The 56,543-nt window shown below is 51.4% G+C and carries 40 protein-coding genes and 1 CRISPR repeat array (1 of these 41 cut by a window edge); of the genes, 21 read left to right on the top strand and 19 right to left on the bottom strand.

Features of this window, described 5'->3' with window-relative positions:
* The first annotated feature begins 376 nt into the window (after positions 1-376).
* The 5 genes from BLX24_RS16920 (at position 377) to cas6 (ending at position 7,885) form a co-directional block, all read left to right on the top strand.
* Positions 377-3,145 (top strand): M16 family metallopeptidase, encoded by a 2,769-nt coding sequence (locus BLX24_RS16920; RefSeq protein ID WP_071504340.1) that lies wholly within the window; start codon positions 377-379, stop codon positions 3,143-3,145.
* Positions 3,146-3,268: 123 nt separating this feature from the next.
* Positions 3,269-4,696: a leucine-rich repeat domain-containing protein gene (locus BLX24_RS16915; protein WP_071504339.1), complete on the top strand. Its 1,428-nt coding sequence runs from the start codon at positions 3,269-3,271 to the stop codon at positions 4,694-4,696.
* A gap of 147 nt (positions 4,697-4,843) precedes the next feature.
* Entirely contained in the window at positions 4,844-5,761 is a 918-nt protein-coding gene (locus BLX24_RS16910) for an EamA family transporter (RefSeq protein ID WP_071504368.1), read from the top strand.
* Positions 5,762-5,933: 172 nt separating this feature from the next.
* Positions 5,934-6,932, top strand: a complete 999-nt coding sequence (locus BLX24_RS16905) for a helix-turn-helix transcriptional regulator (RefSeq protein ID WP_071504338.1) — start codon at positions 5,934-5,936, stop codon at positions 6,930-6,932.
* A 113-nt stretch (positions 6,933-7,045) separates the two neighbouring features.
* Complete coding sequence (gene cas6, locus BLX24_RS16900) at positions 7,046-7,885, top strand: CRISPR-associated endoribonuclease Cas6 (RefSeq protein ID WP_083422022.1); 840 nt, start codon at positions 7,046-7,048, stop codon at positions 7,883-7,885.
* Between the two features lie 163 nt (positions 7,886-8,048).
* Here cas6 and BLX24_RS32745 read toward each other — a convergent pair whose 3' ends face one another.
* On the bottom strand, positions 8,049-8,210 hold the full coding sequence (locus BLX24_RS32745; RefSeq protein WP_177225860.1) for a hypothetical protein: 162 nt from the start codon (positions 8,208-8,210) through the stop codon (positions 8,049-8,051).
* Positions 8,211-8,409: 199 nt separating this feature from the next.
* Positions 8,410-8,700, bottom strand: coding sequence for a hypothetical protein (locus BLX24_RS16895; RefSeq protein ID WP_071504336.1), 291 nt, complete (start codon positions 8,698-8,700; stop codon positions 8,410-8,412).
* A gap of 214 nt (positions 8,701-8,914) precedes the next feature.
* Between BLX24_RS16895 and BLX24_RS16890 the strand changes: the two genes are divergently transcribed.
* The 9 genes from BLX24_RS16890 (at position 8,915) to BLX24_RS33405 (ending at position 24,377) form a co-directional block, all read left to right on the top strand.
* Positions 8,915-10,828, top strand: a complete 1,914-nt coding sequence (locus BLX24_RS16890) for a hypothetical protein (protein WP_071504335.1) — start codon at positions 8,915-8,917, stop codon at positions 10,826-10,828.
* Positions 10,829-10,840: 12 nt separating this feature from the next.
* Complete coding sequence (locus tag BLX24_RS16885; protein WP_071504334.1) at positions 10,841-11,764, top strand: type I CRISPR-associated protein Cas7; 924 nt, start codon at positions 10,841-10,843, stop codon at positions 11,762-11,764.
* Positions 11,761-12,606: a type I-B CRISPR-associated protein Cas5b gene (cas5b, locus tag BLX24_RS16880; RefSeq protein WP_229201831.1), complete on the top strand. Its 846-nt coding sequence runs from the start codon at positions 11,761-11,763 to the stop codon at positions 12,604-12,606. Before BLX24_RS16885 ends, cas5b begins: the two co-directional genes overlap by 4 nt.
* Positions 12,590-15,358: a CRISPR-associated helicase Cas3' gene (gene cas3, locus BLX24_RS16875; protein ID WP_177225859.1), complete on the top strand. Its 2,769-nt coding sequence runs from the start codon at positions 12,590-12,592 to the stop codon at positions 15,356-15,358. The genes cas5b and cas3 overlap by 17 nt, the downstream gene beginning before the upstream one ends.
* 12 nt (positions 15,359-15,370) lie before the next feature.
* Entirely contained in the window at positions 15,371-15,889 is a 519-nt protein-coding gene (locus BLX24_RS16870; protein WP_071504332.1) for a protein kinase family protein, read from the top strand.
* 3 nt (positions 15,890-15,892) lie between these two features.
* Positions 15,893-16,396, top strand: a complete 504-nt coding sequence (gene cas4 / locus BLX24_RS16865) for a CRISPR-associated protein Cas4 (protein ID WP_071504331.1) — start codon at positions 15,893-15,895, stop codon at positions 16,394-16,396.
* Between the two features lie 86 nt (positions 16,397-16,482).
* A complete protein-coding gene (gene cas1b / locus BLX24_RS16860; RefSeq protein WP_071504330.1) occupies positions 16,483-17,490 on the top strand; it encodes a type I-B CRISPR-associated endonuclease Cas1b in 1,008 nt (335 codons plus the stop codon).
* Positions 17,491-17,587: 97 nt separating this feature from the next.
* Positions 17,588-17,851, top strand: coding sequence for a CRISPR-associated endonuclease Cas2 (gene cas2 / locus BLX24_RS16855; protein ID WP_071504329.1), 264 nt, complete (start codon positions 17,588-17,590; stop codon positions 17,849-17,851).
* Between the two features lie 215 nt (positions 17,852-18,066).
* A CRISPR array of direct repeats spans positions 18,067-24,218; the repeat unit is 30 nt; unit sequence CCGTTAATCGTACCTGTGTGGAATTGAAAT.
* 9 nt (positions 24,219-24,227) lie between these two features.
* Entirely contained in the window at positions 24,228-24,377 is a 150-nt protein-coding gene (locus BLX24_RS33405; protein WP_218160703.1) for a hypothetical protein, read from the top strand.
* A gap of 109 nt (positions 24,378-24,486) precedes the next feature.
* On the opposite strand, the gene BLX24_RS16850 is transcribed toward BLX24_RS33405, so the two are convergent.
* From BLX24_RS16850 to BLX24_RS16790, 14 genes are all read right to left on the bottom strand, one after another.
* Positions 24,487-25,266, bottom strand: a complete 780-nt coding sequence (locus BLX24_RS16850) for an SDR family NAD(P)-dependent oxidoreductase (RefSeq protein WP_071504328.1) — start codon at positions 25,264-25,266, stop codon at positions 24,487-24,489.
* A gap of 55 nt (positions 25,267-25,321) precedes the next feature.
* Entirely contained in the window at positions 25,322-25,957 is a 636-nt protein-coding gene (locus tag BLX24_RS16845; RefSeq protein WP_071504327.1) for an NUDIX hydrolase, read from the bottom strand.
* A gap of 71 nt (positions 25,958-26,028) precedes the next feature.
* Complete coding sequence (locus tag BLX24_RS16840) at positions 26,029-28,341, bottom strand: glycoside hydrolase family 20 protein (protein WP_071504366.1); 2,313 nt, start codon at positions 28,339-28,341, stop codon at positions 26,029-26,031.
* Between the two features lie 324 nt (positions 28,342-28,665).
* On the bottom strand, positions 28,666-29,805 hold the full coding sequence (locus BLX24_RS16835) for an App1 family protein phosphatidate phosphatase (protein WP_143092703.1): 1,140 nt from the start codon (positions 29,803-29,805) through the stop codon (positions 28,666-28,668).
* A 227-nt stretch (positions 29,806-30,032) separates the two neighbouring features.
* Positions 30,033-32,312 carry an FAD-dependent oxidoreductase gene (locus BLX24_RS16830; RefSeq protein WP_071504326.1) on the bottom strand — a complete coding sequence of 760 codons (2,280 nt, stop codon included), beginning with the start codon at positions 32,310-32,312 and terminating at the stop codon, positions 30,033-30,035.
* Complete coding sequence (locus BLX24_RS16825; protein WP_071504325.1) at positions 32,287-34,383, bottom strand: glycoside hydrolase family 2 protein; 2,097 nt, start codon at positions 34,381-34,383, stop codon at positions 32,287-32,289. The genes BLX24_RS16830 and BLX24_RS16825 overlap by 26 nt, the downstream gene beginning before the upstream one ends.
* A 29-nt stretch (positions 34,384-34,412) precedes the next feature.
* Positions 34,413-36,161, bottom strand: coding sequence for a sodium:solute symporter family protein (locus BLX24_RS16820; protein ID WP_071504324.1), 1,749 nt, complete (start codon positions 36,159-36,161; stop codon positions 34,413-34,415).
* Positions 36,162-36,452: 291 nt separating this feature from the next.
* Complete coding sequence (locus tag BLX24_RS32185) at positions 36,453-36,641, bottom strand: hypothetical protein (protein ID WP_143092702.1); 189 nt, start codon at positions 36,639-36,641, stop codon at positions 36,453-36,455.
* Between the two features lie 5 nt (positions 36,642-36,646).
* Positions 36,647-39,169 carry a glycoside hydrolase family protein gene (locus tag BLX24_RS16815; protein ID WP_071504323.1) on the bottom strand — a complete coding sequence of 841 codons (2,523 nt, stop codon included), beginning with the start codon at positions 39,167-39,169 and terminating at the stop codon, positions 36,647-36,649.
* Complete coding sequence (locus BLX24_RS16810; protein ID WP_071504322.1) at positions 39,166-40,194, bottom strand: FAD:protein FMN transferase; 1,029 nt, start codon at positions 40,192-40,194, stop codon at positions 39,166-39,168. Before BLX24_RS16810 ends, BLX24_RS16815 begins: the two co-directional genes overlap by 4 nt.
* Positions 40,195-40,241: 47 nt before the next feature.
* Positions 40,242-42,059 (bottom strand): FAD-dependent oxidoreductase, encoded by a 1,818-nt coding sequence (locus BLX24_RS16805; RefSeq protein WP_071504364.1) that lies wholly within the window; start codon positions 42,057-42,059, stop codon positions 40,242-40,244.
* Between the two features lie 4 nt (positions 42,060-42,063).
* Entirely contained in the window at positions 42,064-43,218 is a 1,155-nt protein-coding gene (locus tag BLX24_RS16800; RefSeq protein ID WP_071504321.1) for a hypothetical protein, read from the bottom strand.
* A gap of 128 nt (positions 43,219-43,346) precedes the next feature.
* Positions 43,347-44,828: a RagB/SusD family nutrient uptake outer membrane protein gene (locus BLX24_RS16795; protein ID WP_071504320.1), complete on the bottom strand. Its 1,482-nt coding sequence runs from the start codon at positions 44,826-44,828 to the stop codon at positions 43,347-43,349.
* A 94-nt stretch (positions 44,829-44,922) separates the two neighbouring features.
* Positions 44,923-47,955 (bottom strand): SusC/RagA family TonB-linked outer membrane protein, encoded by a 3,033-nt coding sequence (locus BLX24_RS16790; RefSeq protein ID WP_071504319.1) that lies wholly within the window; start codon positions 47,953-47,955, stop codon positions 44,923-44,925.
* Between the two features lie 275 nt (positions 47,956-48,230).
* On the opposite strand from BLX24_RS16790, the gene BLX24_RS16785 reads away from it, so the two are divergent.
* Entirely contained in the window at positions 48,231-49,247 is a 1,017-nt protein-coding gene (locus tag BLX24_RS16785) for a LacI family DNA-binding transcriptional regulator (RefSeq protein WP_071504318.1), read from the top strand.
* On the opposite strand, the gene BLX24_RS16780 is transcribed toward BLX24_RS16785, so the two are convergent.
* On the bottom strand, positions 49,244-49,834 hold the full coding sequence (locus BLX24_RS16780) for a TIGR04282 family arsenosugar biosynthesis glycosyltransferase (protein ID WP_071504317.1): 591 nt from the start codon (positions 49,832-49,834) through the stop codon (positions 49,244-49,246). The genes BLX24_RS16785 and BLX24_RS16780 overlap by 4 nt on opposite strands.
* 108 nt (positions 49,835-49,942) lie before the next feature.
* Between BLX24_RS16780 and BLX24_RS16775 the strand changes: the two genes are divergently transcribed.
* The 6 genes from BLX24_RS16775 to gldD all read left to right on the top strand — a co-directional run bounded on the left by BLX24_RS16775 (position 49,943) and on the right by gldD (position 54,407).
* Positions 49,943-50,311 carry a Rid family detoxifying hydrolase gene (locus BLX24_RS16775; RefSeq protein WP_071504316.1) on the top strand — a complete coding sequence of 123 codons (369 nt, stop codon included), beginning with the start codon at positions 49,943-49,945 and terminating at the stop codon, positions 50,309-50,311.
* Positions 50,312-50,376: 65 nt separating this feature from the next.
* Entirely contained in the window at positions 50,377-51,903 is a 1,527-nt protein-coding gene (gene gltX, locus BLX24_RS16770; protein WP_071504315.1) for a glutamate--tRNA ligase, read from the top strand.
* Between the two features lie 171 nt (positions 51,904-52,074).
* On the top strand, positions 52,075-52,380 hold the full coding sequence (locus tag BLX24_RS16765; protein WP_071504314.1) for a hypothetical protein: 306 nt from the start codon (positions 52,075-52,077) through the stop codon (positions 52,378-52,380).
* 143 nt (positions 52,381-52,523) lie between these two features.
* Entirely contained in the window at positions 52,524-53,303 is a 780-nt protein-coding gene (locus BLX24_RS16760; RefSeq protein ID WP_071504313.1) for a TIGR00266 family protein, read from the top strand.
* An 81-nt stretch (positions 53,304-53,384) separates the two neighbouring features.
* Positions 53,385-53,675, top strand: coding sequence for a hypothetical protein (locus BLX24_RS16755; RefSeq protein ID WP_071504312.1), 291 nt, complete (start codon positions 53,385-53,387; stop codon positions 53,673-53,675).
* 147 nt (positions 53,676-53,822) lie between these two features.
* Positions 53,823-54,407: a gliding motility lipoprotein GldD gene (gene gldD / locus BLX24_RS16750; RefSeq protein ID WP_229201830.1), complete on the top strand. Its 585-nt coding sequence runs from the start codon at positions 53,823-53,825 to the stop codon at positions 54,405-54,407.
* 53 nt (positions 54,408-54,460) lie between these two features.
* Here gldD and BLX24_RS16745 read toward each other — a convergent pair whose 3' ends face one another.
* Together BLX24_RS16745 and pepT are read right to left on the bottom strand one after the other, a co-directional pair.
* Positions 54,461-55,411, bottom strand: a complete 951-nt coding sequence (locus BLX24_RS16745; RefSeq protein ID WP_071504311.1) for an MBL fold metallo-hydrolase — start codon at positions 55,409-55,411, stop codon at positions 54,461-54,463.
* A 183-nt stretch (positions 55,412-55,594) separates the two neighbouring features.
* Positions 55,595-56,543, bottom strand: partial view of a peptidase T gene (gene pepT, locus BLX24_RS16740; RefSeq protein WP_071504310.1) — the 3' portion only. The gene runs 317 nt beyond the window's last position; 949 of the gene's 1,266 nt are visible here — the last part of the coding sequence; its start codon lies beyond the right edge, outside the window; the stop codon is at positions 55,595-55,597.

Raw genomic sequence — 56,543 nt, 5'->3', positions numbered from 1 at the left:
AGACAGAGCTGATCCCAAGGGTCAGCTCTCGTCGTTTATACATTACCCAAAAAAAAACCGTGTATAACAACGGGCTCTCCCAGAGACAATTGCTTATCCTGCTAGTCTCATAACCTGTAGCTTTTCTCAACGGGTTACATGTTCTTCTACAGTAACCGGCGTTCTCCATTCTGGATTTACTTACCCACAACTGTTTATGAAGTCAGCAATCAGTAACTCAAAAGCCATTAGTTCGTTGGTTACGTCAATTATTTAAACCGCTTATCCCTTTTATGCTTGCGAACTTTGCCGGATATACTTAACTATACATTTCGTTATTTGTCTTTTGCAAAACAAATCGTATATGCTAACACACAACTTCGCACCGGGAAAAAGAATGCTGGCTGCACTCCTGCTGGCAGGACTTTTACACGGCAGTATTGTCAACGGTCAGGCATTGCCGGAGGGCATCACGAAAACGGCATCGGTTGAAGGAATCACCGAGTATCGGTTGAAGAATGGTTTAAAAGTGCTCCTGTTCCCGGATTTATCGAAACCAACCATTACCGTAAACATTACGTATCTGGTTGGTTCGCGGCATGAAGGCAAAGGGGAGGCCGGTATGGCCCACCTGCTGGAACACATGGTGTTTAAAGGCTCCACCAAACATACCAACATTCCTCAGGAACTTACCGAACATGGTGCCCGGCCAAATGGTACAACCTGGCTTGACCGGACAAACTATTTTGAAACGTTTGCCGCTTCTGACGACAATCTGAAATGGGCGCTGGATCTGGAGTCTGACCGGATGATTAACTCATTTATCAAAAAAGAAGATCTGGCTACAGAATTTTCGGTTGTCCGGAACGAGTTTGAGATGGGTGAAAACTCGCCGCAGGATGTATTGAACGAACGTATAGTGTCTACCGCGTTCTTGTGGCATAATTACGGTAAATCGACCATTGGTAACCGTTCGGATATTGAACGCGTACCGATTGAGAATCTGCAGGCCTTTTATAAGAAATACTACCAGCCGGATAATGCGGTGTTGCTCGTTGCCGGTAAAATTGATGAAGCGAAAACACTGAAGCTGATCAATGATTATTTCGGGAGTATTCCGAAACCAGCGCGTCAGCTGACAGACGTGCCGACTATTGAGCCGGTTCAGGATGGTGAGCGTTCGGTGGTGCTGCGCCGCGTAGGGGATACGCAGGCAATTGCGGCCGGCTATCACATTATGCCGGGCTCACACCCAGATTATCCGGCCATGGACGTAGTCGTTGAGCTCTTGACGAATGAACCCTCAGGGCGATTGTACAAAAGTCTGATCGAAACCAAAAAGGCATCGCAGCAGTATGGCTATGCATTCTCGCTGAAAGAACCGGGTTTTGTTTATTTTGCCGCCGAGTTGCTGAAAGATAAATCGATTGAAGACGCCCGCAAAGCACTTTTAGGTACACTGGATTCGGTTGCAATCAAAGCGCCGACAAAAGACGAAGTTGAGCGTGCCAAGACGAAGCTGCTTAAAGATTTTGAACTGGCCTTTAAAAGCTCTGACCGCTTAGGCCTGGCCATGAGCGAATTTATTGCAACGGGTGACTGGCGTCTTGGCTTCCTTTACCGCGATAAACTGGAAAAAGTAACGCCGGAAGATGTCGTACGGGTAGCCAAATATTATTTTAAGCCATCGAACCGGACGACGGGTATGTTTGTACCGGATCCGAATCCGGATCGTACCGAAGTACCGGAAGCGCCGAATGTAGAGGCACTGGTAAAAGATTACAAAGGCCGTGCGGTCGTGGCTCAGGGAGAAGCATTTGACCCATCGCCGGCAAACATTGATGGCCGGACGAAGCGCATTGAGCAACCGAATTCCATTGAGATGGCGTTGCTGCCGAAATCTACGCGCGGGAATGAAGTTAATGCCCGTCTGACACTGCGCTACGGCGATATCAAAAGCCTGGAAAACAAAGCCGTGGTCAGTAGTTTTGCTGCGTCGTTACTGAACAAAGGCACTACGTCGCGTAACCGTCAGCAGATTCAGGATGAACTGGATAAGCTGAAAGCGCAGGTAAGTGTATCCGGTGGCGGAAACCAGGCTAACGTAAGCATCAAAACAACGAAGGAAAACCTGCCGGCGGTATTGCGTTTGGTTGGTGATATCCTGAAAAATCCGTCATTTGATGCCAATGAGTTTGAAAAACTGAAACAGGAGCAGCTGGCTGGTATTGAATCGCAGCGTTCGGAACCGCAGGCTATTGCGTTTAACTCATATCAGCGTACGCTGAACCCTTACCCGAAAAGCGATGTCCGTTATGTGATGACGTTTGACGAAGAGGTAGAGGCAATCAAGGCAGCGAAACTGGACGACGTGAAAAAATTCTACAAGGAGTTCTACGGTGCCCAGAATGCCACGTTTGCGGCGGTAGGTGATTTCGACGAAACGCAGATCCGGAAGATTGTGACGGATGAATTCGGTACCTGGAAAGCCGCAAAACCATTTAGCCGGATTGTGAGCGAATACAAGTCTATTCCGGCAGGAACGCAGTCGCTGCAAACTCCGGATAAAGCCAATGCGATGCTGGTAGCAGGCTATAACCTGCAATTGCGCGACGATGACCCTGATTATCCGGCCCTGATTCTGGGTAATTATATGCTGGGTGGCGGTTTCCTGAACTCGCGTCTGGCTGTCCGGATTCGTCAGAAAGAGGGCATTAGCTATGGCGTTGGGTCGGGTCTTTCGGCAAGTCCGCTGGATAAGACCGGTACATTTACAACGTATGCTATTTACAACCCTGAAAATGCCGAACGTCTGGTGAAAGCCATGCGTGAAGAGCTCGAAAAAGTACAGAAAGAAGGCTTTACCGCCGATGAAATCAAAGCCGCTAAATCAGGTTTGTTGCAGTCACGGCAGGTATCGCGGGCGCAGGATCCGTCACTGGCCGGCACGCTGAACAGTTACCTGTACCTGAACCGGACGATGGCATGGGATGCGGATTTCGAAAAGAAAATGGAGTCGCTCACACCTGAACAGGTAAACGCTGCGATGAAAAAATACATCGATCCGGCGAAACTGACGATTATTCAGGCCGGTGATTTCGACAAGGCAGCGAAGAAAGCTGCTGACAAACAGCCGGCGTCGTCGGTGAGTGGCAGTAAAAACTAGTGGCGTAATTTGCGTTTTCCGGACAATGGTTTGGTGGCTCTTCTGACCGCAAAATTATTGTCCGGATTTTTTTATGTCTATTAACTATATTTTTCGTTAATTCACTAAAAAATACGTTTAACTATGCGAACGCTCTTGTTTTTACTGGTAGCCATGATGGGATTTGCACCGGCAAAGGCTCAGGTGAAAGTTATTTTAGTAAAAGATACGGCAAAATATGATGTAACACCGACCCGGTTAAAGAAGGAGTATCCACCGATGTGGGGCGCGCAAAGCCCTTTTAAAGGCAAGGGGAAGGCAGTATTAGATTCAATAAACCGCTGGCAGGCCAGGACAAAGCTGTTTGAGCTGTTGATTGAGGAGGCCGGTAAAGTCGGCTTGAAATCCGGTTCATTGTTTCTGGATGAGTTTGTGGGGCCATCCGGCAAATTTGATTATTTATTTGTCTCAATTGTAGCCAGATCGGTAACCGGGCAACAGGAGCAGGCACTTACTGAGTTCCTGCAAAAACACTATGAGGCAAATCCGTTTCCAATGACTACGCCGAAAGGTCTTTATAGAATGAGTTCCCTGTCAATCGGCGGGGGCTATGCAAAGCGCACGGTCCGGAAAGGACCAGGGATTATTTCGTCGCTCGAAGATGCCCAAAAAACAACACGGCCGGATACCGTCAAAATCCTTTTGCTGAACCAATCGGACCTGACCCGCATCCCGCAGGAGGTGTATCGCTTCCCGAAACTCGAAGAACTTGACTTATCGAAAAACAGTATCAGGCACGTCCCCGCCGAACTGACGGCCCGCATCCCAACACTGCTGCGGCTTAGCTTGCTCCAGAACACTCTGTCGCCGGACAGTATTTTTATGACCCGTAACAAGCATTTGCTGGCGCTGAATATTCAGGGAAATAAACTGCCGGATATTCCGAAAGCGATCCGTAAAAACCGGCGGCTGGCGAGTTTGTGGGTCGGTAATAACCCGCTGGACAAAAAGCTGGCTAACCGCTCTTTCCGCGGGCTGCGCCGTCTGAATGATCTGAATCTATATAATGCCGGACTAAGTGAATTACCACGCCGCATTGCCCGCCTGAAGCGGTTACAGATTCTGGATTTGTATTATAATAACTTTACGGAGCTACCCGCAACGATCGGCCGGCTGAAACACCTGACTCAACTGGCGGTGTCAAATAATAAACTGAAATCGCTGCCGGAGAACCTCGGCCGGAACAAACGGCTGGAGGTACTGTATGCCCATCATAATCAGCTGAGTGAACTGCCGGAGACCATCACGGGGCTGCAATCCTTGCGGGTACTGGACATTGGTTACAACTGGTTTAGTCAGTTTCCGGCGCAGATTCCGGGCCTGGCAAATCTGGAAGAACTGGACATGAGTAACAATAATCTGACGAGGTTACCAGCGGAACTACGTAAGCTGACAAAGCTGAAAGCATTCCACCTGCGGCGCAATCCGCTGACCCAAAAAGAAGGTAAGCCGGCGGACTATGCGGCACTGATTGATCAGCTGGAAGCTAACAATACAGAAGTATTTTATTAACCGCTACAGGCAAAGTACTCTGTAGGGAAATAATATGATTTATTGAATAAGTTATACGAATATCCACACCATTTAAAAAATCGGGCCGTCGACGGGAGAAAAATCCATGTTTCCCGTGTTGTTGAGACGTACAGCAAAGCGGAAAATATGGTTACGTCTACTGCCTCTACTTCTCCTAACCGGTTGACGTTGTGGCTTGCCCTGACGTCGGTTTACATTCTCTGGGGATCGACCTATCTGTTTATTCATTTTATGACCGAGCACATGCCACCGTTATACATGGCATCCATCCGGTTTCTGGTAGCGGGCACGCTTCTGTATTTCTACGCCCGTCTGACGGGCACCGCCCGGCCATCGCGGGAGCAGGTAGTCTCTGCGGGAGCGATCGGTGTCTTATTACTGACTATTGCCAACGGCTGTCTGGCCATGGCCCTCCAATATATTCCGACCGGTGTGGCAGCTCTTATTACCAGTACATTACCTATTTTTCTGCTCACGCTGAACTGGGTGTCGTTTGGGAAAACACGCCCGTCTAATCTGGCGTTGGGCGGGCTTTTACTGGGTCTGACCGGTATCTTTTTCCTGATTAAGCCGGATAACTTTCAGGGCGTGGGCAGCGCTAATGCCAGCCTGATCGGAGCCGGTTTTATCATGATCGGGAATACGTCGTGGGCTATCGGAACGCTGCTGTCGCCGCGATTAGCGTTACCGGCTCAGATCATGTCGAGCGGTATTCAGATGCTGGCCGGAGGCATTGTTCTGATGCTGATCAGTTTTTGCATCGAGCCGGTTTCGCTGGATACGATTACGGTGGCTCCGCCGAAAGCACTGGGTGCGTTGCTGTATCTGGTCCTGTTCGGCTCCATCATCGGTTTTTCTTCTTATTCGTGGCTGGCCCGCAACGCCTCACCGCAGTTGCTGTCAACCTATGCCTATGTCAACCCTGTGGTGGCCATGATGCTGGGCGCTCTCTTTGCCGGAGAGTCGCTGTCGCCGTCGTCGCTGATTGGGGCCGGTATTGTGGTGGCGGGCGTGGTGCTGATCACGCTGGGCCGGAACCGGTAAGGAAATACATATACTTATGCATGCAGAGCCGTACGATGTACGGCTTTTTTTGTTGTCAGCCTGAAAGGCGGCGCACTATGGGGTGTTACGTTTAATAAATGAGTGACGGATGAATTGTCATTGTTTTGGTAAATAATGTTAATTTATCGCTGCATTCATTTATTCCACAACAATGCCTGCCAACACACCGGAACAATGGATACGGCGTCGACTACACGCCGGTGATCTGCTGACTGTCGAAGCCATCCAACAAGCGACGGGCGTAACGCCACGCCATATCCGCCGTATTTTTCAGCAATGCAGGGACGAGGGGCTGACCATTCTGGAACGTCGGCAAGGCCGTAGTAAGGCATTCTCATTACCGGCGCATCAGCAACAGGTTACCCTGTCCGATCTGGCGTTTGATGCCGATGAACTACGGGCACTGACCATTGCGACCAAAGCCAGCCAGTCTGTGTTACTGGATACGCCCCATGCGCCGGCTCTTCAACGGGCATTTGCCCGGCTGCTCGAACGGGTCCGGCCGGTTTCCTATGTGTTTGACGTTGATGAGCCGTTGCAGGAATGGCATTTTGACGATCAGGCTACGGATCAGATTGCGGCCACCTGCTTCCGGCAGATCGAAACGGCTATGGACGAACGTCAGTCGATCCTGGTCGATTACCAGCGCGGTAAGGACGGACACGTTTCTGTAGGCCGCCGGTTAGACCCGTATTGTTTTGCCAAACGGCACCGCGCCTGGATGCTGCTTGCCTATTGCCATCAGCGCCGGATGGTCCGGACATTTGCCCTGTCGCGGATCAGCCGGGTAGAGCCCTGTCCGGAATGCTATTTTGACCTTCCCGAAAACTTCATTCCCGACAGGTATTTCCGGTCTTCGCTGGGGGCTATCACAGCCGGTGAGTGCTATGACCTGCGGTTGCTGGTTGAACCCGAAAAAAGTCTGTTTTTCCGGCAGCGGACCTATCATCCGACCCAGCAGATCGAAGAAGACCGGCCGGACGGGCGGCTGGTGGTGTCGTTTGAGCTGGAGGGGCTGGAAGAAATGCGGTCGTTTTGTCAGAGCTGGGGCACGGGCATTACCGTATTGTCGCCGGCCGTGCTGCGGGAGCGGTTGCTGACCGATGCCCAAACGCTGATTAGCCGCTATACCGGCCAAAAAAATCCGTAAGCGGACGCCGAAATGTCCGGTCTGGCTACTGGCGGTATCTATCTTCACCCGACGAATAAAAAAAAGCCCTGAAAACAACTTACCTTTTTGTGGTTCATCAGATAAAGACGTGTATGCGATTTAAACTAACTCTGACTCCCGCCCACCCACGAACTATTGTTCCGTTTAACTATGCCTATCGCCTGACCGGTTGGTTGTATGGGCTGCTGCACGATGCGGAACCCGCCTACGCGCAGTTTCTGCACGAGCGCGGCTATGTAGTCAGCGCGACCAAACGCTTTAAGCTGTTTACCTTTTCGGATTTACAAATTCAGCAGTTTACTGTCCGGAAAGATTTGGGGGGCATTGAGGTGAGGTCGCCGACGGTGGTTTGGTACGTCTGTTTTCAGGTGGAGCGGGCCGCCGAGCATTTTCTGATGGGGTTGTTTCAGAATCAGGATATTACGATTGCGAGTCCACGCCATCGGGCCGATTTGCTGATAGAGCGGGTGGAGTCGCTGCCGGATTTATCGGGGCAATGGCCGGCGGAGGAGCCGTTGCGGTTGCGGACACTGTCGCCGATGGTGGTGGCCGAAAAAGACGATACGGGCATGGATCAGTATTTGCACCCGTCGGAGCCGTTGTTCGGGCGGTTGCTGATTCAGAACCTGATTGATAAACACCGGAGCATTCAGCTGGATGCGCGGGCATACGACCCCGGCGAGTTCTCGTTTGCGCTTTTGCCGGAGCGGGAGCCCCGGTCGCGGCTGATGACGATCAAGGAGGGTTCGCGGGCGCAGACGCAGGTACGCGGCTGGTACGATTTCAATTTTACACTATCAGGCCCGCGCGAGGTACTGGACGTGGGGTTGAATGCGGGCTTCGGGCGGTATAATGCGGAGGGGTGCGGGTGTGTGGAGGTGGTCCGGCAGAAGGCTACTTCTGTGGAGGCTGCTGGTTTTTCGACCGGATAAATGCGTCCCAGTCAAAATCCTTAAGGACAGTATTTATCACATAATCCGCTTTCGCCTTAGCGCCTTCTTCGGCGGTGTCGAATTTGCGGCTGAGGGGTGGGAAGCCGGGAGTTTGTGATTCGATTTTTGTGTACCATAAATGGCTAATAAAGCGATACTTATGTCAAGTGTCTTTCTGCGATTTCCGGAGTTGTCTTACTTTCTCAAGAAGTTCTTCTTTAGAAGCAGGGCGTGCATTTTCAGAGAGCTGTTTCCAAACGGCTTTTTCGTCGATAGCCCCAGCGAAGGGGTTACGGATCTGGGTATGAGTGGGTTTCTTGTCCATAGTTCTCTAGATTTCAATTCCGTGCAGATATGAAAAACATATGTATTAATACTGTTTAAGGGCTAGCCTTAAGGTTGATGGCTTATACCAAAGATAGGGTAAATACTATTTCAATTCCACACAGGTACGATTAAAACATAGAAAACCAAATTTCAATTCCACAGAAAGCATAAGAGCGAGGATAATGGATCAATGTGTATTAAAATCCGCAGTAGTACTTATTTACTTCTTCTTCGTCAGCAATCTTGGCTCCGAGAAAGAAAACCGTTTCGCCATCAGATACATAGGCTACCCGAATGATACGGCGTTTAGGCGTATATTCTGTCTGGATGTGTACAATGTCTGTCAATTCTGGACCACCTTCTTGTATAACTCGGTGCGAAGGCTTTTCGAACACGTAAATCATCTCTTCGCGAGTAATTCCATCTTCTTTATGAAGCAGGACCAAGTCGAGATTGTCAAAGTTATAGTTGAAGTGAAATTCATCCATAGTATTTTAAAAATTAAGACTTATAAAATAAGCCCCAGCGTGGTACGATTGCTTACGCCTTTCTTTCTCTATTTCAACTCCGTTCGCTGGGGCTTGTGACAAAGTTAATACCATTGGTTAGATAAAAGCAAAGTCATATAAGAAATAGCTTACGCTTTTTCTTTCTCTTGATGTTTTGTACAATTGCAACTAATTTCTTTCTCTTGATACCAACATGCTAAAAGAACTGTCAACCTTTACTCAAAACCTTGACGCTGATCTGAAAGAGATTGGTGTTGAACCACGCGAGGGACTACACATCGTACTGTCGCTGGAAGAATCGCCAGAGGGAGAAATTCGGATTGCTGACCAGTTCGAGTACACGCTCTATCGGAAGAAAAAGACTGATCCCAACGAAAAGCTACTAAAACAGTGTGCGGCTTGGGCGCGGGCTGCCTGGATGGTGGACACGAATAAGTGCCTGGACCTGCCCGGAAAGAAAATTCATTCAGCGTCGCCGTTCTGTCTGGCCTACAAGTTTGGTTCTCTGTTGACAGATTCGCAACTGGAAGTCTATTTCAATAAAGCAGGTAAATTCCTTCAGGACGAAAATGGTAGTCAGCAGGCACAGGCGTTTCGTCAGACCCTGAACAGTTGGGACAAGATTCAATTATTGTTAAGCCAGGTGTCGGAAGTTAATCCGCCCGAAGACTCTGATAAGGAGTTAAAAAGTCGGGCGTTGAAAGAAGGGGAATACATCATCTTCTATCTTGATACGCCATTGGAAGTGTATCTGAAACCCAATGCTCTCTATCTACAGGATCGGCTTTTTAATACCAGCGAATACAATGCAGTGGTAGGCGAAGAGATATTTGGTACAAGTGCGTTTTTTAATGGCTTCCCGTTAGCAAAGAAACCATTCTATGCGCACAAAACGGCTACGTTTGACATTGCCGGACGGATTTCAGCAGGGGATGCATTGCGTTTGCATGAATTTAGCGACCTGATGAGTCGTAATATTTTTCCGCGTCCCTTACCCATCTTTATCTATAATGATGAATTACCTGATCTTGACAGAATACGAAAATTATCAATTTCTATTTTTAAGGAAGAGGCACTGAAAGACTCTTCGAAACGGAAATCGCATGCTGAAATTATTCGAGAACTTTATGAAGCAGCCGAAAAGAAGCAGCAAGAATTAGGTAATTATTATCTGCTTTACTACCAGCAAGGGCAAATTAAAGACTTTGACTTTGTTAGCCGGTTTGAGTATCACTTGTGGGACAACTATAATAAACGAGATTGGCTCCAAATCAAGAATATTATGGGCGTAGCATCTACCAACAAACAGCCTAAAATATATCCTGATCTCCGAGATGTCTTTCAGTTATTACATGCTGTTTTTACTCCAATTATCGGTAATAAGTATTTAAAAGTTGATAACTTTTTTGGTGATATAGATGCTAAGGATTACATTATTAATACTGCTAAGCCTGAACAGCATCTTGTAATGACAAAATCAGCAGCTTCGACTTATCGGAAAGCTGTTTATGATTATGTCTATAAATCTAAGCGTGATGCTATTAATCATCACAGTTTTTGGAATATGGTAGTTTCTACTTTTTCAGATGACTTGAAATATGAACGGGACTACCAACTAAAAGAGAAACTAAATATATTGTTTAGCCTTAACCATTTCTTTGATCCTGAAAATCGAAACTTTAACGGACTGTATATGCCAGATAAACTTGAACAATTAATTACCAAGACTATGCAAATTGCCGATAGTCCAAAGCGTGTACCATTGGAAGATGAGTATGAGTTTGCCTTTATAGCTGGGCAAATGATTGACTACCTGCTAAGTCTTAGCAAAACTTCTGATACGTCCCACGCTGTTCTTGAAGGATTCCTTCAAAAAACAGACATCGATTTATTCAAGCAGGAAATTATTCGTGTTTTTGAGCGATATAAACACGAAGTAGAGCGGCCGGCGAATCTGTTCAAAAATCGTGTCTCTAATCTGATGCGTGAGATTATGGGCTATTTCCCTGAGAAGAGAATAGACCTGAAAAAGCTACAGGTTTTTATTCTGGCTGGCTATTTCAGCCCATCTTTTATCTACACGAAAAAACAAACTGATTCAAATTAATTCAAAACTTCTATGTCAACTATTTTTTCTAATCGCGTCTTCGGATGTGTCATTGTCAAATCGGTCAATTCAAACTACAACGCCGACTTCACTCACCAACCGCGTACCTTACCCGATGGTACCGTTTATGCTACCGATAAAGCCCTGAAATACACCGTGCGGAATTACCTCAAAAAAGCGTATCCCGACGATAAGGTTTTTTACTTCAAAACTTTCAGCGAAGAATTACAGCCCCGAACGCTGGACGAAAATTATGAGCAATATTTTGGCGTTTATCCAAAAGAAAAAGATGCACAACTTCGCCGGACGGTCGCTAAAAATCTGTTTGAGTGTATCGATGTACGCTTGTTTGGCGGTACGTATGCTGGTAAAACCAATTTGTCTATTCACGGCCCTTTACAAATTACGCACGGCGTAAACCGCTATGTTGAGGGAATTATTTACTCGGAACAAATTATGTCGCCGTTCCGAAATCCTGGCGAAAAAAGTGCGGATTCAACCATGAGTACGCTGGGAACGCAGTCGAAACTGAAAGAAGGCCACTACGTACACGGTCTGTCGCTGAACCCGCATAACATCAGTGATCTGATCAAACTTTCGGGCGGACAAACCATAACCGACGACGATATTACGAAAGTCAAGAAAGCTTTAACTCAAGGTGCGACGCTGTATGATTCAGCCGCTAAAGCTGGCACCGAAAACGAACTGATGCTTTGGGTACAACTTAAACCTGAATCGATGCTGGTGCTGCCTTCCTTTGTCGAATTGATTTCGGTAGATGCCGATCGGGTCATTCATCTGGAAAAGGTTACGGAGATTCTTGAACGCCCAACTGTGAGCAAACACATTGAGAAAATAGAGTTGTATTACGATAAAACGGCCACGCAAATAGCCGGAGCTCCGACCAACGCGACTATTCTGGAATTAAATCAATGAACGAACAAATGACGCTCAATTTTACAGAAAAAGAGCAACAGCCTGTTCCGGAATCACAGCCCGTAAGCCTTCGCTTAATTTCGTTCGACTTACGGGCCGACTTTGGCTTTTTCCGTAAGCCGGATGTGAACGATGGCTTACAACTTTCCTACAATATGCTTCATAAACCGGCCCTGCTGGGTATTTTGGGCGCTATTGCTGGTCTTAAGGGATATGCTCAGAAAGGGCAATGGCCGGAGTATTACAAACTGCTGAAAGATGTACCGGTAGGCATTGAACCACTAAAACCCTACCATGAGAAAGGGAATTTTACGAAAACGGCACTGACTTATACCAATACCGTTGGTTACGCTAATGCCGATGGTAATCTCATCGTACATGAGAATACGCTTCGCAGGCCTGCCTATCGTGTGTACGTTCTCCTCAATAAAGCCGATGAGTTACAGAATCGGTTGCTGACCCGTATTCGTAATCAGGAGGCTGAGTTTGTACCGTATCTGGGCAAGAATGAGTTCACGGCCTGGTGGGAAAATGTTGCAGAGTATGACGTCGATCAAAGTATGCCGCAGGAAAAGTTTGAACTGAAGACATTATTTGATAAACGGAAAACGATCGTCACAAAATCAATTGATGATGGGTACGATCGTTTTGATTTATTTGATTTTTCAGAGCCCAAAGGAAGCTATATCTACTTTGAGCGATTACCTGTCAGCTTTGATGAGCAATTATTTCAGTATGAATTAATTGACTTTGCTTATACTGACTACCCACTCAAGGCTCCGACTCAACTGGGTGGTTTGTATAGACTTAATACATCGAATGAATATGTCCAGCTCATTTGATTCCGCTGCTTTGATTTTTCAGACGCTACCCCGTATTGAGTCAGTATTAGTAAAGGCTGACCAATACTGGGCGCATCGTCCGCATAACGCTACGTCTGACCAAAAGCCGGAGACGTTGCCTGAGCATGTTCATTTGGTGAATGGCTATTTTCTGGAGATTATAGGGCAACATAAAATAAATGCTGTTGTTGATAGGCTTATTTCGGACATTGTCCAGGCCCATTTTCCTACTCAACAGAGATTAGAAACAGGAAATTTGCTGAAAAGGCTTTTTGTCTCTACCGTTCTGTTTCACGATTTTGGTAAGGTCAATGAAAACTTTCAGGCTCATCCCAAAAAGATGAATAATCCGGCTTTCACTGAAATACCAAGCCTGATTATTGAAACACGGCACGCCAAACTAGGAGCCTACCTTTACCTATATCGTCATTTCCTTGATATTACAGCGCTAACTATTCCTGATCCTATAGAGCAACGTAAACTACTATATATCACGCTACTGCTATCATATCCTATTATAAGACATCATGGGTCACGACTTCTAAAACCTGATGGCAAAGCAATTGCATTTAGCGAGGCAGAAATAAAGTGTATGGCTGGCTATATAGAGCGGTATGGTTGGAAGTACGTACCTAAATTAGCGAATGAGTTGTTTCTCGGAAAAAATCTGGAAAGTCGCTTCTTCGATTGGAAGCATAAAGTTAGTTTTGACTTTTCCATTCTTGCTCTACTCCGCCTAAACTTTTCCCTGCTGACTGCCGCCGATTATTTAGCTACATCGGAATACATGAATCAGGCAGGTATCAGCGATTTTGGTGTATTGAATCAGGTGGCCCGGCAGAAATTAATTCATGCTGCCCGTAGCAGCAAATTCTATAATACCGATGCCTTTCAGCTCGCCGATAATGCTACGTGGCAACCCACCATACCAACTGAGCGAAATAACGAAACATTAAATGCATTACGGCTGGAAATGGCGGTTCAGGCTATTCGGCAGGTTCGGCTTCATCCAGCCCAACGGCTTTTCTATCTGGAAGCACCAACCGGGGGCGGCAAAACGAATATATCAGCTCTGGTAACCGCAGAACTGTTACGGCTTGATGTATCGCTCAACAAGGTATTCTACGTATTTCCGTTTACGACGCTTATCACGCAGACCCATAAGGCATTACAGGAGACGTGGCAACTGAATGACTCGCAGATTGGGTTGTTGCACTCGCGGGGTGGCTTTCAACAAAAAGAGCCCGTTGAAGAAGGTGATTATGGTAAGCAATGGAAAAATCAACTGGCAAATCATTTCGCGTTTTTTTCCGTATGTTTGCTCACGCACATCCGCTTTTTCGATATTCTGAAATCGAACGAAAAGGACAGTATTTATCTCATGCACCGACTGGCTAATTCGGTTGTAGTCATTGATGAATTGCAGTCGTATTCGCCGAAACATTGGGATAAAATGCTGTTCTGGCTCGACCATTATAGTCGGGCATTCAATATTCGATTTGTACTGATGTCGGCCACGTTACCTCGTATCAACGGGTTGGATGTTGGTTTGTCGCAACGTCCCGAATTTGTTGATTTATTGCCTGAAGCTAAGCGATATTTTCAGAATCCTAATTTCCGTAACCGGGTACGTTTTCGGTTCGATTTACTGGAGGCACCTAATAATAAAACACGGGTTATCAAGCCTAAAGAGTTGGTTGAGGCAGTTTTAGCCCAATCGGAAACGTATGCCGAGGAAAATGATGGCCGTGTTTTTACCATTATCGAATTTATTTATAAGAAGTCAGCTACGGATTTTGCAGGACTGATTGGACAAACGTTTTTTGATGAAGTGTTTGTCTTATCTGGTACAATTCTGGAACCGCGAAGAAGAGAAATTATCAATTTCCTGAAGCGAAATAGTAAAACTTCCATGAAAGTGTTGTTGATCACAACGCAGGTTGTGGAAGCAGGTGCAGACATTGACATGGATCTCGGCTTCAAAAATATTTCCCTCATTGACAGTGATGAACAATTGGCAGGTCGGGTGAACCGCAACGTAACGAAGGATGTTTGTAATGTTTTTCTGTTCAAACTGAACGAGCCTGGTATTTTGTATAAACACGATGATCGATTTGATGTAACCCGCGAAAAACTAACCGTTGAGGATCATAAGCAGATTCTGGAAACAAAAGACTTTAGTAAGCTTTATAATCAGGTTTTAGCTGGTCGCAATGATTTGAATCAGAAAGTAGGGATTGAGAACTTTTTAACTAAATATCTACCAGATGTACAGCAGCTTGATTATGAGGCTATTCATAAGGGATTTCAGCTGATTGAGCAGCAGAACTTATCAGTTTTTATCCCACTGCTTTTACCTGTCACAATTGAAGGAGAAAAGGCTGGAGAGATCGAAGAAATATTCTCAAAAATTGAACTTGGTTTTTTAGGAAAATACCAGTGTTATTGGCAAGGTGATGAAAGAGTTGATGGTGCTAAAGTATGGATGTTATATCGTCAACTGAATGATCTGAAAAAAGGTATAATGGAATCGCAGGTGACTAAGAAAATTATGCAGGGTATTTTATCGAAATTTACCTTTTCTGTTTTTTATACAGATAAGCTTAAAAATGAATTATGTCCGCGATTTACAGGACCACCAGAAGATAGTTTTGTTGATTATTTGTATCTAAGGCATCATGACGAAGTTTATAAATACGAGATGGGCCTTGATATGTCAGCTTTTGATAAAGTTGAAAATGTTATAATTTGACGTTTACAGATTATGAAATACCCTCGTCAACTTTCTGCCGGTGCCAACAACGCCGTGATTGCGCTCTCCGATACGGAAGTAGCTAAACTGTTTGTCGGTGATACACGCTCCGATATTGGCTCGGAAGCCGAAAAGATGAAATTTGCCAATCAGGTAAATGACCTCGTCGTGCGGTTTGTCCGGTTGGATTATAGCGAGGAACTACAGGCCGAAATGCTGGTCATGGAACGCATCCGGCCGATTGACTACCGCGCTTATGAGGTAGAACGGCGGGAACTTTGGTTTGATGTCTTTGCCGATGAACTTCGGGAACTACATCGGGCCGGGTTTGTTCATCGGGATTTGAAACGTCCATCTGATCTTGATGGGTTAGCTTTTGATAACATTCTTCTAACCGAGAACGGTCTGCGACTTATTGATGTAGGCATTTCTGCCCTCAAGCATCAGGTTGGGGAGAAGATTTTTGGTAAATACCTTGAAGTTGAAAATGCTGATTTAGAGCAATTTAAAGAGTATTTTATAAATCGTTGAAAAATGACTGTCACCGGCTCACTCATCGGCATGTACCACATCTGCCACCGTGAACTCTGGCTGCACGCCAATCAGATCCGGATGGAACACACCTCGGAGGCCGTTGCAGAGGGGAAACAACTGCACGAACGCACCTACCCGCAGCGCGCCGAACGCTTCCGCGAGATTGAACTGGAAGGCTCAAAAATCGACTTTTATGATCCGCATAACAAAGTCGTCCACGAGATTAAAAAGTCCGACAAATTTGAGCACTCGCACATTGCGCAGGTAAAATTTTACCTCTACCTGCTCCGGCGTAACGGCGTCGAGGGGGCAACCGGCGTTATCGAATACCCGAAACTCCGGCAAACCGAACGGGTGGAGCTGACCGATGAGGAGGTACCCCAAATTGAACAATGGGTGCAGGATATTCAACGTATCGTGGCCGACGAACACATTCCGGAACGGCTGAAAAAATCGAAATGCCGGTCGTGCAGCTACTTTGATTTTTGCTACGTGGGCGAGTAACACGGCACAGGATTCCGGACGGCAACCTGTGCAGACACCTTTGATGAATCACTGAACGGAATATCATTCCGTTTTACAGACATGCCATGAAAAAGACATTTTACCTGTTTAATCCGGGGCGGCTGTCCCGTAAGGACAACACACTGAAATTTACGCCCGTCGACGAAGAATCGGGTCAGGAGGGGCAACCGCGCTACCTGCCCGTCGAGGATGTCGACAATCTGTACGTTTTCGGTAATCTGGATGTGAATTCGGCGCTGCTCAACTTTCTGGGCAAGTCGGGGGTAGCGGCCCATTTTTTCGATTATTACGAGCATTATACCGGCTCGTTTTACCCGAAAGAATACTTGCTGGCGGGAAAGATGCAGGTGGAGCAGACGCGCCATTACCTGAGCGCGAAGAAACGGATACTGGTGGCGCAGCGTCTGCTGGAAGGAGCGGCCTTCAACATGGTGAAGAACCTGCGTTATTACCAGAACCGAGGCAAGGCGCTGGACGACGACATTTGCCAGATCGAAACACTGGCCGGTCGTATACCGGAAACGACGCAGGTGGACGAACTGATGGGGGTAGAGGGCAACATCCGGCAGGTATATTACAGCTGTTTTGATCGGATTGTGCCGGGCTATGCGATGGGCAACCGGACGAAACAACCGCCTAACAATGAGCTGAATGCGCTGGTATCGTTCGGCAACATGATGTGTTATACGGTGTGTCTGGATGCCATTTACCACACGCAGCTCAACCCGACGATTAGCTTTCTGCATGAGCCGGGGGCACGCCGCTATTCGCTGGCGCTGGATCTGGCCGAGGTGTTTAAGCCGTTGCTGGTCGACCGAACGATTTTCAGGATGCTGAACAAGAAGGAGTTACAGCCATCGGATTTTGTGACGGAGCTCAATCGCTGTACGCTGAAGGAGCGGGGGCGTAAGGCCTTTGTGCAGGTGTTTGAAGACCGGCTGCGGGAAACGATTCAGCACCGGAGCCTTGGGCGAAGTGTCAGTTACAAATACCTCGTCCGGCTTGAGTGCTACAAACTTGCCAAACACCTGATCGGCGCCGACGAGTATAAGCCGTTTAAAATGTGGTGGTAACTTATTGAGTGAATGAGTGATTGAGCGATTTGCGAAAACCTGCTTCGATCTGCGGTTTCGGCACTCAATCACTCATTCACGAATCACTCAATAAAAGATGTACGTCATTCTGGTTTACGATATTGGGCAGAAGCGGGTGGGGAAGATGCTGAAATTGTGTCGCCGGTACCTGCATTGGGTGCAGAACTCGGTGTTTGAGGGTGAAATTACGGAGGTGAAGCTAAAAGAGCTGGTGTACGAGGCGAAACGGATTATGGACGAGGATCAGGATAGCCTGATTTTGTTTAAAAACCGCGATGCGAAGTGGATGGACAAGCAGATTATCGGGCAGGAGCGGTCGCCGACCGATCAGTTTTTGTAGCTTGTTTTGTCGTCGGTGGCTGGATTTGTGTTCTTTGACATGCTGAAAATGCTGTAATGAATTGGGGTATTGGGTTGTAGTGGGTTGATTATCAGGAGTCGTCGGTGGGCGGGTGTTTTCGTACGATTGCCGACCGACGACTTTTGGTGTCATTTTGCCGGGATAAAACTGCGAAACTGGCTTGGAAAAGCCTTTTTTTCTGCCAAACTTCACGGCCGTTAATCGTACCTGTGTGGAATTGAAATTTCTATGTAAGTATCCTGTATAACCTTCTTTAAACCCCGTTAATCGTACCTGTGTGGAATTGAAATCTACAGGAGATAATGACGGTAAACAGGAATTACTACTCCGTTAATCGTACCTGTGTGGAATTGAAATGATGTGCATCCGGTTGAGGTCTGTCACCGGCCGGGTCCGTTAATCGTACCTGTGTGGAATTGAAATCTTAAACCAGGCGATACGGACGACGAATACTTTAGCCCGTTAATCGTACCTGTGTGGAATTGAAATCCCTTGCCGGCTTTGACCATCGCGTCCAGATCAGACCCGTTAATCGTACCTGTGTGGAATTGAAATTCTGCACGCACCTGTTCAGTGTGTTTCCTCACCCGCCGTTAATCGTACCTGTGTGGAATTGAAATGATTGAGGTCGTGACCGAGAATGCAGGGGTGTGCCGCCGTTAATCGTACCTGTGTGGAATTGAAATTCGGTAATCCCACGGACTGCCCGCCGCTGTCTGCCGACCGTTAATCGTACCTGTGTGGAATTGAAATATGAGGTAAAAACACCTGACCGGATCGGCGAGGACCGTTAATCGTACCTGTGTGGAATTGAAATATATCGTACAGTGCGTACCGCGTGGCGGGCGTAGCACCGTTAATCGTACCTGTGTGGAATTGAAATCGCATCGAGGAGAAACTGATCCTCGGCGGAGCGACCAGCCGTTAATCGTACCTGTGTGGAATTGAAATGTAGCTCTATGCGGTGTTTGCGTCGTGTCTCGCTGTACCGTTAATCGTACCTGTGTGGAATTGAAATAACAAGCACAACGCCCTGAGCCATGAGCAACACAAACCGTTAATCGTACCTGTGTGGAATTGAAATTTCTGCAACCTTGGCGAAACGCTGCCGGAAGACGAGCCGTTAATCGTACCTGTGTGGAATTGAAATCGGCCCGAATGATGATTTGCAGACGCTTGTACTGGCCCGTTAATCGTACCTGTGTGGAATTGAAATCCGAGCAGACGCAGATGAGCCTGCCCGCAAAGCAGCCCGTTAATCGTACCTGTGTGGAATTGAAATGAACCTTCCTGCACAGTCCGAACAATCCGTATCTGCCGTTAATCGTACCTGTGTGGAATTGAAATGAGAAGACCATTTCTGTATCAGCGAAGGTACAGACCCGTTAATCGTACCTGTGTGGAATTGAAATGTGCCTGAACGGGCATTCGGTCATGGCGAAGTGGTGCCGTTAATCGTACCTGTGTGGAATTGAAATGAATCTGGGTGCAGCAATTGCCGATATAGCAGTCAGCCGTTAATCGTACCTGTGTGGAATTGAAATTGGTTTCCAGATTGTCCCTGATAAAGCCGATCTCGCCGTTAATCGTACCTGTGTGGAATTGAAATACCGGAAACGGCTTTGCGCGGAACATACTGCCGTCCACCGTTAATCGTACCTGTGTGGAATTGAAATGCTTCTTCTTTTGCCCGGAGCCGCTCCTTTTCTTCCGTTAATCGTACCTGTGTGGAATTGAAATAAGCGAAAATGCGTAAAGCCCTTGGCCAGCATTTTCCGTTAATCGTACCTGTGTGGAATTGAAATCGGATAGCCCTCTCAGCTTCTTCTTTTGCCCGGAGCCCGTTAATCGTACCTGTGTGGAATTGAAATGCGTCAGGCCGCCCTTGCCGTCGGGGACCTTATAGACCGTTAATCGTACCTGTGTGGAATTGAAATGCTGGGAGGAGCAGCAGAAGGATACCGATAACGGTCCCGTTAATCGTACCTGTGTGGAATTGAAATATGTGCAGAAAAAACGGACTGTTTTCTTCCTGGCTCCGTTAATCGTACCTGTGTGGAATTGAAATCCGAGGGCGGGACGCTGGCCGTTACCCCGCCGTCCGCCGTTAATCGTACCTGTGTGGAATTGAAATACACGATGAAAGCCGGGCTGACCGGTATCCGCGGGGCCGTTAATCGTACCTGTGTGGAATTGAAATCCAGCCCCGCGGGCTGCCAGGAAATCCCGGTCGCATCCGTTAATCGTACCTGTGTGGAATTGAAATCTGCCGGGTTCATACACCCTGAGTGCAGTCGGGGACCGTTAATCGTACCTGTGTGGAATTGAAATAGGATTCGCCAGGCGACACCATACCCGAGTTGCCGACCGTTAATCGTACCTGTGTGGAATTGAAATCAACCGAGTTTAAGGTGCCCACGGCCGGATACATCGCCGTTAATCGTACCTGTGTGGAATTGAAATAAGGCAAGCTTAATGTGCACTTTCTGGAGCTTACCGCCGTTAATCGTACCTGTGTGGAATTGAAATCTGAATACGGTAATCTTCTTGTGCGCAGCCTGAATACCGTTAATCGTACCTGTGTGGAATTGAAATCCAGCGTGCCCGTCAGTTTATCCAGGGCCATAGTGCCGTTAATCGTACCTGTGTGGAATTGAAATAAGATACTTGACGATGCCCTGCTGGGTGAAACCGACCGTTAATCGTACCTGTGTGGAATTGAAATGGTTACCCGTGAGCTTGTAGCCCTCTTCGTGCAGTACCGTTAATCGTACCTGTGTGGAATTGAAATGCTGTTTGCCGGCGGGGGTACAAAGAATAAGCCGGACCGTTAATCGTACCTGTGTGGAATTGAAATCAACCGAGTTTAAGGTGCCCACGGCCGGATACATCGCCGTTAATCGTACCTGTGTGGAATTGAAATAAGGCAAGCTTAATGTGCACTTTCTGGAGCGTACCGCCGTTAATCGTACCTGTGTGGAATTGAAATCTGAATACGGTAATCTTCTTGTGCGCAGCCTGAATACCGTTAATCGTACCTGTGTGGAATTGAAATACGCTCAGCCACAAAAGCAACAGGCCTACTACATTGACCGTTAATCGTACCTGTGTGGAATTGAAATCCAGCGTGCCCGTCAGTTTATCCAGGGCCATAGTGCCGTTAATCGTACCTGTGTGGAATTGAAATAAGATACTTGACGATGCCCTGCTGGGTGAAACCGACCGTTAATCGTACCTGTGTGGAATTGAAATGGTTACCCGTGAGCTTGTAGCCCTCTTCGTGCAGTACCGTTAATCGTACCTGTGTGGAATTGAAATGCTGTTTGCCGGCGGGGGTACAAAGAATAAGCCGGACCGTTAATCGTACCTGTGTGGAATTGAAATATCGGGAAGCTGCTTACTTCGTACACGTATTTGACCGTTAATCGTACCTGTGTGGAATTGAAATGCTGTTTGCCGGCGGGGGTACAAAGAATAAGCCGGACCGTTAATCGTACCTGTGTGGAATTGAAATATCGGGAAGCTGCTTACTTCGTACACGTATTTGACCGTTAATCGTACCTGTGTGGAATTGAAATAGATTACAGACGAAGACAACAGCGTCAATACACTGCCGTTAATCGTACCTGTGTGGAATTGAAATCGGTTATTGCCAGTGAGATACACTCAATTATTAATCCGTTAATCGTACCTGTGTGGAATTGAAATCTCCGGTTGCCGTTACCAGCGCCGAGAGAATACCCGCCCGTTAATCGTACCTGTGTGGAATTGAAATTCCAGAAACTCCACAAACCGCTTTGTGATCGCTTGCCGTTAATCGTACCTGTGTGGAATTGAAATCTGAATTGACGGCCTTGGCAGGAGAGATTAACGGGTCCGTTAATCGTACCTGTGTGGAATTGAAATTGGTACCGGATCCGGATGCTTTCGGATAGTTACCGACCGTTAATCGTACCTGTGTGGAATTGAAATAGTATCTTAAAGAGGGCGATGATGATAATTCTCCGCCGTTAATCGTACCTGTGTGGAATTGAAATCAGACTACACGCTATCAACCTAAAAAACCTGCTTTCCGTTAATCGTACCTGTGTGGAATTGAAATACTGAATACTGAAATTGCCTGCATCGCGGCTTATTACCGTTAATCGTACCTGTGTGGAATTGAAATATCAAACGGCGCGTTAGCTCGCCTGCATGCTCCAGCCCGTTAATCGTACCTGTGTGGAATTGAAATGCGTTCGTGTTGCTGGCTGTTGCTCCGCCCGCATCCGTTAATCGTACCTGTGTGGAATTGAAATCGATCAGCTGTGCGTACAGGTAGAACAGGTTCGCCAGCCGTTAATCGTACCTGTGTGGAATTGAAATACCGAAAAAGGGTTGAAGTAATTAAACTGCGTCTTCCGTTAATCGTACCTGTGTGGAATTGAAATAAAAAAGGGCGAGGTTATTGTGTACCGGAATGCCGACCGTTAATCGTACCTGTGTGGAATTGAAATATGGCCATCCGCTGGATTTGCTTTTCGAGCTTAAGGCCGTTAATCGTACCTGTGTGGAATTGAAATACTTAGAGAAATGCACAAAATCAGCCAAGACCGGATCCGTTAATCGTACCTGTGTGGAATTGAAATAATGTTTTATACATTAATGAAGCTAATAAAGGATTACCGTTAATCGTACCTGTGTGGAATTGAAATTTCTGAACCATCAGGCCAGCTACCTGATAAAGCGTACCGTTAATCGTACCTGTGTGGAATTGAAATGCGCTTACACCCGCATAAGCTACGGCATACATTCGCTACCGTTAATCGTACCTGTGTGGAATTGAAATTAGTAGTAAGTAGTTGAGCCCCGATTACGCGGGGCAGCCGTTAATCGTACCTGTGTGGAATTGAAATATGACAAAACCAACTGTTCCAACTGTATTTATTGCCACCGTTAATCGTACCTGTGTGGAATTGAAATAATCTAATTAACTTTTATACAAAACCCTTCGGGTCCGTTAATCGTACCTGTGTGGAATTGAAATTCGACTATGCCGACCTGGAAGACGTCTATAACACACCGTTAATCGTACCTGTGTGGAATTGAAATTCATCGTGGCGAATCTGATATTTGCCTATACGAACGCCGTTAATCGTACCTGTGTGGAATTGAAATATCCACCAGCAGACAGTGTCCTCTGTTCCCTCAGTGCCGTTAATCGTACCTGTGTGGAATTGAAATTTCTGAAAAAGTGATTAATAGCCGGAAAGCTGAAATCCGTTAATCGTACCTGTGTGGAATTGAAATTACGGTGAAGGTTCCCGACCGGCTGAAGGGTCACGATGCCGTTAATCGTACCTGTGTGGAATTGAAATGTACTACCGCGACCATATCGGGCACACTTACAGCCTCCGTTAATCGTACCTGTGTGGAATTGAAATCTCCAGACCCCGCAACCGGCAGCGGAAGCGCCGTTCCGTTAATCGTACCTGTGTGGAATTGAAATGCAGCGCCGTGTTTACCGTACCGGCAGGCTACAGGGCCGTTAATCGTACCTGTGTGGAATTGAAATATGTTGAGCTTACGCACTGCCGTGCGGGCTTTTGCCCCCGTTAATCGTACCTGTGTGGAATTGAAATCGGCTAACATCCTGAATATGGGCGTTAAGCAGTGGTCCGTTAATCGTACCTGTGTGGAATTGAAATACGCCCCGAGCTTCCAGAAAGTAATCTGCGGACTCCACCGTTAATCGTACCTGTGTGGAATTGAAATGAATATTGATCCCTGCGCCGATCCGACCGGGTAGTCCCGTTAATCGTACCTGTGTGGAATTGAAATAAAGTTGACAGCATTAAGCGTTTGCGGGGACCAGTGCCGTTAATCGTACCTGTGTGGAATTGAAATAAGTGTCCGGTGTCGAAAAAGTGCCGACCGATGCCGCCGTTAATCGTACCTGTGTGGAATTGAAATCGCCGGAGGCGGACATCGTCAGTCCCGGCGGCAGGTCCGTTAATCGTACCTGTGTGGAATTGAAATGGCTGAGGGTGAAGTAATCGAATATGCGCTGTTTGAACCGTTAATCGTACCTGTGTGGAATTGAAATCCCCGCAGCTGCGCGGAGCGAGCACGCGCGCGAACCCGTTAATCGTACCTGTGTGGAATTGAAATTTTTGTATTTACGTTTTAAGGTGAAAAATTTACGTCCGTTAATCGTACCTGTGTGGAATTGAAATTACGTTTGCCACTAATTTACGTTCAGCAGGTGCAAACCGTTAATCGTACCTGTGTGGAATTGAAATGAAGCAACCCAAGCCCAAAGGCCCAAAACATCATTCCGTTAATCGTACCTGTGTGGAATTGAAATTTTACCGACTTGCGGAGTCAGAAAGGAGGCATCGTTTTTCAGCGTTTCGAACCGGTACCCGTCCGTACTGTACGCCAGATGCAGGCCGTCTTCGCCGTTGCCTTTGAAGTAGGTAAAGACATAATAGGTATCGTTTTTCTGCCCGAAGGCATAGCCTGAAAAGAGCAGCAGGGATAGGAAGAAATGAATTGCTTTCATGCCCCAAAGAACGCAGATTGCCGTTGAATTCCCTTGCACAGGCAAATTGATGCCCGATATTGGTTATTATTTACTCAACAGGGGGAGGGCTTACACTGGTCCAGCCACCATCGACTACCAGACTTTGCCCGGTAATGTGTCGGGACGCCGGTGATACCAGAAACAGGGCCGCATTGGTAATGTCGTCGACAGTTGCCGGCCGGCCCATGGGCGTGATCCGCGACCAGATCGGAATATAGGTCGGGTCGTTGAGGGTACGTTCGGTCTGGGTCGCCCCCGGCGCCACGGCGTTGATCGTGATCCCCAGCGGCGACAGGTCCAGCACCAGGTTTTTGGCCAGCATTTCGAGGGCAGCCTTGGTCATGCTGTAGGCGGCCAGCCCGGGGTGGGCCTGATGCCCGACCACCGACGACATCAGCAGAATACTGCCGCCCTGGCCATGGGCACGCATTTGCCGGACCGAGGCCTGTGTCAGGAAAAAGCTGCCCCGCAGGTTCAGGTCCAGTACTTTTTGCAGGTGTTCGGGTGAATAGTCCAGAAAATCGCCGAAAATCGTAATGCCGGCGTTGGCAATCGTAATGGTCAGTTTGCCGAACGCCTCGACGGCCTTATCAACCAGCTGCTGAATAAAAACCACATCCGATGCGTCGCCCGAAACGGGCAGGCAACGGTTCGGGCCGAGTCCGGCAACTTCTGCCTGGATGCGGTCGGCGGCCTGTTGGGTGAGTTCTGCGTCAAGGTCGTTCAGCACAACGGTGGCTCCGGCTTTCGCCAGGGCGCGGGCAATTGCAAAACCGATTCCCTGGCCCGCACCGGTAACAATAGCTGTCTGGTCGTGAAAATGATTCATGGTAATAATAGTAGAGATACAAAATGTTGCGTCTCAGGCTCTTAGCAATGACTGGTTATTCCGTTTCGGCAATAATCGTCAGGAGTTCGGCAATCATCATGGCCGTAGCGCCCCAAACCCGGTGATTTTCGATCTGGTAGAAGGGGGCGTCAATGGTGATGCCGCGCACGTCGATCTGCGTGTCACCAACGATGGTTTCATCCAGAAGTACTTCGAGCGGCACTTCTACTACTTCCTCAACCTCGCGCGGATCGGGGTAAAAGTCGGGAGCATGGGGCATGGTGCCGATAACGGGCAGCACGTAGAAATTACTGGGCGGGATAAAAATCTCGGTGAGATGGCCCAGCACCTGCACATCGTTGACCCGGATACCGATTTCTTCCTGAGCTTCGCGCAGGGCCGTACGGATGAGGTTTTCATCGGTGCGTTCCATGCGGCCACCCGGAAATGCCATCTGACCGGCATGCACACCATCGTATTGCGGGCGGAGAATCAGCGGCAGGTAAATCGAACCGTGGTAGGGGTAAAACAGAATCAGTACGGCACTGCGACGGGTGCGTTCGTTAGGCTTTGCCGAAAGCCGCAACCGCGACGAAGAGGCCATCTTGCGATGGGCTTCTTCGCCGGGAAGGGGCTTTTGCAACCTTTTTTGAAGGGCATCTATAAAGGAGTGGTAATTCGTCGCAGGCATTCTGTATGTTAAGGCATCATTATTTTTCAAATGTAAGGATAAAAAATACAGAACCCGCGCTTAACACGGGGTTAATCGACAACTACCTCGTCAATGGCAATGGTCGTAGGGCGGCCGGCATATGGATGGCCTTGCGGGGTCGGACCAGGGTTTTTCGCTTTCACCCGGATGTAACGGGCCCGCGCTGTTTTGAAGTCAGCCACGACCGGCAGAATTTCCCATGAGCCTTCTACGCTATACTTAACGGGCTGCGCAATCGCGTCTTTAAAATCATTGCCGTCGCGCGACAGGGAAATTTCAACCGAGCCCGGCGGCAGGATCGAGTTCATCGTTTTCTTCAGGAAATTGGCCGAAACCTTCGTGACTGGCCGCACCTCGCCGAGGTCGATGGTCAGTTCGAGGTCTTTACCGTTTACCCGTACCCATTCCGCATCATTCCGCGGACTTTGTGCTACCTGCCCGTCGGTCAGCCGTTTGTGGTCGGGATCGGCTTTGTCGAGCGAGGCGTCGCTGAACGTATACGGCTTGCCTTTCGCGCGGTGGATAAAGAAAGTCTCTTCAAATGTAGCCCCTGCGGTGGTGATGGCCTTAATGGTCGTCGTGTTTTTCAGCGTAATCGGCGTGAAATACTCCGTCGAAGATGGATTCGGCTCCTTGCCGTTGAGGGTATAATAAATCTTACTGTCAGAATCTATCTTATCCAGTTTTACCTGTAACTGGCCTTCGTTATTGAACTGGGTTGTTGCCCGCACGTCCAGGAAGCGTTTTGAGTAATTCACGTCTTTGTAATCAAGGCGTTTCAGGTGTTCTTTGAGGCGAACGGCAAAGTCTTCGAAGTTACGCGGCCCCTGTGGAATCCAGCCCAGCTCGGCCACGGCGATGGCGCGCGGATAGGTCATGTATTCGGCCTGTGCCGGTGTCGGGATATATTCGGTCCAGACGTTGGCCTGCACCCCCTGAATGTATTTCTGTTCGTCCGGAGACAGTTCAGACGGCGTCGGTTCGTAGCTGTACACCTTTTCCAGCGGCAGATAGCCGCCAATGGCGAGGGGCTCTTTGGCCGGATTGCCCTGGTAGTAATCCAGGTACACATAGGTGTTCGGCGTCATGATCACATTATGCTTTTGCTTTGCCGCTTCGATACCGCCCTGTGTGCCGCGCCAGCTCATTACCGTTGCGTTCGGAGCCAGTCCGCCTTCCAGAATCTCGTCCCAGCCGATAATGGCGCGGCCTTTGCTGTTCAGGAATTTTTCGATCCGGCGGATAAAGTAGCTCTGCAACTCGTGCTCATCTTTCAGCTTCAGTTTCTTAATCAGATCCTGGCAGAAAGCGCTGTTTTTCCAGGCAGTTTTCGGGCACTCGTCGCCGCCGATGTGAATGTATTTACCCGGAAAAAGGGCCATCACCTCCGTCAGTACATCCTGCAAAAAGGTAAATGTCTTTTCCGACGGGCAGAACACATCTTCCTTTACGCCCCAGGTGGTTGCCACGGCGTGCGGGGCGTCCGGCGTGCACGATAGTTCTGGATAGGCCGCAATGGCAGCCATGGCGTGGCCCGGCATTTCAATTTCCGGAATGATGGTGATATGGCGGGCGGCCGCGTATTTCACCACGTCTTTGATCTCGGCCTGCGTATAGAACCCACCGTATTCCTTCCCGTCGAACTGCTGCGGGTAATTCTGATTGTTATGACCGGCAACGGTTTCTTTCCGTTTTGAGCCGATCTGAGTCAGTTTCGGGTATTTTTTGATTTCGATCCGCCAGCCCTGATCTTCGGTCAGGTGCCAGTGAAAGGTGTTCATTTTGTGGAGCGCCATCAGGTCGATGTAGCGTTTGATAAACGCCGTTGGCATGAAGTAGCGGCCTACGTCGAGCATCAGCCCGCGATAGCCGTAGCGCGGCCGGTCCAGAATGTCGCAGGCCGGCATCGACCACGACACATTGTCGACCTTTTTCGGGCTGAATACTTCCGTCGGGAGCAGTTGTAACAACGTTTGGGCTGCATAGAAATAGCCTTTCGGGGTTTCGGCTTCAACCGTCACGCGGTCGGGCGTTACTTTCAGGATATAACCTTCCGGTCCGCATTTGCCGGCCTTGTGCGCCTGAAAAAAGATATTTTTCCCTTTTGCTACTGTCGGCGAGGCAGGGGCCACGGCGACCGGTAACCCGCTGGCGGTTTTGAGCTGACCCGCCAGCAGCTGAGCGGCGGCCAGCTGACCGGCATCTTTCGGGGAAGTCACAAGGCGGGTAGCCGCCGATACCGTAAACCGGCCATCAGTGCCATTGAAGCGCGCCGGAAACGGAATGAGGTTGTACGTGTTTTCCTGCGCCAACGAAGCCGTCGTGACAAACAGGAAGAGGAAGAGATAACAAAAACGATGCATGTAAACAGAAAAAATGGATTTCCGGAAAAACTGTAGGGGCGACCCCACGTGGTCGCCCAGAATCAGGCGTCTGCGTTGCATATCCCACGTGGTCAGCCAGTGCAGGGCGACCACGTGGGGTCGCCCGTACGTTGATTCAGGCAAAACGTGGGTCAGCCAGCGCATTGATTCAGGCAAAACGTGGTCGCCCAAAAACAGGCACCTGCGTTGAATCCCCCGTGTGAATGCACAGGGCGGTTAACGTGGGGCGACCACATGGGGTCGCCCGTACATTGCTTTAGGCAAATGTAATGAAATGGTGTAGAGACGCAACATCTTGCGGCTCTACACCATTTCCCCCGTCTTATCAGCCCGCCGGTCGGCGCGGATTTCGGGAAGGGTATCGGGATCGATCAGGCCGCTGGCCGCGGCGTGTTCAGCGGCGGCTAGGGTATCAGGTACCAATAGCATCGGCACGTTGAACGTCGCGGCAGTCTGGATCAGTTCGCGGACGGATTCATCGCGCCGGTCTTCCGACACGTCGCGGATGTAAATAGCCAGGATACGGCCCGGATTCTCACGGAGAACCTGCGCATAAATTTCCGGATCGTGCTGGCCGCTGTCGCCGAGGAGCACAAACGGCAGCTGCGGGTTTACGTCCAGCACCTTCCGGATCATACCCAGTTTATGCTCAAAATGTGAACTTTTGATAAACTGCGTTGGCGTAAGGCCAATATCACGGAGCAGAATGGGCCCTTTGGGGACGCCCTGAATCCGGAAAAAATCGACCAGCAGATCGTACAGATTCCACGGGCTGCTTGATACAAAATAGATCGGGTTGAACAACGTGGTGACGGGGCCGCTTTGCAGCGCACGGTAAAACGCCGCAACGCCCGCAAACGGCAGCCGCGTGTAGGCGTTGCCCAGAAACGTTAGCCGTGCCGACTGGAGCAGGCTCGTGGCATCGGTTTGCAGCACGGTATCGTCGATGTCGGAGATGACCCCGAACTGGCTGAACGGCGGCGAGATCATCAGGTGCCCGTTTTTCTCAACCGGTTCGCCGGTGCCGGGCTGGGTGATGCCGTCGAGGCTATACCGGATCGGGAACCACACGCGCCCCAGCGGGAGGTCGTTGGGCGGGTTGATCGTAAACTCAAAATAACCTTCTTCGTCAGAAACCGTCGTGTGGCTTTGCCCGAAGGCTTCGATCCGGACGGTTACCCGCGGGACTTCGTCGCTCTCGAAACGCTGGTAGGTAGCCAGGAGATTGTGCCAGAAGGTGTCCCGGTCGCTGGGGGTCGGCAGGTCTCGCTGCCGCAGAACCCGCCCTTTAACCCAGACTGCCGACGGACTGCCAAAGCCACGGTAATAGATAATCTGGTACGGTTTACCGGCGTCGAGACGGCTGAACAGCCGCTCTTTCAACCGGTCAAACTTATCTTCGGCAACAACGGCCGCACTCAATAATCGTTCTTTCAGGGTCATGATGTTTTTTGTAAATGCACTGGTTGAACAGGGTGCATGAGCGTTTTTGTGATAATAAACGCAAAAAACATCGTTACCGTTAAAAATTATACGTAATGCATATGTGACGTACAAACGTGGTGTTTCATGAATTTACCACATAGCCTCATCCGAAAACAAAGTAATAAAACGAAGTGCCTGATAGTATGTAGCTTATGTTTTCTGATGTAGCTATGTGGTAAATGAAATCAGTCGGCGTAACAGCGTACCTCCATGAGGGCGGCAGGGACTGTAGGGCCGGGGTGTTTAAGGTGAATGGTCAGGCTTTGGGTATCGACCGGCTCGGCAAACGTAATGGTATTCTGTGACAGGTGATTGGCCCGCTCATGATGCACCCGCTCCCGCCGGTCGTTGCACAGGATATACTCCGCCACGCAGAACGGCGAAACGGTTTCCGGATGTGTCATCAGTACCGTTTCCAGCGGATGATCAAAGTCTGAGTCGAAGCTCAGTACTACCCGTTTAATGGTTTGCACCGACGGCCACGATAGGGTCACCGACGGATCACTGTCGTCGAGGCGGGCAACAAACCCGTTAGGCTGGTTTACGGGGCGCTGAAGACCATTGGTCAGATTGGCGGCCCCGAAAACCGGAATGCCCCGGTTAAGGCGGAACGCCAGATTATGGCCTTTAGGGCGTCGCTCGGGTGTCCAGAATTCAAACGCCTCAACCCCAATGTCTTCCGTGGGCTCCTGCTTGCCATAATTCGAGACGGCAGCATTTACTTTATTGAACACCGACAGCAAACCCGTCACACGGACGGCACTATACTGGAGCCGGATATGCTCGTTTTTCATCAGCAGCACAAACGCGTAACAAGCTTCGGGTACCTCTGCCGTAAACGACAGAACCAGTTCCTCTTGCCCCTTCCGGACCGGCAACGTCAGCGTCTGGAGCGTTACGTCGGGGGTATGGTTGTCGGCTTTGCTGCTGCGGCGCAGGTCTACGGTCAGCATGGTATCCTGATCGGCGGTAACGTAAACAGTCATCGCCGGAACGGTGCCCGCCGGTAGCGGCACCATTTGCCCCGCCGACGAGGTGAGCGGTAGCAGCGGCCCGTTTGGCGGCAGTTCGGTTAATATATATTCGGAAGAAGCCGAGAGGGTGGCCTGCCGGGCAAGGTCCCGATCGTCGGCCAGACGAAGCCCCGGAATGTGTTGCCCTGCCTTTAATAATTCGGTTTGTAAGTCCTGAACCGGGAGTTGCCGTGGCAACACACCCTGTTTGGTGCAGAGGGCGGCGGCCATGCCAACGGCCTGTGCTCCGTGTGCGCTCGTGCCCATCACCCGCGACGACGCAAAGGCGACGTGCGTTGTACTGATGATGCGCCCTGCCAGCAGCAGGTTACTGACATTACGGCTATAAAAACAGCGGTACGGAATCTGATATACGCCTTTGCTGTGCCACTGGTTGCAGCCCGGCTTTTCGCTGAACACACCGTCGGCCGGATGCAGGTCAATCGACCAGCCGCCGAAAGCCACGGCGTCGGGGTGCTGCCGCTGCTCGACTACGTCCTGTTGGGTCAGGATGTAGTCGCCCTCAAACCGGCGGCTTTCGCGTTTGCCCGGAATCTGTCCGACCCATTCGAGCGTCATGGTCTCCGCTTCCGGAAACTGCCCTGAGTTTTTGATGTGGTTCCAGACGCCATAAATCACTTTCCAGAGTTCCCATTTGATGGTTTCGGTGTCGTGAACAGTATCGAGCCGGCCGCCGTATTCAATCCACCACAGCTGGCAACCATGCTCTTTGGCATTGAAACGCCGGTAGCGCGGGATTTTGGTGATGTCGTCCAGGGCATAGGCCGGCGGCACAAACCGGACCGGCTTGCCGGTGTCTTTGGTATAGAAGTAAAGTGAGTGGCCGAGGAGTTCGCCGTAGTCGGCCGAGGGAGCAAATTTTTCGCCGAACTCGTCCTTTGATTCGGCCCCCATCCGGAAGGCGGCCCCTGCCTGAAACGCCACGATACCGTCTCCCGAGGCATCGCAGAACAGCGGCGCCGTCAGTTCGTAGGCGGTGCTGTTCTGCGAGCAGAACGCCCGCACCGATTTGATTTTGTCCGTTGCGTCGCCCGTCCCTTTCTCAACGTCGAGAACGGCCGTATTCAGCAGCAGGGTGATATTGGGTTCCTGCATGGTTTTTTCCAGCAGAATGGTATCATAAATCAACGGATTCCCTTCCGGATTGCGGTACAGGTTTTCGAGCAGGATCTCGTCAACGACGCCCCCTTCACGCGCCCAGCGGTTGTTGTTGCCCATGTGGGAGGTGGCACCCAGTACCCAGAGCCGGACTTCGCTCGATGAGTTTCCGCCCAGTACCGGCCGGTCTTGTACCAGTACCACGCGGGTGCCTGCCCGTGCGGCTGTGATGGCGCAGCATACGCCGGATAGTCCTCCGCCAATTACGATCAAATCGCCCTCGTACCGGACTGTCTTCAGGCTGCGCTTATCGGTTGCTTGTTCGCGTATCATTCGTTAAATCAACTTGTTGTGACAGGATGTGGAAGCCTGTCGGTTTGCTAATGTCAATGGTCAGCGTTTTGTCAAAGCCCTGCACCGGAATGGTGAGGTCTGTACTTTGGCCGGGCTGCAGGTCAGGGATAAGGAAGTCTCCGGTCATAGATTTCCGGGTCGGCGATGCCGTCTGTAAGTCAGCCGGTTGCCCGGTTCGGAGCCGGTAGCCTTTGAGGGCATAGGCCGGAAAATCGTTACGGGCTGTAATGCGCACGGTCAGTTTATGAACACCTTCCGGGCCTTGTTCAAACCGTAGTTTTTCGACCGTCAGCGGTGCCATACCGGTCTGATGCGCCTTATACAGCGGCCGCAGTTCACGCTCCGGCCCGACCAGTCCCCACGGCCGGTAGCCGTTCGGATTGGTGCCGTGGTGGCGGCTCTGGTAATCATTGAACGACCACCACGATGCCCCGATCACATACGGCAGCTGGCGGACATCCGACAGAAATTTGTCGAGATGGGTCACCTGCCCTGCTTCGCCGTTAGGTCCGTCGGCGCGGGTGCCGTATTCGCTGATGAAAATCGGTTTGTCGGGATACAGCGAGTGGATGTGTTTCAGGATGTTCAGGTGATTGCCGTAGGTGTTGGTCGATACAAAGTCACAGTATTGACTAGCTTCGTCTTCCGGTTTTTTGGGCAGAATATTCAGCCGCATCGACGCGAACGTATAGAGCCGTGTCGGGTCGAGTTCGCGGGCAAAGGCGATCATATCTTTGGTCCAGCGCTGCCCTGCCGGTTGTTCCGACAGATACTCATTACCCACGCTGTAGGCAATCACACAGGGATGGTTCCAGTCGCGTTCGGCCATCTCGCGGAACTGCTGCCGGAATTTGGCGCGGATGGTGTCGCTATCCATCTGCCGGGGTGTCAGCTGCCAGTTGCCGGCTTCGGTAATAATCAGCATGCCGTTTTCGTCGGCCCAGTCGTAGATACTTTCCGACGGGGTGTAATGGGTCAGGCGGTGAAGTTCCATCCCGGCTTCCTTCATCAGCCGGAAGTCTTTTTCAACGAGCCATTCCGGTTCGAGGGAGCCAAGGCCCGGATAGTCGACCACGCGGTTACCGCCTGCCGCCTTGATGGGCTGTCCGTTGAGCAGCAACTGAACGCCTTTTACCTCCACCTTGCGGATTCCAAACCGTGTCCGGAGCGTGTCGCCGGTGATGGTCGCGGTGAGGTTGTAGAGGTTAGGCGTATCGAGTCCCCAGAGCTTCACATCAGCGGCTTTGAGGCTGGCCTCTGCGTCGATGAGCGCGGTTTGACCGGCGGGGACCGAGACCACGGGTGTTTTCCAGACAGCGGCCACCGGCTGACCTTGCCGCGCCAGATTAATGGTGAGCTTCGGCGAAACGGGCTGGCCTGAGGCATTGCGGATGCGTGCCCGCAGGCGCACCGTAGCCGTACCTTTCGCCAGATCCGGCAGGGTTTCCACTTTCAGGTTTTCGAGGTAGGTCTCCGCTTCGGTAGTCAGATAGACCGGCCGGATAAGTCCGCCATAATTGATCCAGCCCATGAACGGGTCATTGACCTGGTTGTTATCTTTTGCACCGGGAATAGAGCCCGGCTTCCAGGTATTGTTATCGACCGAAACAACGAGCAGGTTCTCTCCGGCTTTCAGCTGACTGGTAATGTCGACATGGAACGGCGTATAGCCCCCCTCGTGCGTACCGATCTTCTGGTTGTTGAGGTAAATCGTGGTGGCATAAAACGAGGCGTCGAAATGGAGCAGCACCCGTTTGCCGGCCGTCGGTTGCCACGGGAATGTGCGCCGGTACCAGACCTTGCCGGTGTAGAACTGATACCGCCGGTCTACCGAGAAGCAATGGGGTACCGTAACCTTATCCCAGCGGTTGGTGGGCTGGTTATCGGCGAACCAGTTCCCCGCCTCCCCCATGTTGGCGGGATCGAGGGCAAAGAGCCATTCGCCATGGAGCGGAACCGCATTCGGTTGCCGGATGGCGTACTGCGCGTAGAGGGGATACACCAGGGTGCACAGCAGGAAGGCGAAAGTTAATTTACGGAATAAATGCATACAGATGTTAATCGGATACCAGCTACGGTTTAACGGGAATAGGTTGAGTCTGAAGGATTAGATACAGTATTCGGGGTAACAGCTGGCTGATGGTCCGCTTTGCCCGCTGCCCGCCACGGAATCAGGGCGGCAATAAGCACGACCACGGCAATACCGGCTGTGATACCGGCTCCCTGCGTGGTCAGAAAGCTGAGGCCGAACAGCATCAGGGCTGTAAAAACCAGCGACCCGGCAATGACACGCAGTCCGAACCGGTTTTGTGCTTTAATCGCCTGTGCTTCCTCCACATCCTCCGTTTGACGGGCCTGTGCTTCGGCTCTTTTTTGCTCACGGGCCATGCGGTAGCGCAGGTATTCGCGGGCTACTTCCTTGCGTTGGGCGGCCCATAGTTCATAGGCCAGCAGTAGTAGCAGTGGTAATCCGACACCGATTACGGTTTCTGTGGCACGGCTGAGCTTATAGTCCAGCAACCAGGGCGACAGGACCTTAAAAAACAGATTAACCGTCAGGCCAATGCCCGTAATCCAGAGTGTGACGCCGCTGGTCAGGCGTTTAGAGAATAACGCCCAAAGGGGAGGGGCCAGCAGCGGACCGCCCGAAATGGCAGAGATGCTGAGGACTACTTCCACGATACCACCGGCGGCCGGCACCAGCAGCGCAATCACAATCATCCCCAACCCGAAAAACCACGACGAGCCGCGCGCGACCCGGATCAGCTGTTTGTCTGACGCACCGGGATTAATCAGCCCTTTGTAAATGTCGTTGGTGAATACCGCCGAAACCACGTTCAGGGCGGTATTGGCACTGGCAGAGGTCGAGAAATACATGCCGGTCAGCATCAGCCCGAGCAAGCCCGGCGGCAGGACCAGCTGGCAGATTTTCAGGTAAGCGTTTTCGGTGTCAAGGCCGGTCAGTGACGGATCAATGGCTTTGTAGATCATCGGCGGCAGCATCCAGATGATCGGGCTGATCAGGTAGAGGGCGGCAAACAGGAAGGCGACTTTCCGCGCCGATTTCGGACTGTCGACACTGGTATACCGCTGTACAAACGTCCAGTTGCCCCCGATATAAGCAATGTGGTAGAAAATGAATGCCATCACAAACCCGAAGGTGTAATCGCCGTTGAGCAGGTTGAAAAAGTCGTCGGGGACTTTCTGCGTAAATGCATCGAAGCCGCCGACTTTATCGAACGACAGCGGCAGCAGGATAAACACGGCCGCCGATAGTACCACAAATTGCAGAATATCCGTCACCATCACCGCCCAGAGTCCGCCAACAGCCGTGTAAGCAATCATAAAGATGCCCAGTCCGATGGTACAGGGAACCAGCGGCAGGTTGAGCGATGAACTCACCAGTTTGGCCACCGGATACAGCACCGACCCTTTGATAAACACACTGACGAGGGTAAAGATGAAAATGTAGGCTTTCTGGACGGTGGTGCCCAGCCGTTCGCGGATAAATTCAGCGGCGGTCAGCACACCGGTCCGGTTCCAGCGGGGGGCCAGAAAAAGGCCGGTCACCAGCGCACCGATACACATCGTCCACTGAATGGTGATGGCCACCCAGCCGTGTTTATAGGCAATGCTGCCCCAGGCCACGAACGTGCCCGCCGAGAAAAAGCTCATGAACAGCGAAAGCCCGCCGATAAACCAGGGCACAGCCTCGCCACCGGCAAAAAACGACTTCAGATTGCGTCCCGTCCGGGCAAATAACATCCCGATTCCCAGCACAAAAGCCGAGAAAATGACGATGACGGCGGTATCAATGGATGTATTCAAGATTGTTTATGTTTGCGTTTAACTAAACTGTAACTGTGCATTATCCGGGCTATACTTTTTCCCAAAGTGAAAACCCCGCTGAATGAGTGGGCCTTCTAAAATAGTTTAGGGTATGTTTTGTCATGCTGACGAAGGAAGCATCTTCTGGAATGGCTGGCTAAGAGATGCTTCCTTCGTCAGCATGACAAAACAACTTTCGCAATAATCTCAACTATTTTAGGTCGAGTAATTAGCTGTTTATTATCGCAGGATCATCCTTATATGGTTGATACAGAAAAAACAATAGTTACGTCAACCGGTTATTTCACCAATGGAAACAAAAGAATCAGCTTCCGCTACACAGACAAAGCTTTCTGTCCCAAGAATCTGGAAAGACGGCAAGCCGCTTTTCGCCGAAAAGATTGCCCGTGCCAATGCTGCCTTTGCTAAGGCGGGGATACCTAAGTTTCCCAAAGAAGGATAAGCAAAAAGGTCGTTCATAGCGCTTATCTGGTTACCGTCATGATCTCCATACCAAAGGCCGGCAACTGCTTCGCGGCCCCTTTCTTTCCGTTGACCGTGACGGCGTAGCTGCTGGTAGCGGCGCTGTTGTTGAGCAGGATTACAAACGTTTTTTTGCCGTCTGTACCCTCCGCCAGCAGGTAGTCTACCGACGGGTTATCGACCTGCACCAGTTTCTCGTTAATGACCAGATTCGCCTTTTCTCCGTTGACCATCCCCGGCGCAAAACCGTAGGTCTGGTGCGGGCCGACCTTCGGCGTCACAAACCCGCGCGGGAACGACACTTGTCCGTTGGACCGTAATTCGGCTTCGGCGAGCAGGTAGTCGGTGATCCAGCCGATCTGCCACCAGGCATGGTGCGGATACGGTCCGGCCCCTTTATTCATCGCCTGCCAGTAATAGGAGGCCACGCTCGTTTTCGGGTCCACAAAGGCATCGCGGCCAATAGCGGCGGCCCGCGCCATATCGGCAAACAAAGGCTCCTTCGTCAGCTGATACATGCGGATAAACATGCCGGCATGGCTGGCCAGCTGAATAGGTCCGTGCCGCGTAGCCGACCCGAAAATACCGCCATGTTCAAAGCTCAGCCCGGTCTGGCTGATTTCCCAGTCTTCGCGGGCAATGCCGTTAACCGTTTTAGGGGCGTGGCTGGCAATCGGGTGGGTGTAGATAGACAGCGTATAGGCTTTGGCGGCGGCAATGGCGGCGTCTTTGTACCGGTTGTCTTTCGTCAGGTCATACAGGTCGAGCATGGCCTGGGCCGTCTGACCGGTGGCGAAGTCAGGGGCGTAGCGCGCATCCCCGCAAACACCCAGGTAGCTGCCGGTTTTAACGGCGTTCTGAATCATCCAGTCGGCCCCTTTTTGAGCGGCTTTAAGGTATTTCGGATCGTTGAGCAGGCGGTAGGCGACGATCATGCCGTAGAATGTAGGCCGGAGATCTTTCACGTCCCTGAAAATTTCGCTTTCTGTGTGGCGGTCATAGGCCACAGCCCAGCTACCGTCGGGTTTCTGCCAGGTCAGCAGGCGCTCGGCACCCAGCCGGAGCCGCTTTTGGAGCTCCTGGTCGGTTGGTTCGAACAGAAGCATATTGCCGACATCTAACATAGTATAGTAGGTCAGGCCGATGGGTTCGACCACTTCACCCCATTCTTCGACAAACTTTTTCGATTTTGCCAGATAATACTGCCCGATGGCGGCACCCTTGAAAAAGCCGTCGGTTGTCTGCTGCTGCTTCAGCTTAAAGTTTTCGGCATAAGGCAGTACGTTTTCGGTCAGCAGCGGGTCTTTCGTTGATTTGGCGAGCATCCACATGGCGCCATAATCCGAGTTTTTCATGGCGTCCTTGTTGGAACCGACTACCCCGCCGAGGTACGACTGTGCGCCGATCTTTACCCCGTCAAAGGGCTCAATGTTCCACATCGACGTTTGGGGATCGGTCAGGTAATGGTGCATTTTCTGAATACGGTCGGTCAGTGATTGTTTGCTCCGGCGGATGGCCAGCGATTCCTTAAACCGGTATACATCGTAAACAGCGTGTTTCAGGGCCTTGAACCAGTCGCCGTCGGTGAGGCTGTAGCGAAACGTGTAGGTAATGGTTTCCCCGGCTTTCATCCCCGACTTCTGTTCGCCGAGCACCGGATAGTAAAGCGTGGGTGAAAGCTGGGCCTTGCGGTTCATGTGCGACAGGCCAATGTGCCAGTCGATCTGGGTGATTTTGTCTTTTGCCCACGGATCGCGGGCGAGGCCGGGCTCCGGAATAACCGACAGCGTCAGGCCGTCGCGGGTAGTGACCAGTGGTGAGAGCGTACTGGCACACCGCTCCCGATACACGACCGGCAGGCTCGGGATGCCGTGACCATAGGCATAGGCCAGTGCGAAATTGGGTTCCAGGTGGTTGCCCAGGAAATAACCTGGTACGCTCGACCAGGCGAGTTGCTGCGGCGAGACACTCGACAGCGTGGGCGTAGCCAGGGAAAAGTAGCCGTCTTTGCGGGCGGTCAGGGTCTGTTTCACGATGATGTCTGTCGGAAACGCCGGATCGATTGACCAGTCCGTCCGGACGGTGGCCGCATCGGTCTCGTGCTGAAATGACAGCTGTGAGGCACCCGTCTGTTTGCCCGATTTCGGGAAAAAGTGGATGGCTTGCCCGGCCGTATTGAGCGATACCGGATTGGTACTTTCGGCCCACTGAACCTGCTGATAATGGTATTTGGCCCCCGGGAACTCTTCTCCGGTGATGGTTTTAAACGCCTGCGACGGCTTTTCCGAGGGCTTTTCGGCCGCATACAACAAGGTGTTTTCGCCCGAAGGCGTGGCCAGACTGACCCATTTGCCCCCTCTTTTGACGGCTACCTGTTGGATCTGCCAACCTGCCCCTTTGACCGACCAGTTTACCTTGATCTGGTCATTAGCCAGCGACAGTGACTGGGCGCTGGCCGGTGAAATTCCGTTTAGCAGGCAAAAAAATGCTACCAAACCGGGTAGCCGATAATTCGTTAATGTCATAATTCAGGTAATCCTTTTGTCGAAAAGCGTTTCAGTTGCCCGCTCTCATCAGTGTAGAGGAGATAAGCATCCAGATCGGCCCGTTGGTTAAGAAACTGCTGTGTTGCCTCAAGGCCCATGACAATGAAGGCAGTGGCCAGCGCATCGGCGGTGGCCGCATCGCCCGCAAACACCGTAGCACTCACCAGCGGGTCGGGCTGCGATAAGCCGGGCTGCGATAAGCCGGGCTGCGATAAGCCGGTTTTCGGGTTAATGATGTGGCCCATGACCAGCCCGTTTACCTCCTTGCGGTTGCGGTAATTGCCGGACGTGGCCATGGACCGGTCACGGATTCGTAACGTTTTGTAAATCAGACCGCGCTGTAACGGGTGTTCAATCCCGATTGTCCAGAACTGGTGTGGGCCTTTTTCGCCTTTCGCCCGTATTTCCCCGCCGATTTCGACGAGGTAATGGCGGATGCCCTGTTGTTCGAGAAACAACGATACCACATCTACACTATAGCCCTGAGCAATGGCGTTCAGGTCAAGACGCACACCGGCCGACTGCCTGCGCAGGGTAGTGGCATCGAACGTAATCTTTGAAAAACCGACATAGTTTAGCAGCGAATCGACATTGATGGCACCGGTGGCCGTTTTTGACGCAGCACTGAACCCGTAAGCGTCTGCCAGCGGCATGATGGTCGGGTCAAACGCTCCGTCGGTCTGCCGGTAAAGGGCACTGGCTTTGGCAAGCACCGCCGGAAAATGAACCGATTCAAACCGATGCTGCCCTGACCGGTTAAACCGCATGATTTCTGAATCGGGCCGGTAGGTCGACAGCGCAAGGTCGATGTCGGCCAGCAGCGAGTCGGTCTGCCGTTTAAACTGCCGGCGTTGAGTGTCGTGATACGTAATATGATACGTAGTTCCCTGGGCTTCTCCCGAAAAACTGACCATCGTTTCGCCTGCCCGCATAGCCTCATGCCCCTGACCAATAGCGGGCAGGAGGGAGAGCAGCGAAAACAGGAGTGTCAGCGTCAGTTTCATTTTCAGGCTAAAATCGTACTTCGTAAATCGTACCTCGTAAATTTTAATTACTTCCTCGCTTCGGGTGTTATGCTGGCCGGTACGTCGTCCCGGACGATGCCCATCAGCTCGGGTAAGTAGGTCTGGTACACGCCGCGCGGCGAGGTGTTATGTTTCTTCGCGATGTAGGCCGCGAAGCCAACCACTTCGCCCATCATCCCGCAGGTCCGCATCACCCGTGTGCTGCCGAATGCGACATGCGTGGTGCTGATATTGCGGCCGGCCATAAACAGGTTGCTGACGTTTTTTGAATATAGACAGCGGTACGGAATGGTATACGGCGCTACTTTAATGTGTTTGGTGCCCGCAAAAAACTCCTGCCCGTCAAAGTACTGTTTGTTCTTTTCGTCGGGGAAGTGCAGGTCGATGGTCCAGGTGGCGGTCACTGTTCCGTCGGGATATTGCTTGCCTTCCTGAATGTCCATCTGGTTGAGCACGTGATCGCCGATGATCCGGCGCGACTCGCGTTTGCCGCCGATGTAAGCCACCCACGCCAGTTCTTTCTTGCCGTATTTGGCCTGTTTATGGTGCTTGAGATACGACCAGTTGCCGTAGATCGCGCGCAGGTTATGGTCGCGGATTTTTTCGGCATCGGTGATGGTATTGAAGTTGCCGAAGCCGGTTTCCCACTGCCAGTCGGAGCGGGCTTCGTCGATGTGATATTCGTCGGAAAAGGGGAGGGCCCAGGGCGTTTCGGGGAAAGCCGACACCGTGTCGCGGTCCAGTGAAGCCCAGAGGTTTGAGGTCCCCAGCGTAAAGTCGTCGGATTTATCGGCGGCCAGCGATTCGCCGGTTTCGGCTTTGCTTTCGCGGCCCATCCGGAATTCTGCGCCTGCCAGTGCGGCAATGGTGCCGTCGCCCGTGCAGTCGGAGAAGTAGGTGCCGCTGAAGCGCGTTTCCTTGTTGGTGGCAATGTCGCGGCCGGTTACGGCTATAATTTTATCGCCTTGCTTCTCGACCTGATCCACATGGGTGTTCAGGAACAGCGACAGATTCCGCTCGCCCTTAACGATGGCAATTTTACGGGCATCGCCGTATTCCTGGGCGTCGGGGTGGCCGTTGCCGGGATCACCGTTGTCCATCTCACGGACAATACGGCCCAGTTTCGGGTAGTGGTTTTTATCGACATCGCCCCGCAAATGCACCCGTACTTCGGAGCTGTTGTTGCCGCCCAGCATCGGCCGGTCCTGAATCAGGGCTACTTTCAGGCCCATACGCGCCCCCGAAATGGCCGCGCAGGTACCGGCAATACCGCCACCGACAACGACCAGGTCAAAGTGTCCGGCATCCGCCGGTTTGTCGGTCAGATTCAGCATTTTTTTGCGGAACGCCGAAAGTGCTTCCAGGGCGTTTGGCGGCGTGAATTTGGGCACGCTGGTGAGCAAGATGGCGTCGCAGCGGCCATTGAAACCCGTCAGGTCGTGGAGGGCCAGCCTAACCTGATCATTCTGCAGGGTGGTTTCGCCGCCGTAGTACCATTTCCATTCGTCGGAGCCGCTTTCGCCGAAAACCGTGTTCAGCGGCTTGCCGTCGAGCACAACCTGAAACTTGCCGGGGCCTTTCGGAAACGGTGCCCAGTCTTTGGTGCGGACCCAAATCTGGTATTTCCCTCGTTTCGGAACAGAGACCGTTGTTACGGCATCTTTAACGGGGCGACCCATGCCGTGTGCCATGAGGTAGGATGAGCCCATGACCACAAACGACTGCTGGTCGATTACCCAGCCACCTTTGTCGGTAAAGGACTCGGTTTCAACAAAAAGGTGTTCCTGCGCAACCGCATGGAGCGTCAGCAGGAGCAGGAAAATGGTCTTCAGAACAGACTTCATGACTTTATCGGGTTTGGTTGAGTGTTCGGGCATAGTCCGCTAATCGCTGTCTGACGAGCCGGTTTGCCGGTTTTTTTGCATGGAGTAAATCGTAAACGCGCATGGCCGTTTTCGTATCCGGTACTCTGGGCAGAAAATCGGCTACGATCAGCTGGGTTTCGTCGGTCAGCGTAGGCTGGCGTTCGAGCAGGGTTACGAGCAGCGCTGTTTGTTCGGGATTCACCTGTGCCAGCTGCCGCGCCGCCTGTGTGATCAGCCACGGTGTCGGGGTCAGGGCGGGTAAGTATTTCAGCATGGCTATCTGGAGCGTATACGGGGCCTGCCGGTACGTTTCCCAAAGCCACCGCTGCCGGTCAGCCGACGCCCAAAAAGACGTATTCAGGTGTTGCAGGGCGTAGCGGGCCGTAAAGATGTTTTTCCCGCGCAGTATCCGGAGCAGATCTTCACTGAAGGCCGGCCTGACGGTTCCGTCGGTGCCGATCACCTTGTCCATCGCCCAATACTGGTAATGGTAGTTGGAGCTGGCCAGAAACCGATGCAACTGGTCATCATCGGACATAGACGCTGTGACCTGACGCATGGTCAGTACCACCTTGCCGTGGGCAATGTGCCAGAGGGTGTAGCAGGTATACACCGCGCCGTCGATTACTTCGTTTTTTACCGTTTTCAGAGTGGCCCCCGCCTTGGCGTCGACCGAATCGGCCAGGTTTTCGGTTCCTTTGCTGACCAGATCGCTCATCGAAACGTCTTTCAGCAGCGATTGCGTATTGCTCAGGATTGTCTGAAGCTTGTCGTAATCTTCCGGCTTAAACGGCTTGTGATCCATTCGGGTCAGCTCTTCCCCGGCCGGAAAGTCAAAACGGGTGTAATTGCCCAGTAAATCCCAGTACAGGTTAATATACACCGGTTTGCATTCACCTGTCAGGCAAACCGGTGTAAAGACATGGCAGTAAAAATAGTCCGGCCGGTTCTGCGGGTCGACGGCCAGTTTCAGGGTATACGTGGTTGTGTCATTGATCACCACCGGATATTCCCTGACCGGCACCGTCTGCGCCGCCACCGTCTGCCCAACCACACAGGCACACAGCACAGCCAGTTTCTTCAGGCGTCCTGAGAAGAGCCGGGCAGTGAAAAGGCTATGTTTTTTCTGCTTGCGCATAGGGTATTGGTTAGTATTACGGCGGTCAGATTTTCCTGTACCGGCATTAACTCCATGCCTGTTGTAAAGCATGGTCGGGTGTAAGCCCCACGCTAAAGCGCGGGGTTATCTAAATTGCCTTGTTATGGTTACTTCCAGTCGGCGTTTTGCTCCATTTTCGGGTTTGCATTCAGCTCATCCTGCGGAATCGGGAAATACTTGTGTTTGGGCAGTACGGGCCGCGACGGATAGACGCTGTTGACCGCTTTCGGAATCACAGTCAGGAATTTACCGGTCCGTGTGAGATCATACCAGCGGTCGCCCTCGGCAAAAAATTCCCAGGCGCGCTCCTGAATCACGGCATCAATAAAGGCATCTTTGCTGAGGCCCGTTTGCAGGTCCGGCAAACCCGCCCGGCGACGGACCGTGTTGATGTAGCCATAGGCCGTAGCCGATGCTCCATTCAGCCTTGCTTCGGCTTCAGCGGCAATCAGATACACGTCGGCCAGCCGCAGAATCGGGATGTTTGAAATCGTATTTACGGTCGAAACCGGATCCTGATATTTCTTGATCAGGACACCGTCGGCCGTAATCGGAGTAATGTTTTTCTGGGCCACGATCTTACCGGCTTTATCAACGTAGTTGGTATCAAGCAGTAACCGGCGTTTATCGGCCGGGTTAAACGAGCGGTAAAACGACATGTAGGCAAACATCGACCCGAACGTTGTTTTACCATATTCAGGCCCGGCACTACCCGGAGGGCCGCAAAGACCAACCATCTGGTGCGAGCGGCCCGGCGAAATCGGATCTACTTCATACGCCCACATGTTTTCAATACGGGCCGCATCTTCCTGATCGTATTTGTAGACGTTGCGCACATCCGGCATCAGCGAATACTTGCCCGAGGTGATAACCGACTGGGCTTTTTCCAGCGCTTTGGCCCAGTCTTCGTTATACAGAGCCGCCTTGGCATACAGGGCATTGACTACCTCTTTGGATGGCCGGCCTTTGTCTACGTTCGGGTATGACGGCAGACCGGCCGCATAGGCCTGATCAAGGTCACTGTAAATTTGCTTGTATACATCGGCCTTCGTGCTTTTGCCGGTTACGGCCGCGGCCTCCGATACGCTGGCCTGCGTTTTAATGGCCACGTCGCCGAAGTTTTTGGTCAGCGCCCACAGGTAAAAGGCCCGCAGAAAATACGCTTCTCCGACGATTTGTTTCTTACGGGTTTCGTCCATGACCGCCGCCGGTACCTTTTCGATAATCCAGTTCGTTTTCTCGATACCATCATAGCCTGATGCCCAGATTTGCTGCGGCGACTCGTTGGTCCGGCCGTTGCTTTTCTGGACGGTATAGTTCACGTCGTAGGAAAAAAGCGTCAGTGTATTGCGGCCCACCACCCCGCGCGGGTAGGTCTGGTCGTCGCTGAAATCAGCCACGAGGGTCATGGCCGGGCCCGAGTACAGGTCACCGATCGGGTCATAGGCCGCAATCAGCCCTTTTTCGGCATCCGCCGCTGTCTTGTAAAACGCTTCTGTATAGATCGACGAATAAATCGTTTCGTCAAGCTCACAAGCTGTCAGCGCCATGAGCGGGATAAGGTATAGGAGTTTTCTATTGAGCTTCATATTGTATTGAGTGATTGAGTGGTTGAGCGATTGAGTGAAAGGAGTGCAATCCGGCTGGATCACTCAATCACTCATTCGCCCAATCACGAATGGGCTAAAACGTCACCTGCAATCCTCCGAGGAAGGATTTTGCTTGTGGATAAACGAGGTTGTCGATGCCGATGGCGGTGTTCGAACCGGCATAGGTGTTCACCTCCGGATCGAAACCACTGTATTTCGTAACCGTCAGCAGGTTGTTGGCGCTGACATACACCCGGATTTGCTGGATGCCTTTGATGCGGGGCAGGGTATAACCCAGCGTGACGTTTTTCAGGCGCATGTACGAACCATCTTCCACCACATAATTCGTAATCGGCAGACGACCGCCCTGGGCCGCACTCACGTACTGGTTGCTCGGGTTGGTTGCCGACCAGCGGTTAACAACACCTTGCAACATATTCCGTTGACCCAGCGGCATTTCAAACGACAGGCGGCTGGCGTTGTAAATGTCGTTGCCCTGCGAACCCGACAGGAACAGGTTCAGGTCAAAGCCCTTGTAGGAGGCGTTGGTCGAGAAGCCGTAAATAAATTTCGGATTCGGATTACCGGTAATCACCTGGTCGGCGGCTGTAATGGTACCGTCGCCGTTGATGTCCTTCACCTTGTGGCCACCTAACCGGCCGTCGTAGCCTGGCAGAATGGTTTCGCCGGTCTGGTTAATGCCGTCGAATACATAGGTTTTGAACAAGCCCATCGGGCTGCCGACGCGCAGAATGGTATAGGTGGTAATAAAACGCTCCTGGGTCGTACCGCCGTCGAGATCAAGCACTTTGTTGCGGTTGAAGGTCATGTTGGCCGAGGCGTTCCACTTCACGGCTCCGTCGAGAATGCGGGCATTGGCAGCCAGCTCCAGACCTTTGTTCTCCAGCGCGGCAAAGTTGCCGGTGATGGTACTGTATCCCGAACTCAGCGGCAGTGATTTTACATACAGCAAGTCTCTTGTCGTTTTTTGGTAAACATCCACAATGAAACTGAAGCGGTTGCGTAATATGCTGATATCAAGGCCAATGTCGGCCTGTGCCGAACGTTCCCAGCGGAGATCAGGGTTAGCAATGCCCGACGGATTGATGCCGGTTACATAGGCGTGGTTGATGTTGTAATCGCTGCCCGACGCCGATACCGTTGCCAGGGACTGATACGGGCTGATACCGGCTGCATTTCCCGTGATTCCGTAGCTGGCACGCAGTTTCAGGTCGCTCAGCCATGTCAGGCTTTTCATAAAGGGTTCTTCGATAATCCGCCACCCTGCCGATGCTGCCGGAAACAGACCGTATTTGTGATTGGCACCAAAACGGCTCGATCCGTCGATACGGGCCGTCAGGTCAACAAAGTATCTGTCTTTGTACCCGTAATTGACGCGGGCCAGGTACGAATCAAGGCGCTGGCTCGTCCGGCTCGAACTGACGGTCCGGTTCAGGGCCAGTTGCAAAGCTTCGTTCTGGGTAGCGTCATTCGGGAAACCCGTGGCATTGATGCTGTTCGAGTTTGCCAGTTCCGACTGCGTGGCAAATACGGCCGTTGCTTTCAGCGAGTGTACATCCGCGAAGTTGTGGCTGTAGGTCAGGATGCTTTCATGCAACAGAGCGAGGTAATTCGAGTTGGTTTTCGATCCGGATCCGGAGTTGTCGTTCAGGTCATTTTTTGCTACAATCGAACGGGGCGAATAGGTATCGCGCAGGCTGTTCTGTACATCGACGTTGAACGATGCACGGTAGGTCAGGCCTTTCAGCAGTGTGGCTTCACCGTAGAGATTAGCCAGTGTCCGCCGGAGATCCGTGCGGTTCAGCGTAGACGCAAAGTTCAGCGGGTTTACCACTTCCCGATACTGGCCGTTGGCCTGTTCACCAAACGGGAAAAGAGAACCATCGGTGCGGTAAGGCTGCAAGGTCGGCGGCGCCCCAACGGCCGCGCCGAGGATTGATCCTGTAATTACGGCCGCATCGCCGATGGTAGTCGACCCGGTTGTGATGCCGTTGTTGACGTTATAGCTGCCCATGATGCTGGTACCGACTTTCAGCCAGTTGCTCACCTTATGGTCTACGTTCAGCCGGTACGAGTACCGCTTGAAGTTGGAGTTGATGATGATACCATCCTGATTGAAATAATTGGCCGACAGGGCAAGCTGTGTTTTCTCCGTGCCACCGTTGACCGATAACTGATGGCTTTGAATCGGTGCTTCGCGGAAAATAACGTTCTGCCAGTTTACGCCCTCCCCGAGTGAGGCCGGATTCTGGTAGTAGTTGTTTTTAAACACTTCGTTTTCCAGCTGCGCAAATTCGGCCGCGTTCAGCACCGGCAGTGTTTTGTTCACTTTCTGCACACCATAATAGCTGTCGAGCGTGATGCGGGTTGCCCCGGATTTACCGCGTTTCGTGGTGATGAGTACCACCCCGTTGGCTGCCCGTGAACCGTAGATGGCTGAAGCAGAGGCATCTTTCAGGATTTCGACCGATTCGATATCATTCGGGTTGATGGTCGAAAGCGGGCTTACGTCGTTGATGCCACCACCGTTCGAAATCTGAATACCATCCACTACATACAATGGCTCTGAGTTTCCGTTGATTGAGTTCGTTCCCCGGATACGGACGCTGATATTACCACCCGGTGCACCGGTATTCTGACTAACCTGCACCCCGGCTACCCGCGATTGCAGCCCCTGGGCCACGTTAGCGACCGGCGTCTGTACCAGATCGGTGGCTTTCACTGATGCAATGGCACCGGTCGTTTCGATTTTCCGCTGCGTACCGTATCCCACAACCACGACTTCACTCAGCGACCGGTCATCGGCCTGAAGGCGTACTTCCACGCTGCTTTGATTACCGGCGGCTACTTCCTGCGTGATGTAGCCGATGTAGGAAAAAGTCAGGGTAACGGCGCCGTTCGGGATCGACACCGTAAACCGCCCGTCTGCATTGGTGGTGGTACCTTGCTGGGTTCCTTTAATAACCACGTTGACGCCCGGGAGCGGTATACCGGCGTCTTCCGCCATGACGCGACCACTGACAGAGCGGCTCTGGGCCAACCCTATCTGAAGCGAAGTCAGCAGTAGTAAAAAACTAACTGCTAAGCATTGTACAATCTTTGCCATAAAACTTGGGTAGGAATAGTTCAATTTTTACCTGGTTTGATACTTGTTTTAGCGCTATTCGTAATTTTGATCGTAATTGACTGTCTTTCAGTGATTTGTTGTTTTTTGTTTGCAGCCTTTCTATTAATTTACCAGCAGCTGTGACTGATAACAAGAAATAGTTTCATTATTTTTTTGGGAACATTCCCAAAAACGATTGGGAATGTTCCCAAAATGAAAAGCTATATTTATCGGCTGAAATGACGATAAACGCTCAATTGTTAGAAAAATACAAAATGCATCAGCCTACTATCATTGATATTGCCCGGCAGCTGGGCCTGTCGAAGTCGACCGTCTCACGGGCGTTGACTGCTCACCCCAATGTAAATGAGAAGACCCGGCAGCGGGTGCTGGAGCTGGCAGATAAGCTTGACTATCAGCGAAACCAGCTGGCTATTTCGCTGCTTACCAACCAGACACGGACAGTCGGGATCATGGTGCCGGAGTTTATCAGCTTCTTTTTTCCGAAAGTAATTATCGGCGCGCAGGAAGAACTGGCCAAGGCGGGTTATAACGTGGTGATCTGTCACTCCAACGAATCGTATGCAACAGAAGTGACCAGTGCTAAGTCGTTGTTTGCCAGTCGTGTAGATGGCTTGATTGTGTCGCACACCAAGGAGACGCGAAACTTCGACCATTTCCGGACTTTTACCAGAAAGGGCATTCCGGTGGTGTTTTTTAACCGGGTCTGGGAAAACGAAGAAGTCTCCAAAGTGGTGGTTGATGATTATACCGGAGCTTATCAGGCCGTTGAACACCTGATTCAGACCGGCCGGCGGAGGATCGCCCATTTATCGGGGCCGGATACGCTGCCCAATAGCCGGAGCCGCCTGAATGGCTATCTGGACGCCCTGAAGCACTACGATGTTCCTGTCGACCCGTCGCTGGTTATTTCCTACGATCTGACGCTGGAGAAAGCCAATATTTATGTGAATCACCTGTTGAATCTGCCCGAGCCGCCGGACGCCTTATTTGCGATCAATGACCCGACGGCCATCGAAGCGCTGAAGGTGGTAAAAAGCCGCGGGCTACGGGTGCCGGATGATCTGGCCATTGTCGGGTTCAGTGATGACCCGATTTCGGCCCTGATTGAGCCGGGGCTGACCAGTGTAGCGCAGCCGGTCAGCGAGATTGGCCAGGAGGCGGCACGCTTATTACTGGCTCATCTGACGGCTTCGGCCGACCAGCCCGCCGCACCTACTACCGTGACGCTGCCGACCCGGTTGGTGGTGCGTGGTTCGACGGGTAGCTAGGGCTTATTCAGATGGGCTTCATAATCAGCCCATTCATCAATGTCGCTGAGGTATTCGAGCAGGGTATAGGTTATCTTTTGTTTTGTGAGTTCGGCCAGGGTAAGGGGCAGCAGTTCCGGCTGGCTCCAGGGCTTGTTTTCAAATACGAACGCAAAGGGCGCGCGCATGCCCAGGAGGTAGTAACCGCCGTCCATTGCGGGGCCAATCACGACATCGTGGTCGTTGAGGGCCTCAAATGCCTGTCCGATGTGGGCGGGCGTAATGTCAAGACAATCGCTGCCGATAATAACAACCCGCGTGGCGCCGGCTTCAAACTGTTCCCGAAACGCATGCAGCATCCGCTGGCCGAGGTCGTCGCCGGTTTGCAGGTGTTTGGGATAGCCGTTCCAGCCGTCGTCGGGATTGATAAAATCGCCGTAGTACACCACAGGCCGGACCGTGAGCTGGCTGGCAAGTGCCTGGGTATGCCGGAGCAGATGGCGGTAAACGGTCGTTGCCTGGTCGTTGCCGACAGTGCGGGCGATCCGGGTTTTAACGGTGCCCGGCACCGGGTTTTTTACGAAGATAATTACGTGTTCGTCGGTCATCGGTGGTTTGATTGCTACCTTTGCAGAAGAATTCATCACTAAGCCATTCACACAAGCAGGGGGGGCGAAGGCCGGTCACTGTCTTTGTGGCTATAAAAGCAAAAAACAATGTCAAAGCAAATTGTTCATACAGAAGAGGCACCGGCAGCGATCGGTCCGTACAGCCAGGCGGTAAAAGCAGCCGGCTTTTTGTTTGTTTCCGGTCAGATTGCCCTCGACGTAGCAGGTTCAGGCGATATCAAGGCTGAAACACAGAAAGTGATGGAAAACATCGGTGCGATTCTGAAAGCGGCCGGTTTGGATTATACAAACATTGTTAAATCGAGCATTTTTGTCAAAGATCTTAACAATTTCGTTGCTATCAATGAAGTATACGGCAGTTTCTTCACCAGTGAACCGCCTGCCCGCGAAACTGTCGAAGTCGCCCGCCTTCCCAAAGATGTCAACGTCGAAATTTCGGTGATAGCCGTTCAATAAGTGATTGAGTGATTGTGTGATTGAGTCAATCGCACAATCACTCAACTACACAATCACTCAATATCATGCAAGATCCTGTACGTGTTCGTTTTGCGCCCAGCCCAACGGGCCCGCTGCATATTGGTGGCGTACGAACCGCCCTGTATAATTACTTATTTGCCCGTAAAAACGGGGGAAAAATGCTGCTCCGGATCGAAGATACAGACCAGAACCGGTTTGTCCCGGGAGCAGAAGACTATATCATCGAAGCATTGTCGTGGATCGGTATTCAGATCGACGAAGGGCAGGGAGTCGGCGGGCCGCACGGGCCATACCGGCAGTCAGAGCGTGCGGCCATCTACCGCGCAGAGGCCCTTCGGCTGGTAGAAGAAGGCAAGGCATACTACGCTTTCGATACGGCCGAAGAGCTGGACGACATGCGGAAGCGGCTCGAAGCCGCCAATGCACCGGCTGCCCAGTACAATGCCATCACGCGGATGCAGATGAAAAACTCGCTGACGCTGCCGGCCGATGAGGTAAAGGCACGCGTTGAGAGCGGCGATCCCTATGTTATCCGCCTCAAAACGCCGCGTAAGGAAGAAGTACGCCTCAATGACCTGATCCGTGGCTGGGTAAACGTACACTCGTCGGCCATTGACGATAAGGTATTGCTGAAGTCGGACGGCTTGCCGACCTATCACCTGGCCAACGTAGTAGACGATCACCTGATGGGCATTACCCACGTGATCCGTGGCGAAGAGTGGCTGCCGTCGGCACCGCTGCACGTGCTGCTGTACCGTTATCTGGGCTGGGAGGACACCATGCCCCGTTTTGCACACCTGCCGCTGTTGCTGAAGCCGGAGGGCAACGGCAAACTCAGCAAGCGGGATGCCGAACTGGGCGGTTTTCCGGTTTTTCCGCTCGAATGGAAGGACCCGTTCACCGGCAATGTCGCCCGTGGTTTCCGGGAAGACGGCTACCTGCCGGAAGCGCTGGTGAACTTCCTCGCTTTTCTGGGCTGGAACCCCGGTACTGAGCAGGAACTGTTTACAATGGACGAGCTGATTGACGCATTCGATATCGGGCAGATTCACAAGGCAGGTGCTCGTTTCGATATTGTAAAAGCAACCTGGTTTAACCACCAGTATCTGCGTCAGCAGGCCAACGCTCAACTGGCCCCTGCCGTCATTGAACAGGCGGAAGCGGCCGGCCTGACGTGTCCTGCCGAAAAAGCGGAGAAGGTAGCCGGTTTGCTGAAGGAGCGTGTCAACTTTGCGCATGAACTTTTTACGGAAGGCCACACGCTGTTTTACACCCCGGAAAGCTATGATCAGGCCGTGGCGGCGGCCAAATGGAACGACGATGCCCGCAAGGCCGTGACGGTTTTCCGCGAGGCGTTGCTGACCTTCGACGGCGCCTTTGAAGCCGATGCCATCAAGCACACGTTGTCGGATACGCTGCAACAGGCAGGTATTAAGCAGGGCAAAGTGATGCAGGCCATGCGTCTGGCCCTGACCGGTGTCGGTGCCGGACCCGACCTGATGATGACCATGGAAATCATCGGCCGCGACGAAGTGCTCCATCGCCTGAACCTGGCGCTGGAAAAGCTGTAAATGATTGATTGCACCACGAAGGCACTAAGAAAGGAAGGAGCACAAAGGGTTAATCAACGCAAACTTATGTAAACCTTTGTGCTCCTTTTCGTCTTCACGTTTTTGTGGTAGTTTAACATACTGGTTTAGCCACCTTCACGTCTTTGTGGTAACGTTCAAACAATAAAAGTTATGGCTAAGAAGAAACCTAATTCCGACAACCCGCAGGGCGACAAACCGCGTGTGCACAAAGATCTGGAAGGGTTTGATATTCAGATCAATTCCTTCGGTGAAATTGTGACAAGCTTTGAAATCGACAAGATCAATCAGTTTCTGAACAAAACGGTTGATGATAAAAAACTGCGCCACCGTAAGGACCTTGACGAGCTGAAAGGCGAACGCAGCGATGATGACTTCGATGAGGAGGAAGATAACAAGAAAGATGACGATCACCTTGATCTGAGCGCAGACCTCGACGACGAAGACGAGCGTTTCTAGGAGCTATGTTACCGGATGATGGGGTAAAACAGCCGTTCTTCTGCTGAAAAAAGAAGTCTATCCAGATCCGTTGTTCCGCTAACGCGAAAGTACTTTACATTTGCGGCATGTTTTTGTAAGTTCAGACTAAACGTTTACTCTGCATGTATTCTCACGAAATTGATTACCGCATTATAGGCGAAGACATCCAGATTGTCGAGATCGAACTGGATCCGAATGAAACTGTGATCGCCGAGGCCGGCGCCATGTTGTACATGGAAGATGGTATCACGTTTGAAACCAAAATGGGCGATGGCTCACAGCCGGACCAGGGTTTTATGGGCAAATTGTTCCAGGCAGGGTCGCGTCTGCTGACGGGTGAGTCGCTGTTTATGACACACTTCACCAACCGTGGCGTCGGTAAGCGGAAGGTCGCTTTTTCGGCACCATATCCGGGCACGGTCATGCCGATCAATCTGGGTAATATCTATGGTAACCAGCTGATTGTGCAGAAGGACGCCTTTTTGTGTGCGGCTATGGGAACGCGCCTGAATATTCACTTTAACCAGCGGATCGGTACAGGCCTGTTTGGTGGCGAAGGATTTATTCTGCAAAAACTGCAGGGGGATGGTCTGGCGTTTATTCATGCAGGGGGTGTCGTGATCGAACGGCAGCTGAACAATGAAACCTTGCGGGTGGATACGGGCTGTGTGGTTGGTTTTGAACCGCAGATCAGCTTTGATATTCAGCGGGCCGGTGGTCTGCGGAGCATGGTATTCGGCGGAGAAGGAATGTTTCTGGCAACACTGCGGGGTACGGGCCGCGTCTGGATTCAGTCGATGCCGATCTCGAAACTGGTAGAACGGCTGTCGCCCGGCGGCGGGCAGGCACGCAAGGAGGGGGGCTCTGTGCTGGGTGGCCTGGGAAGCCTGTTTGAAGACTAGGGTAAACTTCCGGTCACTTTGTGAACTTTCATCCGGTAATCTGACTTATTGCTAATAACGCCTTGTTTAGTAAGGGAGTATATGGAAGTAATTTGTGTAAATGATAGTTTTCCGGCCCCGGTACTGGCTTTTTATGCCGAATTCGGGGTACAGACGCCGAAAAAAGAAAAGGTGTACAGTGTACGGCTGGTAAAACGCCATACGAACGGCGAAACAGGTGTGCTGCTGAATGAAATTCAGAACCCTGATGTGCCGGTACGACATCCGGTGCTGGGCGAAGTCTGGTTTGAGCCGACCTTCAATATCAACCGCTTTACGACCCTGATGGGTGAGCCGGTACGGCAGGAAGAACTGGAACTGGCCAATTCATAAGTCGCTGATCATACGGCGTTGTTGATCGTTTGCTGCCGGTGACCGGGAGTTGGCGGTAAACAACGCTTTTTTGTATAAGAAACGGCCTCTGCCATTCGTTTCTATTCACCGGACTATCAACCGGTTTTAACCACCTATTCTGTTTCCGTGATCAAATACGTTCTGTTTGTAAGTCTGCTGGCCATGGCGGCATGTGGCGGCCAAAAAAACGTTGATTTTGTGCCCAAACCGAAAGGCTATCCGCGGATTGATTTGCCGGGTCATGCTTATCAGACACTGGAGCCAACGCATCCGTATCAGTTCGAGTACTCAACGTATGCCCGTATTTTGCCGGATACGTTTGCGAGGGCCGAACCACACTGGATTTTTGTGAATTATCCGAAATTCAATGCCAGTATTCAGCTCACCTACAAGCCCGTTCTGAATGACCCTAACCGGCTGAAAGGTATGCTGGAGGATTCGTATAAACTGGCCGGAAAGCATAAGATCAAAGCCTATTCGATTCAGGAGAAGGTGACCCGGCTACCGTCGGGCATCTGGGCAAACGTGATTGAACTGCGGGGTGAGGTACCGAGCCAAATGCAGTTTATTACAACCGATACTACGACGAACTTTCTGCGCGGGGCCTTATATTTTAATACTGCCACCGACAACGATTCGCTCGCACCGGTAATTGATTATATCAAAAAAGATATGCTGCACATGCTGCAGACGCTGAAATGGCGTAAGTAAATGAAGGCCGGCCATCCGGAAAGTTTAAAACCTCCCGGATGGCCGGCTTCAGTTCAATTACGCTTCATTAGCTTACCGATCCCCGCCGCTACTAAACCGGTTAACACCCCAATGCCGATCGCACGGGCGACGTAGAACGAAGTTGGCGATGGCATCGACACAATGCCGTTTTCATCGGCCACGACGGCTTCTTTTACATAGCGGCCATTTTTTGACGGAATCGAGCGCTTGTCGAAGTTATTGACCAGGCGGCTGAGCTCAATCTGTAAATCCAGTCCGCGAACAGCTTGTCCGTGACCGGCACCTACTGCCGCCGGATGCAGGCCGGCCAGCCGGTCAACAGAATGCCGGGCGGCTTCCCAGTCGATGGTAAAATAGGCGGGCGGCCCGTGCAGTTCTACCTTTTGCGTCGCTACGGCATAGGCTGAGTTCTGGTTGGTGGTGACAAAAGCATCACCGGCAATGAGCGTCCGGTCGCTGTCGCGGAAGAGGGAAATATGGCCCGGTGCGTGTCCCGGCGTATGAATGAACCGCCAGCCCGGCAGTTCCCGAATCGTACCGCTATCCGGAAGCGGTCGTAAATTCGTGCTGATATCAATAGGATTGGTCGGAAAAAACCACGACATATAGGCCATCAGACCACCGCCAATACCGGGATCCGGCGGCGGATAGCTCGCCTTACCGGTCAGATACGGGTGTTCGAGCCGGTGGGCATAGACCGGCACCTGCCAGTCTTCCAGCAATGTTTCAAGTGAGCCAACATGGTCACCGTGCCCGTGCGTCAATACGATGGCACGCGGCGGATTATCTTCTCCAAACAGTTGTTCGGCCCGCTGCCGGATTTGATCGGCATAGCCCGGCAGTCCGGCATCAACCAGCACCCATGGATTTCCCTGTCCGGGATGACCCACAAAATACAGATTGACGAATACGGTTTTCAGCCCACGAACATCATCAGTGACGTCGTAAGCCGTAAGCGGTTGGGTTGTGGTTAAAGCTTCCATAAAAATCGAGTAATTATGTAGGCTTAATCGGCTGTTGTTCGAAAGGTTTGGAAAGTACTACTATGGAGGCAGGGAAATAATAAAATACCATACTGGCACACAGGTAACATCGGGTTTGTTGCTCTTTGTTTTCTTATGTGCCTGTATGGTAGGAAAGTGTCTTGATACTTAGTAGGTTATGTTTTATGCGCGTTCTTCCCAGACCTGGGCAACACGCACAATTACCTCAACGGCCTTGTGCATATCCTGAACCGAAACCCACTCCTGGCGGGAGTGAAAGGCATGCTCGCCGGCAAAAATATTCGGGCAAGGCAGGCCCATAAACGAAAGCCGTGAGCCGTCGGTACCACCCCGGATACTGCGTTGTTCGGCCAGCAGCCCTGCCCGCCGGATGCCTTCCAGCGCATTTTCGACTACGGCCGGATGCTGATCCAGCACCTCTTTCATGTTGCGGTACTGTTCGAACACCTGAATGGTCGCCGTCGATGCCGGATAGTATTGTTGCAGAATCCGGTTGGTCAGGTCTTCGAGATAGTGCTCCTTTTCGAGTAGACCGGCTACGGTAAAATCACGGATAATGAACTCCAGCACCGCCTTGTCCTGATTTCCTTCCAGGCGTGTCGGGTGCACAAAGCCTTCTTTTTCCTCGGTGGTTTCCGGCGAGAGGCGGTCTTTGGGCAGCGCTGCCAGGATATCGGCGGCAATCTTCAGCGCATTTTCGAGTTTGCCCTTAGCAAAGCCCGGGTGTGTACTGACGCCCTGAATCGTGATTTTTACTGCGTCGGCCGAGAACGTTTCATCCTCCAGCGTCCCCAGCGATTCGCCGTCGATGGTATAGCCGAAATCAGCGCCCAGCCGTTGCAAATCCACTTTTTCGGTGCCACGGCCGATTTCTTCGTCGGGTGTAAACAGAATCCGGATCTGACAGTGTTTTACCTCTGGATGCGTCAGCAGGTAATGGGCGGCGTCCATAATTTCGGCTACACCCGCCTTATTGTCAGCGCCGAGGAGGGTTGTGCCGCTGGCGGTAATGATGTCATTGCCAATCTGATTGCTCAGGTCGGGGTGATCGGCCAGCCGGATTACCTGAGGCGGGTCGGCCGGTGTCTCGCGCTCGGGCAGTATAATATCG

The sequence above is a fragment of the Arsenicibacter rosenii genome, from assembly GCF_001870735.1.
Taxonomy (GTDB): domain Bacteria; phylum Bacteroidota; class Bacteroidia; order Cytophagales; family Spirosomataceae; genus Arsenicibacter; species Arsenicibacter rosenii.
Note: the sequence above shows the minus strand (reverse complement) of the source record. Positions and strands in the feature narration are given on the sequence as shown.

Bases quoted from the DNA above. Each gene is read 5' to 3' on its own strand.
- BLX24_RS16920 (WP_071504340.1), top strand. From the start codon at position 377: ATGCTGGCTGCACTCCTGCTGGCAGGACTTTTACACGGCAGTATTGTC.
- BLX24_RS16915 (WP_071504339.1), top strand. From the start codon at position 3,269: ATGCGAACGCTCTTGTTTTTACTGGTAGCCATGATGGGATTTGCACCG.
- BLX24_RS16910 (WP_071504368.1), top strand. From the start codon at position 4,844: ATGGTTACGTCTACTGCCTCTACTTCTCCTAACCGGTTGACGTTGTGG.
- BLX24_RS16905 (WP_071504338.1), top strand. From the start codon at position 5,934: ATGCCTGCCAACACACCGGAACAATGGATACGGCGTCGACTACACGCC.
- cas6 (WP_083422022.1), top strand. From the start codon at position 7,046: ATGCGATTTAAACTAACTCTGACTCCCGCCCACCCACGAACTATTGTT.
- BLX24_RS32745 (WP_177225860.1), bottom strand. From the start codon at position 8,210: ATGGACAAGAAACCCACTCATACCCAGATCCGTAACCCCTTCGCTGGG.
- BLX24_RS16895 (WP_071504336.1), bottom strand. From the start codon at position 8,700: ATGGATGAATTTCACTTCAACTATAACTTTGACAATCTCGACTTGGTC.
- BLX24_RS16890 (WP_071504335.1), top strand. From the start codon at position 8,915: ATGCTAAAAGAACTGTCAACCTTTACTCAAAACCTTGACGCTGATCTG.
- BLX24_RS16885 (WP_071504334.1), top strand. From the start codon at position 10,841: ATGTCAACTATTTTTTCTAATCGCGTCTTCGGATGTGTCATTGTCAAA.
- cas5b (WP_229201831.1), top strand. From the start codon at position 11,761: ATGAACGAACAAATGACGCTCAATTTTACAGAAAAAGAGCAACAGCCT.
- cas3 (WP_177225859.1), top strand. From the start codon at position 12,590: ATGTCCAGCTCATTTGATTCCGCTGCTTTGATTTTTCAGACGCTACCC.
- BLX24_RS16870 (WP_071504332.1), top strand. From the start codon at position 15,371: ATGAAATACCCTCGTCAACTTTCTGCCGGTGCCAACAACGCCGTGATT.
- cas4 (WP_071504331.1), top strand. From the start codon at position 15,893: ATGACTGTCACCGGCTCACTCATCGGCATGTACCACATCTGCCACCGT.
- cas1b (WP_071504330.1), top strand. From the start codon at position 16,483: ATGAAAAAGACATTTTACCTGTTTAATCCGGGGCGGCTGTCCCGTAAG.
- cas2 (WP_071504329.1), top strand. From the start codon at position 17,588: ATGTACGTCATTCTGGTTTACGATATTGGGCAGAAGCGGGTGGGGAAG.
- BLX24_RS16850 (WP_071504328.1), bottom strand. From the start codon at position 25,266: ATGAATCATTTTCACGACCAGACAGCTATTGTTACCGGTGCGGGCCAG.
- BLX24_RS16845 (WP_071504327.1), bottom strand. From the start codon at position 25,957: ATGCCTGCGACGAATTACCACTCCTTTATAGATGCCCTTCAAAAAAGG.
- BLX24_RS16840 (WP_071504366.1), bottom strand. From the start codon at position 28,341: ATGCATCGTTTTTGTTATCTCTTCCTCTTCCTGTTTGTCACGACGGCT.
- BLX24_RS16835 (WP_143092703.1), bottom strand. From the start codon at position 29,805: ATGACCCTGAAAGAACGATTATTGAGTGCGGCCGTTGTTGCCGAAGAT.
- BLX24_RS16830 (WP_071504326.1), bottom strand. From the start codon at position 32,312: ATGATACGCGAACAAGCAACCGATAAGCGCAGCCTGAAGACAGTCCGG.
- BLX24_RS16825 (WP_071504325.1), bottom strand. From the start codon at position 34,383: ATGCATTTATTCCGTAAATTAACTTTCGCCTTCCTGCTGTGCACCCTG.
- BLX24_RS32185 (WP_143092702.1), bottom strand. From the start codon at position 36,641: ATGAACGACCTTTTTGCTTATCCTTCTTTGGGAAACTTAGGTATCCCC.
- BLX24_RS16815 (WP_071504323.1), bottom strand. From the start codon at position 39,169: ATGACATTAACGAATTATCGGCTACCCGGTTTGGTAGCATTTTTTTGC.
- BLX24_RS16810 (WP_071504322.1), bottom strand. From the start codon at position 40,194: ATGAAACTGACGCTGACACTCCTGTTTTCGCTGCTCTCCCTCCTGCCC.
- BLX24_RS16805 (WP_071504364.1), bottom strand. From the start codon at position 42,059: ATGAAGTCTGTTCTGAAGACCATTTTCCTGCTCCTGCTGACGCTCCAT.
- BLX24_RS16800 (WP_071504321.1), bottom strand. From the start codon at position 43,218: ATGCGCAAGCAGAAAAAACATAGCCTTTTCACTGCCCGGCTCTTCTCA.
- BLX24_RS16795 (WP_071504320.1), bottom strand. From the start codon at position 44,828: ATGAAGCTCAATAGAAAACTCCTATACCTTATCCCGCTCATGGCGCTG.
- BLX24_RS16790 (WP_071504319.1), bottom strand. From the start codon at position 47,955: ATGGCAAAGATTGTACAATGCTTAGCAGTTAGTTTTTTACTACTGCTG.
- BLX24_RS16785 (WP_071504318.1), top strand. From the start codon at position 48,231: ATGCATCAGCCTACTATCATTGATATTGCCCGGCAGCTGGGCCTGTCG.
- BLX24_RS16780 (WP_071504317.1), bottom strand. From the start codon at position 49,834: ATGACCGACGAACACGTAATTATCTTCGTAAAAAACCCGGTGCCGGGC.
- BLX24_RS16775 (WP_071504316.1), top strand. From the start codon at position 49,943: ATGTCAAAGCAAATTGTTCATACAGAAGAGGCACCGGCAGCGATCGGT.
- gltX (WP_071504315.1), top strand. From the start codon at position 50,377: ATGCAAGATCCTGTACGTGTTCGTTTTGCGCCCAGCCCAACGGGCCCG.
- BLX24_RS16765 (WP_071504314.1), top strand. From the start codon at position 52,075: ATGGCTAAGAAGAAACCTAATTCCGACAACCCGCAGGGCGACAAACCG.
- BLX24_RS16760 (WP_071504313.1), top strand. From the start codon at position 52,524: ATGTATTCTCACGAAATTGATTACCGCATTATAGGCGAAGACATCCAG.
- BLX24_RS16755 (WP_071504312.1), top strand. From the start codon at position 53,385: ATGGAAGTAATTTGTGTAAATGATAGTTTTCCGGCCCCGGTACTGGCT.
- BLX24_RS16745 (WP_071504311.1), bottom strand. From the start codon at position 55,411: ATGGAAGCTTTAACCACAACCCAACCGCTTACGGCTTACGACGTCACT.